Annotated in this window: 49 protein-coding genes (1 of these 49 running past the window's edge); 30 read left to right on the forward strand and 19 right to left on the reverse strand. The window is 46.7% G+C overall.

Annotation, left to right across the window (positions count from 1 at the left end; translation table 11 throughout):
- Nucleotides 1–18: 18 nt before the first annotated feature.
- From NSS67_RS03970 to NSS67_RS03990, 5 genes are all read right to left on the reverse strand, one after another.
- Nucleotides 19–486: a VOC family protein gene (locus tag NSS67_RS03970; protein ID WP_339318411.1), complete on the reverse strand. Its 468-nt coding sequence runs from the start codon at nt 484–486 to the stop codon at nt 19–21.
- Entirely contained in the window at nt 483–1,046 is a 564-nt protein-coding gene (locus NSS67_RS03975) for an NADPH-dependent FMN reductase (RefSeq protein ID WP_339318412.1), read from the reverse strand. Before NSS67_RS03975 ends, NSS67_RS03970 begins: the two co-directional genes overlap by 4 nt.
- A 153-nt stretch (nt 1,047–1,199) precedes the next feature.
- Nucleotides 1,200–1,892, reverse strand: a complete 693-nt coding sequence (locus tag NSS67_RS03980; RefSeq protein ID WP_339318413.1) for a response regulator transcription factor — start codon at nt 1,890–1,892, stop codon at nt 1,200–1,202.
- A 16-nt stretch (nt 1,893–1,908) separates the two neighbouring features.
- Nucleotides 1,909–3,585 carry a GAF domain-containing sensor histidine kinase gene (locus NSS67_RS03985; protein ID WP_339318414.1) on the reverse strand — a complete coding sequence of 559 codons (1,677 nt, stop codon included), beginning with the start codon at nt 3,583–3,585 and terminating at the stop codon, nt 1,909–1,911.
- Between the two features lie 166 nt (nt 3,586–3,751).
- Nucleotides 3,752–5,146, reverse strand: coding sequence for an MATE family efflux transporter (locus NSS67_RS03990; protein WP_339318415.1), 1,395 nt, complete (start codon nt 5,144–5,146; stop codon nt 3,752–3,754).
- Between the two features lie 264 nt (nt 5,147–5,410).
- Between NSS67_RS03990 and hxlA the strand changes: the two genes are divergently transcribed.
- From hxlA to NSS67_RS04005, 3 genes are all read left to right on the forward strand, one after another.
- Nucleotides 5,411–6,043: a 3-hexulose-6-phosphate synthase gene (gene hxlA, locus NSS67_RS03995; protein WP_339318416.1), complete on the forward strand. Its 633-nt coding sequence runs from the start codon at nt 5,411–5,413 to the stop codon at nt 6,041–6,043.
- A gap of 7 nt (nt 6,044–6,050) precedes the next feature.
- Nucleotides 6,051–6,608 carry a 6-phospho-3-hexuloisomerase gene (gene hxlB / locus NSS67_RS04000; RefSeq protein ID WP_339318417.1) on the forward strand — a complete coding sequence of 186 codons (558 nt, stop codon included), beginning with the start codon at nt 6,051–6,053 and terminating at the stop codon, nt 6,606–6,608.
- An 84-nt stretch (nt 6,609–6,692) separates the two neighbouring features.
- Nucleotides 6,693–7,070 (forward strand): helix-turn-helix domain-containing protein, encoded by a 378-nt coding sequence (locus NSS67_RS04005; protein WP_036682121.1) that lies wholly within the window; start codon nt 6,693–6,695, stop codon nt 7,068–7,070.
- Nucleotides 7,071–7,170: 100 nt separating this feature from the next.
- Here the strand turns inward: NSS67_RS04005 and pepT are convergent, their stop codons facing one another.
- The 4 genes from pepT to NSS67_RS04025 all read right to left on the reverse strand — a co-directional run bounded on the left by pepT (nt 7,171) and on the right by NSS67_RS04025 (nt 11,638).
- The gene (pepT, locus tag NSS67_RS04010) at nt 7,171–8,403 is read right to left on the reverse strand and encodes a peptidase T (protein WP_339318418.1); all 1,233 of its coding nucleotides are present in this window, start codon (nt 8,401–8,403) and stop codon (nt 7,171–7,173) included.
- A 96-nt stretch (nt 8,404–8,499) separates the two neighbouring features.
- Nucleotides 8,500–9,153: a sortase gene (locus tag NSS67_RS04015; RefSeq protein ID WP_339318419.1), complete on the reverse strand. Its 654-nt coding sequence runs from the start codon at nt 9,151–9,153 to the stop codon at nt 8,500–8,502.
- A 34-nt stretch (nt 9,154–9,187) separates the two neighbouring features.
- Complete coding sequence (locus tag NSS67_RS04020; RefSeq protein WP_339318420.1) at nt 9,188–10,150, reverse strand: hypothetical protein; 963 nt, start codon at nt 10,148–10,150, stop codon at nt 9,188–9,190.
- Between the two features lie 474 nt (nt 10,151–10,624).
- Nucleotides 10,625–11,638, reverse strand: coding sequence for an LLM class flavin-dependent oxidoreductase (locus NSS67_RS04025; protein ID WP_339318421.1), 1,014 nt, complete (start codon nt 11,636–11,638; stop codon nt 10,625–10,627).
- 254 nt (nt 11,639–11,892) lie between these two features.
- Between NSS67_RS04025 and NSS67_RS04030 the strand changes: the two genes are divergently transcribed.
- The 5 genes from NSS67_RS04030 to pgmB all read left to right on the forward strand — a co-directional run bounded on the left by NSS67_RS04030 (nt 11,893) and on the right by pgmB (nt 20,218).
- Nucleotides 11,893–12,897, forward strand: coding sequence for a LacI family DNA-binding transcriptional regulator (locus NSS67_RS04030; RefSeq protein WP_339318422.1), 1,005 nt, complete (start codon nt 11,893–11,895; stop codon nt 12,895–12,897).
- 331 nt (nt 12,898–13,228) lie between these two features.
- Nucleotides 13,229–14,653 carry an ABC transporter substrate-binding protein gene (locus tag NSS67_RS04035; protein WP_339318423.1) on the forward strand — a complete coding sequence of 475 codons (1,425 nt, stop codon included), beginning with the start codon at nt 13,229–13,231 and terminating at the stop codon, nt 14,651–14,653.
- A gap of 139 nt (nt 14,654–14,792) precedes the next feature.
- On the forward strand, nt 14,793–15,905 hold the full coding sequence (locus NSS67_RS04040; protein WP_339318424.1) for a sugar ABC transporter permease: 1,113 nt from the start codon (nt 14,793–14,795) through the stop codon (nt 15,903–15,905).
- Complete coding sequence (locus NSS67_RS04045; protein WP_339318425.1) at nt 15,905–16,996, forward strand: carbohydrate ABC transporter permease; 1,092 nt, start codon at nt 15,905–15,907, stop codon at nt 16,994–16,996. The genes NSS67_RS04040 and NSS67_RS04045 overlap by 1 nt, the downstream gene beginning before the upstream one ends.
- Nucleotides 16,997–17,212: 216 nt before the next feature.
- Nucleotides 17,213–20,218 carry a beta-phosphoglucomutase gene (pgmB, locus tag NSS67_RS04050; RefSeq protein ID WP_339318426.1) on the forward strand — a complete coding sequence of 1,002 codons (3,006 nt, stop codon included), beginning with the start codon at nt 17,213–17,215 and terminating at the stop codon, nt 20,216–20,218.
- Between the two features lie 260 nt (nt 20,219–20,478).
- Here pgmB and NSS67_RS04055 read toward each other — a convergent pair whose 3' ends face one another.
- From NSS67_RS04055 to NSS67_RS04065, 3 genes are read right to left on the reverse strand one after another with little or no spacing between them, the layout of a single operon-like run.
- A complete protein-coding gene (locus tag NSS67_RS04055; protein WP_339318427.1) occupies nt 20,479–21,870 on the reverse strand; it encodes an aldehyde dehydrogenase in 1,392 nt (463 codons plus the stop codon).
- Nucleotides 21,871–21,902: 32 nt separating this feature from the next.
- Complete coding sequence (locus NSS67_RS04060) at nt 21,903–22,877, reverse strand: aldo/keto reductase (protein WP_339318428.1); 975 nt, start codon at nt 22,875–22,877, stop codon at nt 21,903–21,905.
- Between the two features lie 27 nt (nt 22,878–22,904).
- Nucleotides 22,905–23,777 carry a LysR family transcriptional regulator gene (locus tag NSS67_RS04065; RefSeq protein WP_339318429.1) on the reverse strand — a complete coding sequence of 291 codons (873 nt, stop codon included), beginning with the start codon at nt 23,775–23,777 and terminating at the stop codon, nt 22,905–22,907.
- A 96-nt stretch (nt 23,778–23,873) separates the two neighbouring features.
- Between NSS67_RS04065 and NSS67_RS04070 the strand changes: the two genes are divergently transcribed.
- Nucleotides 23,874–24,761 carry a DMT family transporter gene (locus tag NSS67_RS04070; protein WP_339318430.1) on the forward strand — a complete coding sequence of 296 codons (888 nt, stop codon included), beginning with the start codon at nt 23,874–23,876 and terminating at the stop codon, nt 24,759–24,761.
- Between the two features lie 91 nt (nt 24,762–24,852).
- Here NSS67_RS04070 and NSS67_RS04075 read toward each other — a convergent pair whose 3' ends face one another.
- Nucleotides 24,853–25,953 carry an FUSC family protein gene (locus NSS67_RS04075; RefSeq protein WP_339318431.1) on the reverse strand — a complete coding sequence of 367 codons (1,101 nt, stop codon included), beginning with the start codon at nt 25,951–25,953 and terminating at the stop codon, nt 24,853–24,855.
- 307 nt (nt 25,954–26,260) lie between these two features.
- Here NSS67_RS04075 and NSS67_RS04080 point away from each other — a divergent pair, with 307 nt between their 5' ends.
- From NSS67_RS04080 to NSS67_RS04110, 7 genes are all read left to right on the forward strand, one after another.
- Nucleotides 26,261–27,370 (forward strand): ABC transporter ATP-binding protein, encoded by a 1,110-nt coding sequence (locus NSS67_RS04080; protein WP_339320497.1) that lies wholly within the window; start codon nt 26,261–26,263, stop codon nt 27,368–27,370.
- Nucleotides 27,360–28,172: an ABC transporter permease gene (locus NSS67_RS04085; protein ID WP_339318432.1), complete on the forward strand. Its 813-nt coding sequence runs from the start codon at nt 27,360–27,362 to the stop codon at nt 28,170–28,172. The genes NSS67_RS04080 and NSS67_RS04085 overlap by 11 nt, the downstream gene beginning before the upstream one ends.
- A complete protein-coding gene (locus tag NSS67_RS04090) occupies nt 28,162–28,995 on the forward strand; it encodes an ABC transporter permease (protein ID WP_339318433.1) in 834 nt (277 codons plus the stop codon). The genes NSS67_RS04085 and NSS67_RS04090 overlap by 11 nt, the downstream gene beginning before the upstream one ends.
- The gene (locus NSS67_RS04095; RefSeq protein ID WP_339318434.1) at nt 28,992–30,065 is read left to right on the forward strand and encodes an ABC transporter substrate-binding protein; all 1,074 of its coding nucleotides are present in this window, start codon (nt 28,992–28,994) and stop codon (nt 30,063–30,065) included. The genes NSS67_RS04090 and NSS67_RS04095 overlap by 4 nt, the downstream gene beginning before the upstream one ends.
- Nucleotides 30,066–30,244: 179 nt before the next feature.
- On the forward strand, nt 30,245–30,919 hold the full coding sequence (locus tag NSS67_RS04100; protein WP_339318435.1) for a response regulator transcription factor: 675 nt from the start codon (nt 30,245–30,247) through the stop codon (nt 30,917–30,919).
- The gene (locus NSS67_RS04105) at nt 30,916–32,283 is read left to right on the forward strand and encodes a HAMP domain-containing sensor histidine kinase (RefSeq protein WP_339318436.1); all 1,368 of its coding nucleotides are present in this window, start codon (nt 30,916–30,918) and stop codon (nt 32,281–32,283) included. The genes NSS67_RS04100 and NSS67_RS04105 overlap by 4 nt, the downstream gene beginning before the upstream one ends.
- Nucleotides 32,284–32,482: 199 nt before the next feature.
- Nucleotides 32,483–33,469 carry an alpha/beta hydrolase gene (locus NSS67_RS04110; RefSeq protein ID WP_339318437.1) on the forward strand — a complete coding sequence of 329 codons (987 nt, stop codon included), beginning with the start codon at nt 32,483–32,485 and terminating at the stop codon, nt 33,467–33,469.
- Nucleotides 33,470–33,534: 65 nt separating this feature from the next.
- Here the strand turns inward: NSS67_RS04110 and NSS67_RS04115 are convergent, their stop codons facing one another.
- The 3 genes from NSS67_RS04115 to NSS67_RS04125 form a co-directional block, all read right to left on the reverse strand.
- Nucleotides 33,535–34,356, reverse strand: coding sequence for a class I SAM-dependent methyltransferase (locus NSS67_RS04115; RefSeq protein ID WP_339318438.1), 822 nt, complete (start codon nt 34,354–34,356; stop codon nt 33,535–33,537).
- A 289-nt stretch (nt 34,357–34,645) separates the two neighbouring features.
- On the reverse strand, nt 34,646–35,497 hold the full coding sequence (locus tag NSS67_RS04120) for a 1,4-dihydroxy-6-naphthoate synthase (RefSeq protein WP_339318439.1): 852 nt from the start codon (nt 35,495–35,497) through the stop codon (nt 34,646–34,648).
- Nucleotides 35,497–36,159, reverse strand: coding sequence for a futalosine hydrolase (locus NSS67_RS04125; RefSeq protein WP_339318440.1), 663 nt, complete (start codon nt 36,157–36,159; stop codon nt 35,497–35,499). The genes NSS67_RS04120 and NSS67_RS04125 overlap by 1 nt, the downstream gene beginning before the upstream one ends.
- Before the next feature lie 287 nt (nt 36,160–36,446).
- Between NSS67_RS04125 and NSS67_RS04130 the strand changes: the two genes are divergently transcribed.
- From NSS67_RS04130 to NSS67_RS04165, 8 genes are all read left to right on the forward strand, one after another.
- Nucleotides 36,447–36,920, forward strand: a complete 474-nt coding sequence (locus NSS67_RS04130; protein ID WP_339318441.1) for a MarR family transcriptional regulator — start codon at nt 36,447–36,449, stop codon at nt 36,918–36,920.
- Between the two features lie 141 nt (nt 36,921–37,061).
- The gene (locus NSS67_RS04135; protein WP_339318442.1) at nt 37,062–37,463 is read left to right on the forward strand and encodes a DoxX family protein; all 402 of its coding nucleotides are present in this window, start codon (nt 37,062–37,064) and stop codon (nt 37,461–37,463) included.
- 17 nt (nt 37,464–37,480) lie between these two features.
- The gene (locus NSS67_RS04140; RefSeq protein ID WP_339318443.1) at nt 37,481–38,431 is read left to right on the forward strand and encodes a ring-cleaving dioxygenase; all 951 of its coding nucleotides are present in this window, start codon (nt 37,481–37,483) and stop codon (nt 38,429–38,431) included.
- Nucleotides 38,428–39,048: an alpha/beta hydrolase gene (locus tag NSS67_RS04145; RefSeq protein WP_339318444.1), complete on the forward strand. Its 621-nt coding sequence runs from the start codon at nt 38,428–38,430 to the stop codon at nt 39,046–39,048. The genes NSS67_RS04140 and NSS67_RS04145 overlap by 4 nt, the downstream gene beginning before the upstream one ends.
- Before the next feature lie 154 nt (nt 39,049–39,202).
- Nucleotides 39,203–40,435 (forward strand): multidrug effflux MFS transporter, encoded by a 1,233-nt coding sequence (locus tag NSS67_RS04150; protein ID WP_339318445.1) that lies wholly within the window; start codon nt 39,203–39,205, stop codon nt 40,433–40,435.
- Between the two features lie 111 nt (nt 40,436–40,546).
- Nucleotides 40,547–40,897 carry a FlxA-like family protein gene (locus tag NSS67_RS04155; protein WP_339318446.1) on the forward strand — a complete coding sequence of 117 codons (351 nt, stop codon included), beginning with the start codon at nt 40,547–40,549 and terminating at the stop codon, nt 40,895–40,897.
- A 280-nt stretch (nt 40,898–41,177) separates the two neighbouring features.
- On the forward strand, nt 41,178–43,829 hold the full coding sequence (gene mprF / locus NSS67_RS04160) for a bifunctional lysylphosphatidylglycerol flippase/synthetase MprF (RefSeq protein WP_339318447.1): 2,652 nt from the start codon (nt 41,178–41,180) through the stop codon (nt 43,827–43,829).
- 261 nt (nt 43,830–44,090) lie between these two features.
- Nucleotides 44,091–45,206, forward strand: a complete 1,116-nt coding sequence (locus NSS67_RS04165; protein WP_339315492.1) for an IS110 family transposase — start codon at nt 44,091–44,093, stop codon at nt 45,204–45,206.
- A gap of 701 nt (nt 45,207–45,907) precedes the next feature.
- On the opposite strand, the gene NSS67_RS04170 is transcribed toward NSS67_RS04165, so the two are convergent.
- Nucleotides 45,908–47,380: an alpha-amylase gene (locus tag NSS67_RS04170; RefSeq protein WP_339318448.1), complete on the reverse strand. Its 1,473-nt coding sequence runs from the start codon at nt 47,378–47,380 to the stop codon at nt 45,908–45,910.
- Nucleotides 47,381–47,519: 139 nt separating this feature from the next.
- The gene (locus NSS67_RS04175) at nt 47,520–49,112 is read right to left on the reverse strand and encodes a histidine kinase N-terminal 7TM domain-containing protein (protein ID WP_339318449.1); all 1,593 of its coding nucleotides are present in this window, start codon (nt 49,110–49,112) and stop codon (nt 47,520–47,522) included.
- Nucleotides 49,113–49,393: 281 nt separating this feature from the next.
- On the opposite strand from NSS67_RS04175, the gene NSS67_RS04180 reads away from it, so the two are divergent.
- The 6 genes from NSS67_RS04180 (at nt 49,394) to NSS67_RS04205 (ending at nt 56,110) form a co-directional block, all read left to right on the forward strand.
- Nucleotides 49,394–50,176, forward strand: a complete 783-nt coding sequence (locus tag NSS67_RS04180; protein ID WP_339318450.1) for an ABC transporter ATP-binding protein — start codon at nt 49,394–49,396, stop codon at nt 50,174–50,176.
- Between the two features lie 2 nt (nt 50,177–50,178).
- Nucleotides 50,179–50,991, forward strand: coding sequence for an ABC transporter permease (locus NSS67_RS04185; protein WP_339318451.1), 813 nt, complete (start codon nt 50,179–50,181; stop codon nt 50,989–50,991).
- The gene (locus NSS67_RS04190; protein WP_339318452.1) at nt 50,991–51,908 is read left to right on the forward strand and encodes an ABC transporter permease; all 918 of its coding nucleotides are present in this window, start codon (nt 50,991–50,993) and stop codon (nt 51,906–51,908) included. Before NSS67_RS04185 ends, NSS67_RS04190 begins: the two co-directional genes overlap by 1 nt.
- Nucleotides 51,909–52,047: 139 nt before the next feature.
- Nucleotides 52,048–53,145 carry an ABC transporter substrate-binding protein gene (locus NSS67_RS04195; RefSeq protein ID WP_339318453.1) on the forward strand — a complete coding sequence of 366 codons (1,098 nt, stop codon included), beginning with the start codon at nt 52,048–52,050 and terminating at the stop codon, nt 53,143–53,145.
- A gap of 102 nt (nt 53,146–53,247) precedes the next feature.
- The gene (locus NSS67_RS04200) at nt 53,248–54,711 is read left to right on the forward strand and encodes a CoA-acylating methylmalonate-semialdehyde dehydrogenase (RefSeq protein WP_339318454.1); all 1,464 of its coding nucleotides are present in this window, start codon (nt 53,248–53,250) and stop codon (nt 54,709–54,711) included.
- Nucleotides 54,712–54,742: 31 nt separating this feature from the next.
- On the forward strand, nt 54,743–56,110 hold the full coding sequence (locus NSS67_RS04205) for an aspartate aminotransferase family protein (RefSeq protein WP_339318455.1): 1,368 nt from the start codon (nt 54,743–54,745) through the stop codon (nt 56,108–56,110).
- On the opposite strand, the gene NSS67_RS04210 is transcribed toward NSS67_RS04205, so the two are convergent.
- Nucleotides 56,076–57,671, reverse strand: partial view of a PucR family transcriptional regulator ligand-binding domain-containing protein gene (locus NSS67_RS04210; RefSeq protein ID WP_339318456.1) — the 3' portion only. Its footprint extends 93 nt past the window's final position; only the last 1,596 of its 1,689 coding nucleotides appear in the window; its start codon lies off the right edge, out of view; it ends in the stop codon at nt 56,076–56,078. The two genes, NSS67_RS04205 and NSS67_RS04210, sit on opposite strands and share 35 nt — an antisense overlap.

Raw genomic sequence — 57,671 nt, forward strand, 5'->3', positions numbered from 1 at the left:
CTGATTCTTATTTTTTTACTACCAGGTTCTTCCGTGCATCAGTTCCCATTCTTTCCAGGGTACCATTCCGAGCTCAGGTCTGGGTTCATCAGGCAACACGGCTAGAAACTCCAATGAATGACCATCTGGATCACTGAAATATACAGATACAGCTGGCATCCAGCCGAATACATATAACTGGCCTTTATCATCATCGAGGAAGTTGGAGGTTTCAATCCCCTTGGCCTTCAGATAGGATACCGACTGCTTCAAATCCTCAAGCGTTACTTGAAAAGCAAAGTGCTGACGCACGACCTCAGCTGGTGCCTTCTCCCAAATCCCCAGCATGGCCTGATTACGTTCTTCTCCAATCCAGTAAAATCGCCGCTTGCGGCCTTCGATATTCTCCGAGTGGGCTAGAGGGAGTTCCAGAACGTGTTCATAGAAATGAGCAGATCGTTCAAGGTTAGTCACATTCAGATGGGTTTCGAACAGTTCTTTGATCATAAGGAGGTACCTACCGGGCTATTGATTTTGCGAGCTAATTTTAGGAAGGATGCTAAGACTAGACGAATGCGATCCTCAATCTCTTGACCGCCCTCGTACCCGTCGTATCCAACCTCGAACCGCTTACGCTGTATCCCGCCGATGGAGATCCAGTCAGGTGTATTGATTCCATGTAGGTTGCGTACAACCGCCTGTAATTGAAGCAATGAGCTTACACCTACGGCTCCACCAGCAGAACTAGCAGACAACACCACTTTGCCGTTGAAATGCGTCTGGCCTAGATGGTCCAGAGCATTTTTCATAACGCCGCTCATGGAACCGTGGTATTCCGGGGTAATCAGGATGATTGCGTTCGCAGTTAGCATCTCTTGATGGAGGGCGTTTAAGTGCTCGTGCTCCTCGTATGACTCGTCTGGTGAATAAAAGGGGAGTGGGCGTTTATGGAGATCGAACAGGGTGACTTTTTCGCCTTGCTGATTAATGAAATGTGCGGCATGCTCTGCCAGCTTTGTGCTGGTCGCTTCTTTTCGATTACTGCCTGTCAGGATCATGACTTTCATCTGTATCCACTCCTTTATAAGGTCGATTGCTATAAACCAATGATAGCTGAATCGACATTTGTTGACATCAGCACATGGAATGAACCTGCATAGCAAAGACGCTCAGCCATTATGCTGAACGTCTAAGACTAAAGATGTAGATGAGCTGTGGTGCTATGAGTTGTGGCCGCCTTTCAATGCAAAAATGGCAGCTTGAGTCCGATCCGATAAGTTCAGCTTTCCGAGTACATGACTGACATGTGTCTTAACGGTCTTCTCGGTGATGACTAGCTTACTGGCAATCTCTTTGTTACTCATGCCCAGCGCAATTAGATCTAATACTTCCTGCTCACGTGGAGTAAGAAGCTCAGCTCCGATGAGTGTAGTTGGTGTTGTGCTAGGGCCGTTCAGATTAGAACTACTAACATCCAGTTGCTCTGCCGTAGAAGCTGCCATAAGATTCATCAGTTGACTCGCGGCTTCGGAGTGCAGCTCCACTTGTCCGCTGTGTACCTTGCGGATGGCCACTACCAGCGCTTCTGGTTCTATGTCTTTTAGCAAATATCCTTTGATCCCTACGCGAATAGCAGGAAGTACATGATCCTGATCTGAAAAGGAGGTCAACACAATGATTTTGACCTGTGGATGGAAGATTCGCAGCTGTTTGGCTGTCTCAATGCCGTCCATCACGGGCATATGTAAATCCATTAAGATGATATCCGGCTTTAGCTCGGCTGTTCTCTCTAGTGCCTCGCGGCCGTTCGACGCTTCTCCGATCACCTTGATATCCGGTTGTGTCGAGAGAAACACTTGTAGCCCACGACGAACCATTGCGTGGTCGTCCACCAGTAATAAACCTATTGTCATTTGTGATCACCTGACTTCATGTGGATTGGAGGAGCAAAGGAATAGTAACCTCAACGGTTGTGCCTTGATGCTCCTCGCTGTGGATATGAATACGGCCATGGAGCGCCTCGGCTCTTTCCTTCATAATATGCAGGCCGAGAGATTCATTGGTGTCTGTGTTACAGCGTCGTTTTGCACCGCCTTTGCCCTGATCGGCAATGCTTAGTACAACCACGGCTGCGTTCAGATGCAGGGATACTTCAGCTTTAGAAGCTCCAGAGTGCTTGCGTACATTATTGAGCGCTTCTTGACCAATGCGCAGTAGCCCTTCTTCCACGTTGCGAGGAAGCTCGAGAACGCCGCTACGCTGAGTCTGTATCAGCAGCCCTAGTTGCTGACCGTGAGCCTGCAGCGCGGTCAGCAAACCGGCTTCCAGTCCTGCAGGACGAAGCTGCATGATTAAAGCGCGCATTTCTTTGAGCGCAGATTGAGAGAGCTCTTGAATGTCGCGGACAGCCTCAGCAGCGGGATGGGAGGCGTGCTCTTGCTTCAGCATGCTTTCCACACCTTTGGCCGTCATCGAGAGGGAGAACAGGATCTGGTTCACTGAGTCGTGTAAGTCACGGGCCAGTCGATTCCGCTCGTCAAGACGCGCGATTTCGCGGCGCTGCTCTCCGAGCTGTATGCTTTCCAGTGAAGCTGAAAGATGATCGGCAATTGCTTCGAGCACTTCTCCATCTGCGGTTGCGGAGGCGAGTGCTTTAGGCGAGGTGATGAGTAGAATGGCCGAACCTTGTGCAGTAATCTGCCGAAAAGGAACGGCAAGCATTACAACGCGCTCTGCGTCAGACTGTTCAGAACAGCATGAGTTCGTAATTTCCTGTTCTTCATCAGGGGTTAATGTTGCGAAGCGATGTCCTTTCGCGATAACCCTTAGGCGATTTTTAAAGGAATTCGAGAGCTCAAAGGGAGCGATTTCAGGCGTTATATTAGCTGCATAAGAGGCGGCATGTACTTCGAATTTCCCCTCATGTTGTCCAATAATTGCTGCAAAAGGCCAATCGAAATATTGGCTGATCAGGGCGGTGGTTTTCTCCAACAGAATGCTTGGAGAGATGCATTCACTAGCCGTTAGATTCAAAGCACCGCTGAATTCCCCTAATTTGGCGTACAGATTCGCACGGCGCTGCTCAGTGCTATATAGCTGCATTCGCTCAATGGCACTGCCGATTTGCAAGGCCACGGATTGCAGTAAAGCCAGCTCACTGTCGGCGTAATGTGCTTTGCCTGGTGCAGCTACATTCATAAGCCCCAAGTAGCGATCACCTGAATGCAGTGGAATGGTAGCGTGGTGGGTGATTCCCAAAGTGTCGCCCCAATTATACTGCCTAGCATTACTCAGCCGTTTGCAGTTTAGAATGTTGACGGCATGCTCTAACCGTCCGTCCCATAGGCGGTCTAAGCACCAGCAACTTCCGCACTGCATCGGTTGTTTATTGTCCCGTTGCAGCGCTGGCGGTAAACCTCGATCTGCGGCGAATTCATACTCCATATTCTCTTCACTCAGGAAGATCCAGCCTGCCGTATTTCCTGTTAGATCTAGCAGCTTACCCATAACTGTATCGAGCATCGGTTTGAGCTCATTGGAACTATTTAAGGTCTCCGCAATCGTCTTGAGCGTCAATAACTCGTGGATTCCGGTTTCTTCCGGCATGAGGTTCTCCCCTTTAGGTTTATTGAAATAGAAGAAAGTATAAGGTTCTATCTATTGTAACGTACAATGCTTCATTCATTCTCAAATTTTATATAATTATCAGGCTATAAAAAAGGCGGGTCCTTAAGATCTGGTATGACCTTAAAGAACCGCCAAAGTATATACGTTAATTTACAGCTGCGGGGGTAGTGGAAGGCGTGCTGTGTTCTACATCATCATCATGCTGAATAAGTCCGTGCTTCTCCCAAGCTCGGCTCTTCCAACGGAAATACATAATGACAGCTCTTGTCCACTCATCGGCTGCAGTGGCAATCCACACACCGGCTAATCCTAGATTGAGTTGGAACACCAGGAAATAGCCAAGGGGTAAGCTCATGCAGACCATGGAGATCAGTCCCATATATACTGGAAACTTCGCATCGCCCGAGGCGCGTAGTGAGTTAATGATGACCAAATTGGTTGTGCGCCCGGTCTCTAGGAAGAAACTAAGCAGTATAACCTGAGCCCCCATCAGAATGATGTTCTCATTGTCTGTGAAGAGACCAAATAGAGGTACCCGGAAGACAATCACCAGAGCATCTATTATTACTGTGACCAGTAGCGCCCACTTCACACTGGAGAATACACGCTTATAAGCCTCCTCGGAGCGCCTAGCTCCCACCAGATGTCCTACGACAATGGAGGTTCCCATGGAGACAGCTACACTGAATAAATAAATATAATTGGAAATATTGAGCGCGTATTGGCGAGTAGCCATAGCTTCAGCACCCAGATAGGTAATATACAGCGTGAATACAAGCTGACAGGATTGATAGATAATCGATTCAAAAGCGGACGGGATACCGATTTTGAGAATTTGCTGCACATATTTTTTAGAAAGATGAATGTAGTAGGTTAGTTTCACCCGTACCTCCATTACTCTGTAGAGTAGCAGGAAGAAAATAATAAGGCAGATAAACCGGCTGATCACCGTTGAGATAGCCGCACCTTCCACACCTAACGCTGGAAGTCCAAAATGACCATAGATGAGAAGATAGTTACCCACCACATGAATAATGTTCATCAGCAAGGATACGACCATCGTCTGTTTGGTGAAGCCGTGCGTACGGATCGTGGTCGCCAGAGCGTTGATTAATGCTTGTAGAAAAATACCGCCCCCGACAATATGCATATAGGATTTAGCGTAAACGAGAATATCCCCTTTTACATTCAGGGCAGTCAGTAGAGTCCCTCCGAATATCAACAAAAACGTACTTAACAGGATGCCTACTAACAGATTTAGGGTAATGGCATTGCCGGTTACTTGAGCGGCTTCCAGAGGCTTTTTGGAACCGAGGTATTGGGAGACCACAATGGCTGCTCCGTTACCAATTACACTGAGGACTAGAATTGCTATCGCAATGATCTGATTCGCTGCACCGACACCCGATACGGCATCGTCCGACACCGAGCTAATCATAAAAGTATCCACACTACCCATGAGCATAAATAGAAACAGCTCCAGGAATATCGGCCAAGTCAGTTTTACCAGGTTGAATTCCTGGTGAATATTGTGCTTCATTGTACACCCTTCTTACATCATGATTAAGTTCCTGTTATTCCATAAACAAACTGTAATGTTAGCACAGCTTTCATGAAAATGCAGTACTTTTACAAAAATATGACAAAACGCAGTTGGTTTCTGAAAAGATAATGCCAGTAGTTGCACAATAGTATCCTCTAGGTAACTACATCACAATAAAGTGCCTACTTCCCCTAAGGGGTGTAAGGATCTACAATTTGTACATGACTTACTAAAATATATTAATGAGGAGTGCAAATAAATATGAAATTACAATTAGCGCTGGATCTAGTAGACATTACGGGAGCAAAAGAGATTGTTTCGGAAGTTGCTGAATATATAGATATCGTTGAAATTGGAACACCTATCGTTATTAATGAAGGCTTACATGCGGTGAAAGCAATCAAGGAAGCTTTTCCTGCTTTGACCGTATTGGCTGATTTAAAAATTATGGATGCTGGCGGATATGAAGTGATGAAGGCGGTGGAAGCTGGTGCGGATATCGTTACTGTGCTTGGTGTGTCCGATGATGCTACCATTAGAGGTGCAGTGGAGGAAGCTAAGAAGACAAATAAAGAGATTCTAGTTGACCTGATTAATGTAAAAGATATTAAGACAAGAGCGGCTGAAGTAGATGCACTTGGCGTAGACTATGTCTGCGTGCACTCTGGGTACGATCACCAAGCGGAAGGAAAGAATTCTTTTGCTGATTTGAATGCGATTAAGAGTGTGGTTAAGCAGGCCAAAACAGCTATCGCTGGGGGGATCAAGCTGAGCACACTTCCGGAAGTTATCGCAGCGAATCCTGATCTTGTTATCGTTGGCGGCGGCATCACAGGCGAAGCTGACCAAAAGGCGGCTGCTGCAGAAATGAAGCGTCTAGTTAGCCAGGCGTAAGATTACAATGGATACATTGAAATATGCGCAGCAAATTATAGAGGAGCTTCAGCGCTCCATCTCTCAGCTTGATCATAAAGAGGCTGAACGAATGGCTGAACTTCTTCTTCAGGCGAACAAGGTATTTGTGGCTGGGGCTGGTAGATCAGGACTGATGGGACGAGCCTTTGCAATGCGTTTAATGCATGTCGGTAAAGAGGTATATGTCGTAGGTGAGACGGTGACCCCGGGGATTGAACCAGGTGATGTGCTTGTGCTCGGTTCCGGTTCAGGAGAGACGAAAGGGCTGATCTCTATGGCCGAGAAGGCCAAAGGAGTGGGTGCAGAGGTTATTGCCGTTACGATTGTGCCGGATTCCACCGTCGGACGTTTAGCAAGTTATGTAGTAAAGCTGCCAGGGTCTCCAAAAGATCAGGTAAGTGGGAGTTACAGTACGATACAGCCGATGGCTTCTTTGTTTGAACAGACGATGTTAGTCTTTTATGATGCGGTTATTCTGCGAATGATGGAGAAGACAGGGCAAACGACTAAGCAGATGTTCGGCAAGCATGCTAATTTAGAGTAAGCTTACAGAAACGAATGCCTTCCTATAAGGAGGATATTCGTTTTTGTGTTAGTATGATAACGGGAGAGAGGAGGCGCTTTATGTATGGCAACTGAGATTAAAGACCGCATAAACTTGAAGGAAATTAATTGTGAGAAGGAATTGACGCTTGCGGTTATCGGAGGTAAATGGAAGCTGATTATCCTATGGCATCTTGGGCTTGAAGGGACTAAACGGTTTAGTGAGCTGAAGAAGCTGATTCCTCATATTACACAAAAAATGTTGACCAACCAACTACGTGAGCTTGAAGAGGACCAGTTGGTTCTAAGAAAAGTATATGCCGAGGTTCCCCCAAAAGTAGAATATTCCTTGACGTCATATGGCCAAAGTCTGCTTCCGGTTCTTCGATTGATGTACGATTGGGGTAAAAATTACGGAGAAAATGTGATCTGGAAAGACACACCACCAGAAGAAAGATGCTAAACAAATAGTTTTTATACATTAAAAATCCCTGAGAGGTCTGGATAGACTTCTACAGGGATTTTGTTGTGTGAACTATGGAGTGACTAACTCAGATGCCGATTTAAGCTTTCTGTTCGAACAGCTTAGCAATCTCCACGATGACGTTTACCGCTTTTACCATGTTGTCAGCAGAGGCGTATTCGAATTTACCGTGGAAATTTTCGCCTCCAGTGAAAATATTAGGTGTAGGTAAACCCATGTAGGAAAGCTGCGAGCCATCTGTACCCCCGCGAATCGGGCGGATGATCGGTGTGATGTTAAGATTCTCCATCGCCTCATGGGCAATATCGACGATATGTCGCACGGGTTCGATTTTTTCGCCCATATTGTAATATTGGTCTTTCATTTCAAGTACGATGTTTTCTTCACCGTGGATGCTCTTGAATTCATCGACGATGGTAGAAAGATAGGTTTTACGTGCCTCGAATTTCTCGCGGTCGAAGTCACGGATAATATATTGAAGCTTGCTGAACTCCGGTGTGCCTTCTATGGAGCTGAGGTGGTAGAAGCCTTCATAACCGTCTGTGAATTCTGGGGCTTCCTCAGAAGGGAGTCTAAGATGTAGTGCCATGGCAATTTTTGCGGAATGAATCATTTTTCCTTTTGCGGTACCAGGGTGTACGTTGACGCCGTAGATAGAGATTTTGGCAGATGCGGCATTAAAGCTTTCATATTCTAGTTCTCCCAGAGGACCGCCGTCCACAGTGTAAGCATAGGAAGCATTAAAAGCAGCAACGTCAAATTTGTGAGGCCCGCGACCGATTTCTTCGTCCGGTGTGAAGGCGACTCTAATCTTGCCATGTTTAATTTCAGGATGCTGAAGGAGGTAATTCATAGCTGTCATAATCTCCGCAATACCGGCTTTATTATCTGCGCCAAGCAAGGTGGTGCCGTCGGTTGTTATTAATGTGTGGCCTTTATATTCTGTCAGCTCCGGGAAGCTCGCGGTGGATAATACAACATTCAACTCTTTGTTCAAAATAATATCTTTGCCATCGTAGTTATCCACGATCTGCGGCTTTACATTCGTTCCAGTGAAATCAGTCGCCGTATCCAGATGTGCCAAGAAACCAATGGTTGGAACATCCTTCTCTGTATTCGCTGGGAGCGTAGCCATGACATAACCATGCTCGTCCACCTGCACTTCAGCCATGCCGATTTCCTTGAGCTCTAGGGCCAGCTTGTGAGCCAGCACCATCTGCCCTGGGGTGGAAGGACAAGTCTCATTATCCTCGTTAGATTGGGTATCCATTTGAGCATACGAAATAAACCGTTCTACAACCTCTTTTTTCACTGTGAGTCATCTCCTCATTACTGTTGTATCTATATAGTATCACTTTCCATATCCGGTCTCATCCCTGAGGAAGAAGATTGCGAGTTAGGATTAGCTTTAATGAGGCAGTGTCTCTTGCTTCACTAGCTTCGCTGAAAGTAAATACCGATCTGGTGCTGATCCAACGTATGAAAAAGGATAACAGGTGATCAAAGTAAGAATGGCCTTATCGCTTGGTTTTATAGCACCGCGTTCATTCCCGTCTACAATCGTGCTACCTGTCACCTCATAGATAAACGTACCATCCGTGCTTTCCAGTTCGATCAGATCCCCTGCGACAAGTTCTCCTAGATTGCGGAATACGGTATCGCGGTGTCCAGCAAGTACACTATTACCGGCAGCGCCGATACCTGCGCTACCTATATAGTGTCCGGCTCCTTTTTTTAACTCGGGGCTTTCAGTACCCTCCAGAATAGCCGCCTTTTTATTTAAGGTAGGGAAGCGGATTTCTCCAATCACCTCACCCTCTGTATAGGACAGAGGAGAAGCTGATTGTTCTTTTGGCGAACTGACCATTCCCTTAGGAAGCGGGTTCTCTTCGGTTGGAAGGGGGCGGGCGAGGGCTTCCTCCCTCTTTTTTGCCCAATCATTTAGGGCTTGTTTGGCCTCAATCGGTGCTTTGACCACTTGTACGACTGAATAAATCAGCAGAACTAAAGAGAGTATGAAGATTAGCTTCACGGCTAGTAAGACACCATTACGCTTCTTCATACTCTCACCTCCGGACTTATGTTATCGAATGTTATTATTTCTTCGATTTCAATCTGCGCATGATGATCACGCTGATTACCGCAATAGCTAAGCTGGCAAGAATTAAGTTATACCAAGGCTCAGCGGTATTTGGAAGCTTGTTGCCTGCCTCTGGTGCTCCAAGTGGAAGCTCATCATCTGGCAAGGTTGTTTCAGTGCTTGGTTGTGGTGTTGCACTGATAGTTTGGCTGCCAGTACCTGGTGATGCTGAAGGCTCATTACTGCTTCCGCCCATTGGGATAGGTTCTTCAGTAACGCTAATTTCGTCTACTGCAGGCGGTGAAGCTGTAGGTGTAGTCGATGGTGTTGGTGTAGCTGTTGGTGGCACCGATTGACCTGGTGTTACGACAGCTGTAGGTGAAGTTGTAGTTGATGGTGAATCCGTAGGTGTCGGTGAAGCTACAGGTGTAGCTGTTGGTGTTTCAGTAGGTGTTGTAGTCGGTTCAGTTGTAGCTGTCGGTGTTGGACTAGGTTCAGCGGATGGACCTGGTCCTCCGGAAGCGGAGAACTCAAAAGCTACGGTCGTGGACTTCCCCTGATATTCGTTGCCGGCTTCCCATGGGAAGGTTACATTCATTTGGATTACACTCTGCTCACCTCCAGCGAGCGAACCGATGGTCACTCTGCCGGCAGCTTCGCTCATCACTCCCGAATAGATGATTACTCCCTCTTTTTCGAGTGTCATTTGGAGGATATTGTACAACTCTACGTCTCCAGAGATAAATTTAAAGTCTACAAAGTAATCAAAGCCTTCTGTGCCGTTGTTAATAATCGTGTACTCTGAGCTCATTTCGTCGCCTGGCTTCATATTGTTCATGGTAGCTGTGCTCGTGGTATGAGAATTCACAGTAAGTTTAATGGTATCCTGAGCGCTTACCCCTCCAGCGTGCCATATTACTCCTACCAGAATAATCAGAACGTAAGCAGCTATGAAGACCAAGTGGTGTTTCTTCTTCACTTTCCTCGCTCCTTTCTCCTGAGCCCGTTATAGCTGTTGGTGAACAAAATTTGCGAACTTCCGGCAAAATCCTCCGTACTTTCCTATTGTTCCATCCCGCATTGTCGAAATAAGTAGTTTCGCAAGGTACTACTTCGGTGATGGTGTGCCGGAATCTCCAAAAGAACGAAAGGAGAGTGCATTGCTAAAAAACAAATCGTTCGTTATAGCGAATACATAAAGTATAATCAAAATGATATCTAAAGAAAAATGATATATTACAACTAATTCGATCATATTCGCTTAAATAATAAGTAAGGGATCTATTTATCGAATGATATCTCTCTATATCTCTTTATTTTTATGGTTTTTCATAATTTTAGAGTGTTTTATTAAGAACGATTTAAAAACGAAACAAAAAAGGCAAGACGCATATCTGAAAACGGGACAATTCCCTGAATCAGATATCGTTTTGCCTTTGTTAAAAATACAATCTTACAGTTCTTTCATAGCCTCAGCTACAATTTCATAGGAATGAAGACGAGCGTCATGATCATAAATCCCAGCAGAAATAATCAATTCATCAGCATGGGTCTCATCCAGAATGTCTTGAAGTCGTTCTTTAATAACTGCTTTATCGCCAGAGAAGGAATAACGCTGCTTATCGAGCATGATTGCTTTTTCTTGCATCGTCCATAGCCCATCCATACTATCAACTGGCGGTTGTAGCTTGCCTGTACGCCCACGAATGATATTGAGAAACTGCTGCTGCTGCGAAGTAGCTAGCCTTCTTGCCTCATCTACGGTATCTGCTGCTGTAACTCCAAGTCCGATCATAACATAAGGCTTGTCTAGTACTGCTGATGGACGGAAATTGCTATGGTATATGTGCAGTGCCTGCAGTAAATACTCAGGTGCGAAATGGCTGGCAAAAGCAAAAGGCAAACCTAGCTTGGCTGCTAATTCAGCACTAAAGCCGCTGGAGCCTAAGAGCCAAATGGGAACATTTAAGCCTTCTCCAGGAACCGCGCGTACTCCAGTTGGGCGCGATCCTGCTCCCGCAGGGTCGAAGTAAGCTCTTAGTTCACTTAACTGCTCAGGGAATTCACTGCCATCGCTTCCGAGCCCACGACGCAGCGCACGGGAAGCTGGTTGATCAGATCCGGGTGCTCTGCCCAGTCCAAGATCGATCCGTCCTGGATATAGAGATTCGAGTGTCCCGAACTGTTCGGCAATAACAAGTGGTGCATGGTTGGATAGCATAATGCCACCAGAGCCAACACGTATACTTTGGGTGCCACCAGCAATATGTCCGATCAAGAGTGAGGTAGCAGAGCTGGCAACTCCGATCATATTATGATGTTCAGCGAACCAATATCGATGATAGCCCCACGTCTCAGCATGACGGGCTAAATCTAGAGAGTTATGAAAAGAGTCTGCCGCTGTTCCCCCTTCCACAATAGAAGCTAAGTCCAGTACGGAGAATCGAGTGTCACGAGGTTGTTTCAATGTTATCCCTCCTATAATAAATGCTCTATACTCCTAGAGCAGTATTTGCAGCTATGGAAATCGCTACTCGGCTAGTATACCATGAAATAAAACTATATACACACTTTAAGTAAGTTATATGTCTTCAGGGTGAAGATATAGAGGACGAGATTATTTTTATAAATAATGTAAGCGCTTCAAAATTTCTGTTGTTATTTCCAGTCGGGCTTGCTATAATCACATCGAAAAGTTCCCTAAAAAAGGAAGTTATCATAATGAAGCCAACCATAAGAGATGTTGCCAGAATGGCCGAGGTGTCAATCAGCACAGTATCACGTGTTATGAATGCACCGAATTCGGTAGTGGAGAGCAAACGGAATCGAGTGATGGAGGCTGTAGAGCGATTGCAGTATCAACCTAATTCATTTGCACGTGGTTTGATTTACAAGAAATCCTTTACCCTGGGTCTGCTTATTCCGGATATTGAGAACCTGTATTTCGCAGGGGTGATTCGGGGAATGCAAGATGCCTGCATCAAGCTTGGGTACAGTTTAATGATCTGTAATACGGACCGCGACAAAGAAAGACTACTGTCCTATATTGATAACTTCCATGAGAAACAGGTGGATGGAATCGTATTCGCCAGTGATGTCCTTTACCCTGAGTATCATAACAAATTGGTCGGTTGTAGAATTCCGTTTGTCCTAGTGTCCTCGCATTCCGATGAGTTCCACATTCCAAGTGTGGAGGTGGATGATGAATCGGCTGCCTATGATGCGGTAAAGTTCTTGATTGATTTAGGCCATAAAGACATTGGTATGATTGGTTTTAACCATGATAATTCCGTATCAGGACCACCGCGCTATGAGGGGTTCGTAAGGGCACTAACAGAGTCAGGGTTACAGCAGAATATTGTGAAGAGCAAATATGCTAGTCACCGGTTTGAACATGCCTATCAAGCTGCGCATGAACTATTTACTGATTACCCCGAATTGACTGCTGTTTTCTGTGTTGCTGATGAATTCGCGATGGGGACGATTTCTTATCTGAAGGATCGTAATATTCTTGTACCGGGTCAAGTATCCGTGATTGGGTTTGATAATCTAAGGATGTCGAGTATGTTCATCCCGAAGCTGACCACGATTGCACAGCCGATTTACGAGTTAGGGTATCGTGCAGCCGAGAAGCTGCATGAATTACTTACAACAGGAGAAGTGCAGGTATTGAATGAGAAGATGGAGCATAAGCTGATTGTACGGGAATCTACAAGGGAAAAATAAGAGTGGTTCACTTTTGTACTACCCTCTGAAAAGCTTTTCAGAATTCTACGCTCGTCTTAATCAACATTTGAATATCTGCTTGGACAACGGAAATAATTATTACCAAAATATTTAAAATTCGGATTGGAAACGCTTACTTTATGTGATACTATAAAAAATGTAAGTGTTACAATTAATTGGTACTTACGATTCGATTATTCTTCAGTATAAATTCTTAGATTCTGAAAAGCTTTGCAAGGAGGTGATCTGCTAGAAGCTGCTTTTACATGCCAGGGTACCGGACGATTGAGTCAGAAGCAATCTCTAAATCCATTAAAGGGGATGTACAAAGATGAAGAAAACCTCAGGACGTAAAAAGTCACTGGCTTTAGTACTGTGTTTATCCTTCACTATGATGCTGAGCGCATGCGGCGGAGGCAATAACAACAATGCAGCGCCTACAGAGCCACCTGCGGCAACTGCCAGCCCAACAGCAGATAACACCGAGAAATCAACAAATGCTCCTAGCACCGAGTCTTCGGGATCTCCACTAGAGTTAGCCATGAAAGGCGATTATAAAGGAACTAAAGTGACGATGTTTGGCCCCTTCGTAGATGCGGACCAAGTGAAATTTGAGAATAGTATTAAAGAATTTGAAGAGAAGACAGGAATTGATATTCAATACGAAGGCTCAAAGGAGTTCGAAGCCACGATAAACATTCGAGTAGACGGTGGAAATGCTCCGGATATCGCTGACTTCCCGCAGCCGGGTCTGCTAGCCTCGATTGCTAAGACTGGCAAGGTTATCGATTTGACCAGCATACTGGATCAAGATAAATTGACGGCTAATTACAACAAGAGCTGGCTCGACATGTCTAATATGGACGGAAAAGACGGTAAGATTATGGCTGGGATCTGGAATCGCAGCAATGTAAAGAGCTTGGTATGGTATCCAAAGAAGCAATTTGAAGAAGCAGGCTACAAGGTTCCTGAAACTTGGGATGAGATGACGGCTCTCACGGAGCAAATTGCTAAAGATGGTGATCCTGCTTGGGCTATTGGAATCGAGAGTGGTGCTGCAACAGGCTGGCCAGCAACAGACTGGGTAGAAAATATAATGCTGCGCACAACTACACCTGAGAACTACGATAAATGGGTAAAAGGCGAGCTGCCATTTACTTCTCCAGAAGTGAAAAATGCAGTAGAAGTTATGTCTAAAATCTGGCTCAACAAAGACTATGTCTACGGTGGTGCTAAATCCATTGTGACGACATCGTTCGGAGATGCCCCAGCGCCAATGTTCAATAATCCTCCTAAAGCATGGTTTAATATGCTCGGTAACTTTATTACAAGCTTCTTCCCTGAAACGGCAAAGGTTGATGTAGATTATGATTGGTTCTACTTACCGCCTATTGATCCTCAATATGGCAAACCAGTGCTAGTTGCTGGCGATATTTACGCTATGTTCAATGATCGTCCCGAGGTACGTGCGGTTATGGAATTCTTCACTACAGGAGAGTCCATTAAGAGCTGGGTACAGTCTGGCGGCGTAATTGCTCCAATGAACGATGCTTCCCTTGATTGGTATACTTCTGAATCGGACCGTCGTATGGCGAAGCTGGTTCAAGATGCGTCCACACTCCGCTTTGATGGTTCAGATTTGATGCCGGGCAAAGTGGGTGCAGGTACCTTCTGGAAAGGCATGACCGACTACGTGAGTGGTACTGCGACACTAGATCAGGCTTTGGAGCAAATCCAGTCCGGCTGGAACAACTAACCTAATAATTAAAGCACAGTAATTAAGAGGGGCAGCGAGAATTGAGGGTACTCTGCCCCTCTTTTTGTTTTCTATAGAGTGGGTTGAACGCTTGTAAGAGTTTTACTCCGTAAAACTTATAGGAGGAGCTGGAGCGAATATGGGTGCACAAATACAACCGCAGATGAAGCCACAAGCACAAGCCAAGCAAACCGTCAGGCTTAAGGCGATTTTGCTGTCACTTGTAGTATTAATAGCCAATGTTGTTGTTAATGGCTCGATTTTTTTATTCTTTCGGGATTCCACATTAAATCCACTACTAACAGCAGTTCTGGCAGTTCTATGGGGGGTTCTTGGTGTCTATCTGATCTACTACACACTTACCTGGGCAGTTGAACAATACCCTGATCATGTACGCCGAAAGGTGTTGCCCTATATTTTTATTGGTCCGGCAGTGATTATATTGGGGTGGCTACTGGTGCTGCCTGCGCTACGGACGCTGTATTTGAGCTTCTTCAATGCTTCTTCAGAGAAATTTGTGGGGCTCAGTAACTATACAGCGATCTTTAGCGATCGACTAATGGCGACGGCGCTCCGCAATAATTTACTTTGGGTATTCGTAGGCACTTTAGCGTGTGTAGCCCTTGGACTCTTAATTGCGATTCTTGCCGACCGCAGCAGCTATGAGAAGCTAGCCAAATCGATCATCTTTATGCCGATGGCCATTTCTTTTGTCGCAGCAGGTGTCATTTGGAAGTTTGTATATTACTATCAGCCCGGCGATGAACAAATTGGTCTATTGAACGCCATCGTTACTTATTTCGGGGGAGAACCGCAGGCGTGGACGAGTATGCTACAGCCTTGGAATAACTTTTTCCTCATTATTATTCTGATTTGGATGCAGACCGGATTTGCGATGGTTATATTCTCGGCAGCCATCAAGGGAGTACCTGACGATATTTTGGAAGCCGCACGAGTGGATGGTGCCAATGAGGTGAAGATTTTTTTTGGAATCATGATCCCCTACATTTCAGCAACCATTCTGACCGTGACAACGACCATTATTGTCTTTACGTTGAAAATATTTGACGTTGTCATGGTGATGACAGGAGGTCAATACGATACAGAGGTTGTGGCTACACAGTTCTATCGGCAATTCTTTATGTACCGAAATTTTGGTTACGGCTCCACGCTGGCTATTGTTCTGCTGATCGCTGTGTTGCCTGTGATCATAATTAATCTACGTCAGTTCCGTAAGCAAGGGGGATTCTAATGGCGGGGAAAAAGAAGAGAAAAGGCAGCAAGACGATTGTTAATATCGTACTGGGTGTGATTTGTTTCATTTGGCTGCTTCCGACCCTAGGGCTGTTCATCTCCTCCTTCCGTCCGGCTGCTGATATTCTGCAGACTGGATGGTGGAAAGCATTCCCTCATCAGGAGTGGAAAGCGGGTGAGACTATTCAGCTATCCAAGGATGTGGATCTTCGGGAACCGATCGAGGTGAATGGTACCGCCTATACTGATGATCAGCTAAAGGCGGGCGTGAAGGCCGATGGCAGTCGTTTGATGTGGGAGAATCGTAGAGCACGTACCATAAATCAACAGGAACAAGGCTGGAAGATGACACCGGATCTTACACTGGATAACTATAACAACGTGCTCTCAGGGAAGGAATATAAACTCAAACAAGCCGATGGCAGTGAAACGGTGCAGAAGGGGACTGGATTGTCGCAGGCCTTCTGGAATACACTGACGATTGCGGTTCCAGCGACGGTTATTCCGGTATTGATTGCTTCTTTTGCTGCATATGCTTTTGCTTGGCTGCGTTTTCCTGGACGCCGAACACTGTTTGTCATCATTATTGCTATGCTTGTTATTCCAATACAGGTGGCGCTTATTCCGGTGCTCAAAGATTATACGGCACTGGGGCTGAACGGTAGTTACTTGGGCATTTGGCTGGCGCACACGGCTTTTGGATTACCGCTGGTTACGTACTTTATGTATAACTTTATTAGTCAGTTACCTAAGGATTTGTTCGAATCGGCTTTTATGGATGGAGCGAGCCATTTCACAATTTTTAGCAAGCTGATCCTTCCATTATCTGTGCCTGCACTTGCTTCTATCGGCATCTTTCAATTCCTATGGGTATGGAATGACTATTTAGTCTCGCTGATTTTTATCGGCAATCAGCCATCTGTGCAGGTCATGTCGATGAAGATTGCCGACCTAGTGGGCTCGCGCGGCAACGACTGGCATTTACTCACTTCGGCTGCATTTATCTCTATGCTGATGCCGCTCGCTATTTTTTTCCTACTGCAAAAGTATTTCGTCAGGGGGCTTATGGGTGGGTCGGTCAAAGGTTGATTTCGGCATATATAGACCGAACTAATGATATTAAATTAAAGCTCAGTAGTCACAGCTTATGCTTCCAATGCGAGCTTTCCTTCGGAAAGCTTTCAGGCGGTCGCTAGCGCTCCTACAGTTCCAATATTCCCCTCCGATCCTTATCGCTTTTTGTAATATTCTGTTGTTCAGCCTATTTAGAAGCAAAATAAACCTGTGTCAGGGGGGCTTAGAGAGATGAAAATGAAACCATACGTACATCCGGCTGCAGTATATCCTTACCGGGAGTGGAGTCTAGATGAGGAAACTTATGATGAAGAGAACAATCAAAGAAGCGAGAGTGTATTTGCTCTTGGTAATGGATATATTGGCATGCGCGGTAATTTCGAGGAAGGTTACCATGGCAGCTCGGGCTCATCTGTAACAGGGAACTATTTGAATGGATTTTTTGATTCCGAGCCTATTGTGTACCCTGAGGGAGCCTACGGGTATCCTTCCCGCAATCAAGCTATGCTGAACGTGACGGATGCCAAGATTATTGAGCTCTGTATTGAGGGGCATACTTTTCAGTTAAACAGTGGAAAAGTGCATCGTTATGAACGGAAGTTGGATATGCAAAATGGGATCTTGCATCGGCAGGTAGAGTGGGAATCTCCTGCCGGACACAGGGTACAGCTGAACATCCGGCGGATGGTAGCCTTACAGCACAAACATTTGGCGGCTATAGATTACGAGGTCAAGGCATTGAATTTTGATGGGACCCTAATGTTCACTTCATCAATCGATGGTGAGATTCAAAGGCCGGAGGTTACAGATGATCCCCGGCTGGGCTCAGGGAGCAAGGAACCCAGTTTGTTGCTGGAGGATACAGGTCATGAGCTCGAGCAGTCCTTTTTGTGGATGAAGCAGCGGACACGGCATACCCAGTTTTCTCTTTTAACAGGGATAAGGCACAGTATGGATTGTAGCTCTGGGTATGAAAGTCTTGTACTGCAAGAGGGTCAGCGATTATCTGTGCAGTTTGTTGTTCCGGTGGTGATGGGGGAAAGTGTCTCCCTGACCAAGTACATTTCGTACCACACCTCTAAGGATTACATAGAAGACGAGCTGCTCAGCAGGTGCTTGGAAGTGCTGCACTTGGCGGAGAATCGTGGGTTTGAAGCTCTTGTTCATGAACAACGGGCTTATTTGGATCATTTCTGGGCGCATACCGATGTGGAGATTCAGGGGGATCTTGCGCTTCAGCAGGGTATTCGCTTTAATGCGTTTCAATTGCTGCAATCGGTAGGGCGTGACGGGGTTACGAACATCGGTGCCAAGGGCTTGACGGGTGAAGGATACGAAGGGCACTATTTCTGGGATACCGAGATGTACATACTGCCCTTCTTTACGTTTACACAGCCGGAGATTAGCCGAAAGCTACTAGAATTTCGTTATGCCACGTTAGATAAGGCACGGGAGCGAGCGGCGGTAATGTCGCAGAAGGGTGCACTATATCCTTGGCGTACCATAGATGGCGCTGAGAACTCTTCTTATTTTCCGGCAGGAACGGCGCAAATGCATATCAATGCGGATATTGCATATGCCATTAGGCAGTATGTGCTGGCTACTGGAGATAATGAGTTTCTAGTCTTGAAGGGAGCGGAAATCGTATTCGAGACCTCTCGCTTTTGGATGGATCTAGGTCATTATAATCCGGCTAGGAAGGGTGCGTTCTGTATTGATGCAGTAACGGGTCCCGATGAGTATACAGCTATCGTTAACAATAATGCGTACACCAATCTTATGGTACAGGATCAACTCTATTATGCACATGAGATAGCCAGACTGTTAGGCAAGCAGTATCCAGAGCATTTTGAACGCCTGAAGCACAAGATTGGTCTGACTGAGAAGGAGCCTGGCGATTGGCTAATGGCTGCGGAGAAGATGTATATCCCTTTTGATGAGGGGCTTGGTATCTATGCTCAGGATGATACGTTTCTGACTAAGAAAAAATGGGACTTTGAACATACGCCAGCGGATAAATATCCGTTATTACTCTATTACCATCCGCTTGTGATTTACCGCCATCAGGTGCTGAAACAGGCTGATCTGGTGATGGCCATGTTTCTGCTCGGTGATCAGTTCAGCTTGGCGGACAAAATCCGCAATTACAATTATTATGAGCCACTGACGACGCATGATTCTTCATTATCACCTTGCATCCACAGTATTATTTCTGCTGAGATTGGTGATTTAAAGGGAGCGTATTCCTATTTTGACCGCACGGTAAGGATGGACTTGGATGATATCAACCGCAACGTGAAGGACGGGCTACACACGGCTGCTATGGCAGGCTCTTGGCTGTCAATTGTGAATGGATTTGGTGGCATGCGCTTGTGTGGTGGCTTGCTATCCTTTAATCCTGCTTTGCCACCACAATGGGACAGCTATCGGTTTAAGATCACAAGCGGTGGGCAGCTATTGGATATATATGTGGATGATAAGGTAGTAATCTATACACTACTAGCGGGTGAAGAGATTGAGATTCTGCATAGGGGAAGCCTTGTGCAGCTGACTGCGAAGAAGCCGTTCTCCCTTTCAAATGTAAAGCAGCTGGAGGCTGTCATTTTCGAGCTGGACGGAATTATTGCCGATTCTGGAGAGTATCATTTTCTAGCTTGGAAAGCTCTAGCCGATGAGCTTGCGATCTCTTTTGATAGAGAGAAGCATGAACGTCTCAAGGGCCTTAGTCGAATAGAATGTTTAGAGGTCCTACTGGAGGGAAGTGGACTGAATTTACCACAACCGGTAAAGGGGATGCTCTGCAACAAAAAGAACGAGAAGTATAAACAGCTGATTCAGCAAATGACACCAGATGATGTGCACCCGGGTATCCTCGGTCTACTGACTGATTTGCAGGAAAGGAGGATCCCTGTCGGGCTGGCTTCAGTCAATGAGAATGCGATGTTAATTCTTGAACGCTTGAAGATAGGGCGCATGTTTCAGGCTGTTGCCGACCCAAAAAACATCCGTATGGGCAAGCCAGACCCGGAAGTTTATTTACAGGTTATCGAGATGTTGGGCGTATCGCCTGACTGCTGCGTAGGTATTGAAGATACAGAGGATGGTATAGCCGCCATTAATGCTGCCGGTATGAGGTCCGTTGGAGCTGGAATGGCATCCTTGAGAGATAGTGCGGAGCTATGGTTTCCTTCTACCGCGGAGATAAGCATGGAGAAATTGTTAGAACTGTTCGTGTAATTCTTTTGCTAAGGAGCTGCCCCCAAAACTAGCATGTTCCTGTGAAGATGATAGATAAGTTCATTTTATAAATCGTAAAAAACACCAAGCAGCGGTTCTTCTGTTATTGAAGGATCGCTGCTTGGTGTTTTTGGTCGTTAGTGCCTGCTTCAAGAGATTATGTCCGGATTTTCACCACTAAGGTAAAATAAAAAAATCTGGACACAACAGCGATTGGAACAACGGTCCGTTCGCGTAGCGTCTAAGACAGCCCCTTTTGTCTATTTCAGTACTTTCCGCACCAGCTTGACCTTGCTGCCATAGGGGGGATACACAATCCCGAGGTCGATCCGTGTGCCTCTCTTGACGATGCTTTTGCGATGGGAAAAGATTTCAAAGCTGTGCTTCCCGTGATAACCGCCGATTCCAGAGTTGCCTACCCCACCAAACGGCAAGTTAGCGTTCGCCACATGCGAGATCGTATCATTGATGCAGCCTCCTCCGAATGAGACTCGGGAAAGCACCTCTCGTTCAACATTTTTATCCTCTGTGAACAGGTAAAGCGCAAGTGGCTTTGGATGCTCATTAATACTTCGGATCGCTTCATCCAATTGGCGATATTCCAGTATCGGTAAAATTGGACCGAAGATCTCATCTTCCATGGAGGCGTCAGTCCAAGCTGCAGGATAGATTAGTGTAGGCTCAATATAACGTTCTTCCGGAACGACGGTGCCTCCCAAAACCACCTTTTCTCGATCCCGTTCAATGAGAGTGGCGAGTCTTTGTAGCTGGCGCTCATTCACGATCCGGCCATAATCTGTATTCGGCTGCGCATCCTGACCGTAGAATGCAGTGATGTTATGTTTAATTTTGGCGATCAATTCATTTGCAATGTCCTTATGGATCAGCAAGTAATCCGGTGCGATACAGGTTTGGCCAGCGTTTAGCAGCTTGCCCCATACGATCCGTTTCGCTGCTATATCAAGATTAGCGGTCTTGTCGACAATGACTGGACTTTTCCCGCCAAGCTCCAAGGTCACAGGCACTAGATTCTTCGCAGCGGCTTCCATAACGATTTTGCCGACCGGAACACTACCCGTAAAGAAAATATAGTCAAACTTAGCATGGATCAGAAGATTGGTCGTTTCTTTCTCCCCCTGAACTACGCGGATATACTGTGGCTCGAAGGTTTCCTGAATAAGCTGCTCCATAACGGCCGTGATGGCAGGTGTACTCTCCGATGGCTTGAGGACCGCGCAGTTTCCAGCGGCGATAGCGCCAATAAGCGGTTCGATCAGCAACTGAAATGGATAATTAAACGGGCCAATAATGAGCGCAGTACCGTAAGGCTCACTTAAGATATAACTCTTCGCAGGAAATAAGTGCAGTGGTGATCTAATCTTTATAGGCTTCGCCCAACGTTTGAGATGCTTCATCATGTAACCGAGGCTGTCCAAGGTGAACCCAATTTCTGTGGCATAAGCCTCGAACTCACTTTTTCCTAAATCCTGATGTAAGGCTTCGATGATCCTACCTTCGTATCGTTTAATACTGTCTTTAAGCTTCTGAAGCTGCTGGAGACGAAAAGCAACCTCTTTAGTTACGCCACGATTAAAAAAATCCTTATGCTCTTCAAGCATCACTTGGATGCTAGCCGTTGTATGTGTGGTCATAATACTCCCCTCCTTTATTGTTATAGGTCAGACTATGGGAGCCGATAAAAGGCGAAAGGCTCACCGAAGCGAAAGGAATCACTTGCTTCATCTAGCTTACTCACAGTTTCCTCACTAAGCTGTATGGAGGTACTATGCAAATTCTGTTCCAACTGCTCCACACGTGTAGCCCCAACAATAACCGTCGAGACAGCAGGACGATTCATGAGCCAAGCTAAGGAGAGCGCGGTAGAAGAGGTTCCCAGTTCTTCGGCGATCTGCCCCACTTTGTTCCCTAGTTCGATCCGGTCATGATTCAGGAATTTTTTGAAATTAGGATCGGTATCTGCTCTGGACCCTAACGGTGCGGAACCGCCCGTATTATATTTTCCAGTGAGAATTCCGCCCGCCAGTGGAAAGTAAGGAATGATCCCTACGCCTTGATCCAGGCAGAGCGAGAGAAGTTCATTCTCCGGGGTACGGTCCGCTAAGGAATAGCTACACTGAATCGAAATATACTTGGCAAAGCTCCGTGCCTCGCTAATTCCAATCGCCTTCATCAATTGCCAAGCTGTATAGTTGGAAGCTCCGATATAGCGCACTTTTCCCGAAGATACCATATCGTCCAAGGTCCGTAACGTCTCTTCAAGTGGCGTATAGGGATCAAAGGTGTGAATCTGGTATAGATCGACATAGTCCGTTTTTAGGCGGTGAAGACTATCTTCTAATTCCTGCATCAAATGGCGCCGGGAGGAGCCGCTTCCGTTAGGTCCATCATTCTTAACTAAGCCTGCTTTAGTGGCGAGGACAGCCTCATGTCTTCTACCCTCCAAGGCATGGCCGATGATTCGCTCGGATTCAGAGCCAGCGTAAATATTAGCGGTATCGATAAAGTTAATTCCATGATTCAGCGCAGCATGTACAATCTGAATGGAGGTCTCTTGATCAGCCCTTTTACCAAAAGAATTCGTCCCTAGTCCCAATGCGGATACTTGCAATCCGCTATTTCCAAGTCTTTTAAAGTTCATCCTCTGCACTCCTCATCATAAAATGATCTACTTTTGAGCAAAAAGCTCCAGAGCTGTCTCTATGAACATCTTTACAGCAATAGAAGTATCGTTAAGCGAACTAACTGCGATATGTATATCTCTGTAGGCGTCTGGCTGCAGTTCGCGGGTAACTACGTTTGGAGGTAAAGATAACAAAGACAACTCAGACATCACACCGACAGCCAGCCCCTCCTGAACCATATTAAGAGCTGTCGCATAGTTATTAACCACATATTTAACATTCAGATGGCTGTTACTTCTGCGGAATAAATCTACTACAGGTGGTTCATAGCCTGCTTTACAGATCAGCATAGGCTCGCCCGCTAATTCTCTCACACCTATGACGGACTGCTTACGCAAGGGATGGTCATCTCTGATTACGGCGTACAACTGTTCTCTATATAATGGGATGGTTTCGAACGCCTCGCAGGGAGCGAGCAATAAGCCAACATCAATTTCTTTAGATTCCAGCCATTCTCTGACTTCGGCGATAGAGCCCTCCTGCAGGCTGATCGTGATATTCGGATATCGTTCAGTGATAGAGCTAATAATCTTCGGTAAAAAATAGGCAGAAGCCACAGGGAAAGCCCCAATCCGAATGCTGCCTTTCTCAAGTCCTCTCTCCGCGTAAATCTCCTGATTGACCTTATCAAAGCCCATTAGAATTTCACGAAAAATAACAAGGATACGCTTGCCGATGTCGGTAAGCATCAGACCGTTACGCCGATCCCGAAAGAGCAGCTTCACATCTAATTCGGTTTCGAGGGACGATATCGCTCGACTGACAGCAGGCTGGGTCATATTCAGTTCTATACCAGCCTTGGTAAAGCTGCCACTCTCAGCGATTTTGACGAATAAGCGAATTTGAGTATTGTTCATAACAAATATGGTATGCCCCTTATGAGTATTATTCATTTCATTTATATTCTTAATTATTGTATCATTTGTGATGAATCTACACCAAGGAGTGAATAAATGAATCAGCAGAAGAAAAGCCTCATCCTTCTTATATTTTTGGTGATTGTATGGGGCATTAATTGGCCTATATCCAAAATCGCCTTAGACTACGCTCCGCCCTTATTATTTGCAGGTATCCGAACCGTCATCGGCGGATTTATTCTGATTCTAATTGCACTTCCAAAGGTGAAGGAGCTTCGCTTCAAGCAGCTCTGGCCGATCTATCTGACCTCGGCTATATTAAGTATTGTGCTTTATTATGGATTTCAGACGATTGGCTTGCAGTACGTACCCGCAGGATTGTTCTCATCCATTGTATTTCTGCAGCCGGTATTGCTAGGCATTTTTTCTTGGCTGTGGTTAGGAGAGAGCATGTACGGGCTCAAAATGGCAGGTCTGCTGATAGGGTTCATCGGAGTGGCCTCCCTCAGTATTGGAGGACTTAACGGAAGCATCTCTATCTGGGGAATTGTGCTTGCATTAGCCAGTGCATTGAGCTGGGCGTTAGGAACGGTATATATGAAACGAAACGCTGTGCGTGTGGATATGCTATGGATGACCGCTATGCAAATAACGATCGGTGGAATGATTCTGCTTGTCTCGGGATCTGCTACGGAGAAGTGGTCGGATATCACCTGGAGTGGAACGTTTATCGTGGATACATTGTTTATCGCAATCTTTGTGATCGCGCTAGGCTGGCTGATTTATTTTAAGCTGATTAACGAGGGAGAGGCAGGGAAAGTCGGTTCATTCACCTTTTTGATCCCGCTGATCTCAATAGGTACTAGCGTAGTCTTTTTAAATGAGCAGATTACCCTGAACCTTGTGATTGGTCTACTGCTTATTGTTAGTAGTATTATTCTGGTCAATGTGAGAATTGGCCGTGCTGTTAAGCAGACGGTTTAGTTTATTTGTGCAATGGCTGTAGTAATCAGGTGCGCATGAGGGCATTATGTCTAATAGGGAATGAACATAAAAGAAGGGACACTCCCGAGGCTTATAGCTTCTGGGAGAGTCCCTTTTTAATAAAACGGAAAGCACGTGCGACTTCAGCCGATGAGGGCCGAGTTGCTACGACATAAGTAGCAGATTTAGCACGCTCTACTTCCTCCAGCACCCGGTTTAAGTGACTAAAGACCGCACCAAGATCACGAATGCTTGATAGCGAAACATTCCCTTGCAGTTCAGAGAAACTGGCCAATTGCAGGTCACGAGCACGCTCTATACAATCCGTAAGAGAACTTTGGCACTCGGCGTCTGACAAGGTTCTGGTTCCATAAAGAGCGATGCAATCTGCAGTTGCCTCCAGCACATCCTTCATCCAGTCCGATGAGGCATGATGCGCGGGTAGAAGGCGAATGTCATCTGCAATTTTTTCGACGTAGGAATGAATGCTCTTTAGATGTGAGGTAGCCTGTATGAGTCCCTTCAGTTCACCACGGCACTGATAATGTGTGATGGTATAGAACATTTCTTTTTGCTGCTTGCTGCTGTTGGAAAGAAGTTTACCAGCCTGCTCCAGCATATTATTGTCCTTCGAGGTATTTGGTCTTATACCTACGAGATCCTTTAATGCGTCCGCTAGTAAAAGACTTCCTTCGAATGCCAATGCTTTTACCTTGACGAACCTGTTAGGCGGCACGATAATCATATTTATGACTAGGGCAATCAGTACACCAATAAAAGTTTCAGCAACTCTCCAAAGCACGTAGTGATTCTGATAAAAGGTAAGGGCTAAGACAGAAGTAACACCAACCTGTGAAACGGCTTGAATATTCAACTTACAGGCAGTGGCAATCCCAATCCCGATAAGTAGAATGAGCAGGATAGAGAATGGACCCACATCCAAGAACTGGCCTATAATCAGGCTGACAATGCCGCCAATAATAATGCCCATCAGGCGGTAGAGCCCTTTTTCAAGAGATGCTTTAACGCTGCTTTGAGTGATGAGGATGGCCGCTAGTGGTGCAAAGTATAAATATTGGTTACCATATAGGCTGTGTACGGCAACCCAAGAAAGTGAAGCGGCCAGCGTAATTCGTATCATGTAAAGTGAGAAGCCATATTTTTCAAGGCGGTCTTGTAACCCCTCGCTCATTATCATTCATCTTCTTTCGGAAAAATATGAAAAATAGACTGGTCTTTCAGTTCGTTTTCATTATATCACCCTAAAAAAGGCTTGAAGGACTGGATATTTTACAAAGTTGTTAAGTTTACGCATCACTTATCAATGTAAGCTATCGCATATAATGGTACAATCTAATATGCTGTATCTATTGGAGTGTCGAATGAGAGGAGGAATTGTCGCTTATTAGCGCTGAGCATGCCCATTCGATTGTTCTCCGCGAGATGCGGGTAAAATAGTATTGTAATATTTAAGGTAAGGGAGGTTGTTAGCTATAGCTATTCAGGAAGGCACCATTATTTCATTTGAAAATGTTATTAAGCAATACGACGACGAAGATCCGGTGTTAAAAGGAGTCAGCTTTGAAATAGAGCGCGGCAAATTCTATACACTACTTGGTCCATCAGGCTGTGGTAAAACGACTATTCTACGGTTGATCGCTGGGTTCGCTGAGCCAACAGGCGGTTCTATCTATTTAAACGGTAAAGTAATTAACCACATTCCCGCCAATGAGCGGCAGGTCAATACGGTATTTCAGGATTACGCGTTGTTTCCACACTTGAACGTATTCGAGAACGTGGCTTTCGGACTGCGCATTAAGAAGCTTAAGAAAGACGTCATCACGAAGAAGGTGCAGGAAGCGCTAAGCTTCGTTAACCTTGTGGGCTATGAGCAGCGTGCTATTAACGAAATGTCTGGTGGTCAGCGTCAGCGTGTGGCCATTGCTCGTGCGATTGTGAATGAGCCGCAGGTTCTATTGCTGGACGAGCCTTTATCAGCGCTCGATCTGAAGCTGCGCACAGAGATGCAGTACATACTGCGTGAAATGCAGCAGCGGTTAGGCATTACCTTTATTTTCGTTACACATGACCAGGAAGAGGCACTCGCGATGTCCGACTGGATTTTTGTTATGAACAAAGGGAAAATCGAGCAAAGCGGTACACCTAACGATATTTATGATGAGCCGATTAACCGTTTCGTGGCTGATTTTATTGGCGAGTCCAACATTGTGCCGGGAGTTATGATTGAAGACTATTTGGTGGAGTTTAACGGACGGCGCTTTGAATGTTTTGATGCCGGGCTTAAACCAAATGAATCAGTGGAGATTGTTATTCGTCCAGAGGATTTAGAAATTTCCACGCTGGAGCAGGGTAAACTACGTGTGCGAGTGGATTCCCAGTTGTTCCGGGGCGTACACTATGAAATCAGCTGTTATGATGAATCTGGACATGAATGGCTTGTGCATTCTACACGTAAGGCGACTGTAGGCAGTGAAATTGGCCTTTATTTTGATCCAGAAGCGATTCATGTTATGCGTTTCGGTGAAACGGAGGAAGAGTTCGACAAACGTCTGGAAGCTTACGCCGAGGTGGAGAGTCATGAAGAATAAGGGCAGATCGTATTATCTCATCCCTTATTACCTGTGGATCGCCTTGTTTGTAATCGCACCGGTGTTACTTGTCATCTATTATTCTCTATTTGATCTGGATGGGCATCTTACGCTAGATAACTACGTGAACTTCTTTACACCTGTGTACTTAAAAATGACGCTGACCTCATTCTGGTACGCGTTTCTGATCACAGCATTCTCTTTGCTGGTCGCCTATCCGGCGGCTTATCTGTTGACGAGAACGAAGCATAAGCAGCTATGGTTATTGCTGATTATTTTACCGACCTGGATTAATTTGCTGCTGAAAACTTACGCTTTTATAGGCATATTTGGTACGTTCGGACCGATTAACAATTTCTTTGATCTGCTTGGAATCGGAGAACAGCAAATTTTGTTTACGGGCTTCAGCTTTGTATTTGTATCTGTCTATATCTTTATCCCATTCATGATCTTGCCGATCTACAGCGCTTTGGAGGACCTCAATTTATCCTTGCTGGATGCGGCGCGTGATTTGGGTGCTTCGGGCTGGACAACGTTCCGGCGCGTTATTTTTCCTTTGACCATTTCGGGTGTGCGTGCAGGCTGTATGGCAGTATTCATACCAGCACTGTCCCTGTTTATGATTACTCGTCTGATTGCGGGCAACAGGGTCATTACGCTCGGCACTGCGATTGAGCAGCATTTTCTGGTCACACAGGACTGGGGTATGGGCTCTACGGTTGCAGTGTTTCTGATTGCTATTATGGCGCTGTTCATGATTATTACAGGCGGATCGCGGAGAGGGGTGCGGAATGAGAAATAAAAACGGGTTCTCCAATCTGTACCTAGTGCTGGTGTTCGCTGTTCTGTATGCGCCAATCTTCTACTTGATGTACTATTCGTTCAACAGTGGGGGAACGATGCACAAGTTCGAGGGCTTTACGCTGGACTACTATCGTGAGGTCATCCAAGATACGCGGCTGATTATCATCATGATCAACACGCTTGTGATCGCGCTCCTGTCTTCGGCTATCGCCACGATTATCGCTATTATTGGTGCGCTGGCCATTAAAAGTGTGCAGAATCGCCGTGCTAAAAACACCTTGCTATCGCTGAACAACGTGCTGATCGTCAGCCCGGATGTCATTATCGGTGCATCGTTCTTGATCCTGTTCACCATTGCGGGCATCAAGCTTGGCTTCGTGTCCGTCCTGCTCTCACATGTGGCATTCAGTGTGCCAATTGCCGTGTTGATGATTCTGCCGCATTTACAGGATATGAGTCCTTCACTGACGGATGCAGCACGTGACCTAGGGGCAAGTCGCAAGGATGTTCTGACTAAGGTTATTCTGCCGATTATCAAACCGGGGATCTTCAGTGGATTCTTCATGGCACTTACGTATTCACTGGATGACTTTGCGGTTACGTTCTTCGTAACGGGTAACGGTTATTCGACGCTATCGGTTGAGATTTATTCCAGAGCTCGGCAAGGGGTATCGCTCTCCATTAATGCGCTGTCGACACTGATCTTTCTGTTCACGATACTGCTCGTTGTCGGTTATTACTTCCTAACCCTTAAGAAGAACCGTCAAAATACCGCTGAAGCCGTGGCGGAGCCTGTTGCGGAAGCGGGGGTGCCTAGATGAAACAGCTGGTAAATACTTTTCTGGCGATCGTTATCACGGCATTCGCTCTAATGTACTTGGGCTCCTGGATGAACTCAAGAGAGGGCTATTCCGGCGGAAATACACTGACCATCTATAACTGGGGCGACTATGTCGATCCTGACTTGCTGAAGGAATTTGAGAAAGAGACAGGATTAACGGTCATTTACCAAACCTTTGACTCTAATGAAGCCATGCTAACTAAAGTGGAGCAGGGTGGAACTACTTTTGATGTCGTAATTCCTTCCGATTACGCCATTGACAAGATGAAAGAAGAAAATCTGCTCATACCGCTAGATCATAGCAAGATTCCGAATCTAACGAACATTGATCCGAGGTTTATGGATCTTTCGTTCGATCCTGGTAACAAGTATTCCGTACCTTATTTCTGGGGAACCGTCGGGATTATCTTCAATCCCGAAATGACCAAGGGGCTGGACTTCACTAGCTGGGATTCCCTCTGGGACAGCAGGCTGAAGAACAACATCTTCTTGGTGGATGGAGCCCGTGAAGTGATGGGCATGGCTTTGAACAGCCTACATTATTCCGTAAATGACCGAGACGAAGAGCATCTTCAAGAAGCGCTGACTAAGCTAAATAAGCTCTCTCCTAACGTAAAGGCGATTGTCGGAGATGAGATCAAGATGCTGCTTGCCAATGAAGAGGCTGCGGTCGGTATTGTGTGGTCCGGTGATGCTTCTGAGATCATGGATGAGAATGATAAGCTTGATTATGTAGTGCCGGAGGAAGGTTCGAACAAGTGGTTTGATAATATGGTCATTCCACGGACTGCGGATAATGTGGATGGAGCGCATAAGTTTATTAACTTCATGCTGCGTCCAGATGTAGCGGCTAAGAATGCAGAATACGTAGGTTATTCCACACCTAATATTCCTGCGCTGGAGCTGCTTCCGAAGGAAACTTCCGAGGATACTCGTTTCTATCCATCTGCTGAGATTACCGACCGACTCGAGGTGTATGATAACCTTGGTAAACGGATGCTCGCGCATTACAACGAGCTGTTCCTGAAGTTTAAGATGAATAAGAAGTAAATCGTTTGGAAGTAAGGTCAAACGAGTCAAAGAGCGTCTACATGCGGTTTACCGCGTTAGACGCTCTTTTTTGAAATATTAGAAAGTATATCTTCTAAGGAGGACAACGGCGTTCCTTCTTGGCTGGAAGTATATTGTAGTATAATGAGTAGGATGGATAACAGGAAAAGAGGATGCGAATGCCGACTATACTGGTTGCTGACGACGATGCGAACATTCGCGAACTCGTCTGTTTATTTCTACGTAACGACGGATTCGACACAGCGGAAGCCGCAGATGGTAAAGAAGCGCTGGCCGTCTACAAATCGACGCATGTCGATCTTGTCGTACTCGATATTATGATGCCGATTATGGATGGTTGGACGCTTTGCAAGGAGCTCCGTAGAGCCAATCCTGATCTTCCCTTACTTATGCTAACCGCTAGAGGTGAAACCTGGGAGAAGGTGAAAGGCTTCGAACTGGGGACAGACGATTATTTGACGAAGCCATTCGATCCACTGGAGTTGACGGTTCGTGTTAGATCTTTATTGAAGCGATACAAGATTGGCTCCACACAGATGATCCAATTCGGAAACGTCATCCTTGATCGGCAGACCTATAAGGTGATGAGAGGAACGGAGTCGCTCACGTTGCCGCTCAAGGAGTTCGAATTGCTATATAAGCTCGCTGGAACACCTGGACAAGTCTATACGCGTGAGCAGTTAATCGATCAGATTTGGGGGATTGATTACGCTGGAGATGATCGAACGATAGACGTACATATTAAACGGCTACGTGAACGGTTTGCGACTACACCTGATTTTCGAATCGAGACGGTGCGGGGGCTTGGCTACAGGCTTGAGGTTTACGAATGATCAAATCCTTATATACACGTGTTGTTCTGACCTTTCTGGTCTCCGTGATCGGAGGCACATTGATTGCTTTATTTGTGACAACGTGGGTTTTTCAAGATAAATTAAACGAAAACCTGCGAATTCCCTTACTTCGCTTTGGTCAGGACATCGCCCGGATATACGAAGCCTTACCGTTACGTGAAGCGGATGCTCTTGTAAGTGGAATGAAGCAGCTTGATTCCTATCATATTCGAATTTACGATGAGCACGGCCAGTACCGGTCTTACGGAGTGCTTAATGGAGAGAGCCCTGCTACCGTGACTGAGGAGCAGCTAAAGAAAGTACTGGATGGGCAAGCTGTTCAAGTTAAACCGAATATGTCTTCTTCCAACCTCTTAGGGCTGCCTTTGAAAACCGAAATGGGAAAGAAGGCGATGTTTGTGGAGCCGCTTGTACCTCCTACCATGTCTTCTACGAGGAATTTGCTATTTACTTTTTTGGTGTATTCGTTAATAACGGGAAGCGTGTTGATACTGGTCGCCTCCATCTTTCTGGTGAGACCGATCAAAAGGCTGACAAAGGCAACTAGGCGAATAGCAACTGGGGATTTCAACGTCGAATTGAATATTAAGCAGACGGGTGAGTTAGGTACCTTAGCTAATAGCTTCGAAGAAATGATGCACGATCTGCAGCAGCTTGAACAAATGCGCAGGGAGTTCGTAACGAATGTGTCACATGAGGTTCAATCTCCGCTCACCTCCATATCTGGTTATGCTATTGCGCTCAAGAAGGTAGCCCTCACAGAGGATGAACGGAATCGTTATCTCGACATCATTATTGCTGAAGCGGAGCGGATGTCCAAGATGAGCGATAGTCTGTTAAAGCTGAGCCTGCTTGAATCACAATCCCAACAACTACGGCTTATCACGTTCAGTCTTGATGAACAGATCAGACGAGTAATCGTGGCGATACAGCCACAATGGTCGGCACGAAACATCAGTTTTGAGCTTGATTTGAAGCCGGTAATCGTATGGGCTGACCATGATCTGTTAAGTCAGGTGTGGACGAATCTCCTTGGAAACAGCATCAAGTTCTCCAAGGATGACAGTGTGATTAACGTCAGCATCAAACAAGATATGAACAACGTGACCGTCCGAATTTCCGACACGGGCATTGGTATTTCTCTCGAGGACCAAGAGCGTATATTCGAACGATTCTTTAAGGCTGATCGTTCCCATAGTCGCAAGTATGGCGGTAGCGGTATGGGACTGGCGATCGTCAAACAGATCGTCTCGCTTCATCAAGGTGACATTCGGGTGGAAAGCGAACCTGGCCAAGGAACGACCATTATCGTTACTTTACCAATTATAGCGCCGACAGAGTAATTAGATTACAAATGCTATTCTTCAGGCTACGATTTCACTTGCAATCCTTCTTGCACGTGACGCCGTAGCATTTTTTTGCCTGTTCATATTCCGTTCATATTCCGTTCATGTTGTCGTCATCAGGAGTACATCTTCTTTGGTTAAGATCTCATTAGCGCAAACGTTAAGGCGATTTAATAAATAGATTGGACAGGAGAAGATGAGGGTGACACAAACAGAGGTAATAAAAACGGGGAATGAAAAGAAAAAACATAAAGTACGTAACCTGTTGCTGAAAATATTAGGAGCAATAGTGATTTTGATCGTGCTTTTTCTAGCCGTTGTTTATACAGTTAATGTGATCAGCAGCAAATCCGAACAGGGAAAAATACATCATTATGGTCAACTAGTCCCTGTGGATGGAAAAAATATGAATGTGTTAATTCAAGGAACAGGGGAAGAGACGATCGTTCTTCTACCGGGCTTTGGAACAGGAGCGCCAGCACTTGATTTTAAACCGCTGATCGATGAATTATCACCCTATTACAAAGTGGTTGCGGTGGAGCCGTTTGGGTATGGATTAAGTGATGAAACCAAAAAAGAACGAACTACAGAGAATATCGTAAGTGAAATACATGAGGCGGTACAGGGTCTTAACATTGATCGATATATTCTAATGGGTCACTCGATTGCAGGTATTTACGGATTGGATTATGCGAATAAATATCCAAACGAGGTGAGTGCTTTTGTGGGGATCGATAGCAGTGTTCCGACGCAAGGCGGTATGGATGTTAAATTTCCAATAAAGAAATTAAAACTGCTCAAAGATTCAGGTATCATTAGATTGGGATTGAAATTAAGTGGTGACCCTTATGATGGACTGCCATTTGACGATGAGACTAAAAAACAAATGAAATTGATTTCGCTCAAAAATATGAATAATTCCACTACCCTAAATGAAATGGAACATATATATCCTAACTTTGTTGCTTCCAGAGAGTTATCCTTTGACAAGAATCTTCCCCTAATATTCTTTATACAGGCTAATAATGAAGGTGTGAAAGATTGGATTCCTCTACATGAAGAGCAAGTCAAAGATTCTGTGCATGGAAAAGTGATGACATTTGAGGGCGGACATTATTTACACCATTCCAGGTCCAAGGAAATCGTTGAGAACCTAAGGGCATTCATGGGAGAAATTAAATAAAAAGAAGAAAACGCCCCGATCCTCCTTTGAGGAGGATCGGGGCGTTCTTTGTATTGTAGAGGAGATTATTTGATGCCGATTCTCATCCGATAGCTGACCAGAACCTCTAGGGTGCGTCCTTGAAAATGTTGTTCAACCGCAGCGGTGAAATCTGCGATGTCCTGATCGAGCAAGGTAGCGTCCTGCTTCAGCACGGTTCTTACTCCGCCTTGACTTAGAGCGAGTCCGACGTAGCGCTGCGCATCGCAGAATTCAAGATTATGAAATACGATCTCTCTAGCAAAAGAGAACGCTCCACTAGCCTGAATCCGTGACAAATGCCCCTCTTTGTCCCATTTATGAGCCCTCTCAGCATCAGGTAAGAGCGAGGCGAGCAGTTCCTCTGACTTGGAGATCAGTTGGTTGTAACGTTCTTCTACCTTCTGATTAAGGGGGAGAGGCCAGTCGCAATCGTAGGCAGCGAAGACGCCACCTGTTCGTAAGACCCGAGAGACTTCTCGAAGTGTACTTTCAGGATCCATCCAATGGAATGACTGCGAGCAGGTCACAATGTCTACGCTGTCCGCTGCAAGTGGAAGCTGGTTAGAATAACCTTGTACAAAAGTGATAGTTTGTGGATCTTCTATTCGACTTAATTTATCGATTGCTTTTCCCAGCATATCTGGATTCGGTTCAATGCCAATTACGTTGTCTGCGACATCCTTCCACAGAAAAGTAGACAAGCCCGTGCCACAGCCTATATCAGTGACGACTGAAGGAGAGGTGCCTAAGTAATCGGTCAGCAGCTTGATGATCATGGCAGGAGCTTCGGGACGGTAGCGGTCATAGTCCTCTTGAAAGCCGAGAAATCGATCGATGTTTTGCTTGCTATTGTTTTCAGGTATCATGTGATCCTCCTTCATAGAGCTTATTTATAGGTCTATTGTATAGTCATCGCTATGCTATGCCAAATAATGGATCGCAGACAATCGGAGGGAGTGCTACTTAGAACAAGCATAAATGCCTTCGACGTCCTTATAAGGAGGGCAAGCGTTTAAGCGAGAAATATAAGACATAAAGTATGGTGTGAAACTTATACTTTCTTATATTTTAAACAAAATCCCCGGAAGGCACCTTATGGGTGTAACCGGGGATTGTGAGCTAGTTTTAAAATGCGCTAAGAACGCCTTGTAAATGCTACCGAAGTAATGCAGGGTCGATGGCAGGTACAAGTCCTTCTGCTGCAGCACGATTTAGTAGGGCGGAGATTGCAGCGTAGCCGTCATCGCCTAGATTCATCGAGAAGTCGTTCACATAGAGATCAATATGAGATTTAGCCACCTCTGGAGCCAGCTCTTGAGCGTGGCTAAGCACATAGTCTCTAGAATCGGTAGGATGATTCCACGCATATTGAAGAGAGCTGCGAATCCAGTCCGTGATGGCATCGGTATCGAGATCGCGACGAGCAATGATAGCGCCGAGTGGAATCGGCAGTCCAGTATCGCTCTCCCACCAGCTGCCAAGGTCAGTCAGCATATTAAGACCATAAGACGCATAAGTAAAGCGGGCTTCGTGAATTACCAGTCCGGCATCGATAAGTCCATCGCGTACGGCAGGCATGATCTCATCAAAAGGCATGACGACGATTTCGCCAATGCCTCCCGTTACATGCTGTGCTGCCCATAATCTGAAGAGTAAATAAGCAGTAGAACGTTCGCTAGGCACTGCAATCCGGCGTCCGGCTAGCTTTTCGGGACGTTTGATCGCAGTTGGGCCACTTGCCGTAAGAAGTAACGGGCCGCAGCCACGACCGAGTGCGCCGCCGCATGGCAGCAGCTTGTATCGATCTAATACCCATGGTAGGGCGGCATAGGAGATTTTAAGGACTTCAGGTCCTTCTCCGTTAGCGGCAAGCGTATTGGTAATATCGATATCGGCATAGGTTACATTAAGTTGTGGCGCATTTGGGATAAGCCCGTGTGCCCAGGCGTGGAATACAAAGGTATCGTTAGGGCAAGGGGAAAAAGCGATATTAAGCTCAGTTGTCATTACAGCACCTCCAGTAGTATAGCGGCTGCCGCCGTTAATGCTTCCATTGCATCGCCGATCTTCCAAGCAGCCCGGTCGCGGGGACCGACCGGGTTCGAGATGGCGCGGAGCTCCAGTACCGGGAGCCCCAGCGCTTTAGCGGCCACGGCAACTCCGTGGCCTTCCATTGCCTCCGCGACGGCATGAGGATGCCGCGCGATCAGAGCGGCGGCCGTCTCCGCGGTGCCGGTCGCCGTAGAGACCGTAAGCACGGTTCCCGTGCTTACGGTCAGTCCGGCCGCTGCCAGCGCGGCCGAAACCGCCTGCACCGTGCCGCGGTCAGCCGGCACGGACACGCTGCCGAAGCCGAGCTCGGCAGCGCTGCGGAAGCCCTCCGGCGTCTCGGCCCCGAGGTCGGCGGCAATCATCTCACTGGCAACGACCAGCGAGCCTAAAGGTGCCACCCCCGGGAACCCGCCGCCGATCCCGGCGCTGATTACGCAGCTGTATGACCCAGCTGCGAGTGCCGCGGCGGTTCCCGCCGCCGCTGCTGCCGTGCCTGCGCCGGCAGCAATCACATGGAACCTGTCGCTGCCTTGTAGGCCGCGCAGGACCGCGTCGCGCTCTGCGGCTACGGCTGTTACGATTAGCACGCGCCGCGCTCCAGCTTGTTCCTCCACCATCAGGTTCCCTCCTTTGAGAAATGTGAAATCGCTTACTAAATAGTCATTCGTAAAGACAAGAATACGCCGTTTTAGGGGTCAGGTCAAACTTAGAGTGATTTTCATCACGCTCTTAAAAGGTCGCAGAAAAAACATAAACCGTTCGTTAGGCCTCTTATGTAATCTTTTTTGAGCGGCAAGGTTGACAAAGATACTGTGAAGAAGTATAGTTATCTTAACTTAAAGATATTTAATGTAAAGACATTTACATTGTATTGAATAACATCGCTGTCAAACTGGAGGTGGAAATGATGGGTAATACTGAAGAGAATGTAAGTAATGTAGAGAATACTACGGAGATGGATCAGGCGTCTTCTTTAAAGTTATTTGTTGTATTATCTAAGGCTTACAGAAGCTTGATGGATCAAGCTGTGAAGGATATGAAGAGTTATGGGCTGGCATCCGCCGAGTTCATGGTGCTTGAGGTGCTGTATCACCGGACCCGTATTCCACTGCAACAGATCGGGGAGAAGATTCTCGTAACGAGTGGAAGCATCACCTATAATATCGACAAGCTGGAGAAGAAAGGCCTGCTGAAGCGTGTGCCGTGTAGCGAGGACAGACGCGTTACTTATGCGGAGATTACGGATGCAGGGCGTGAGCTGTTCGATAAGATTTTCCCGCGTCATGTAGCTTCGATTCATGATTTGATGCGTGGACTGGATAAGGAAGAGAAGGGCCAGGCTATCGAATTACTAAAGAAGCTAGGCAAAGGTGTATAGAAGCGCTGAAACATCGCTATGAAGGGCGCTTCTAGAAGGTCGGAAGCAGCTCGCTGCTTCTTGCCGCTGGAAGACAAAAATTTTTACTAGATATCTTAATGTTAAGATAATTAAATCAAAGAAAATGGGAGCGAGTTAAAAATGATAAGTACAGGAATATTATTGATGAGATTAGTGATTGGTATTGCATTCATAGGACATGGTGCACAAAAGTTATTTGGTTGGTTTGGTGGCTATGGCCCGAAGGGCACGGGCGGCTGGATGGAGTCCATCGGCATTAAACCGGGCGTTACGATGGCGGTATTGGCAGGACTTATGGAGCTGGTAGGCGGATTCATGTTCGCGGCAGGACTTCTGACGCCTGTTGCAGCGGTGTTGATTGTAGCTACAATGCTGGGTGCCATCGTTAAGGTACATGCGGCGAATGGCTTCTGGTCTACTTCGAACGGGATTGAGTTTCCGCTTACGGTACTGGTGGTTGCTGCAGGCATAGCACTTACGGGACCGGGTTCGATTTCTCTGGATGCGTTGATTTTTAACTAAGAAGGAGGTTTATAATTATGACACTTCAAACTGCAGGAATCCATCATATTACCGCTTTTGTTGGAGATGCTCAGCGTAATGTTGACTTCTATGCCGGTATTCTAGGACTACGGCTTGTGAAGAAGACGATTAATTTTGACGCTCCGGAAGTTTATCATTTATATTTTGGGAATGAAGATGGTGCTCCGGGGACGATTATTACATTTTTCCCTTCACCTACGGGGCGTAGAGGAAGAATCGGCAGTGGGCAGGTTGGCGTAACGACTTACGCAGTACCGATTGGCTCTCTGACATTCTGGGAGCAACGTCTTGCCGCTTATCGGATTTCGGTTACCAAAGGAAGCAGAATCTCGGAATCTTATCTCTCTTTTGCAGATTATGATGGTTTGCGGATTGAGCTTGTGGAACGGGAGGAAGGACCGCTAAGTAAGTGGTCCTTCGGTGGGGTTCCTACTGAGCATGCCATCAAAGGGTTCGGAGGCGCTGTGCTCTACAGCAACAATCCGCTGCAAACTGCAGAAACCCTTGTCTTAACGATGGGAATGGAGCATATCGCTGATGGAGACGGATATAGTCGTTATAGAACTACTGGAGATCTGGGTAATATTATTGATCTGAAGACAACGCCGGTTCCGCAAGGAGCGGGAGGTACAGGTACGGTTCACCATATCGCTTGGCGTGCGCAAGATGACGCTGAGCAGCTGGAATGGAGTCGTCATGTACAGAGTCATGGACATCGTCCGACGCCGGTTCAAGACCGTCAATACTTCAATGCGATCTATTTCCGTGAAAGAGGTGGAATCCTCTTCGAGATTGCTACGGACCCTCCGGGTTTTGCCCGTGATGAAGCAGTGGATGCGTTGGGTGAGAAGCTAATGTTGCCATCCTGGTTTGAGCCGCATCGTGCGGCTATCGAAGAAAATTTAAGTCCTTTTCAAATAAGAGAAATTGAGGTGAAGCAGGGATGATTCATGTATTCCATAAAGGTAAAGACGTAACGAAGCCCACGCTTGTATTATTTCACGGTACTGGAGGCAATGAGCAAGACTTACTGCCGCTTGCCGGGTTGTTATCTCCCGATTCATCGGTGCTAGGTATCAGAGGGAATGTGCTGGAGAACGGTATGCCGCGATTCTTCCGACGGATAGCTGAAGGGGTGTTCGATGAAGCGGATCTAATCTTCCGTACTCACGAGGTCAAGCAGTTCCTGGATGACGCCGCCGCGCAGTACGGATTCGATGCCAACAATCTGGTGGCCGTGGGCTACTCTAATGGTGCGAACATTGCGGGTAGCTTGCTGTTCCATTATAAGGATGTTTTCCGCGCCGCAATACTACTGCATCCGATGGTACCGCTCCGGAATATTACACTTCCTTCGCTGGAGGGGGTATCTGTCTTCATTGGAGCAGGCACGAATGATCCGCTCATAGCTTCCTCGGAATCTGAGGATCTGGAGACGATTTTGCAGAAGGCAGGCGCAGAGGTTACAACACACTGGGGCAATCAAGGCCATCGTCTGAGTGCTGCTGAGGCTGAAGCCGCTAGAGATTGGTTGCATATGCGCAGCACATCCACAAATGCATAAAACAATCAGAATAACCGCCGAATGGCGGTTATTTTTGCTTGTACAGGCGCAAGTACCCTCCATAAAAGGATTGATCAATGCACTTCCTTTACGTTAGTATGAAGAATACAAAAAAAGGCCCAAGGGTTGCTTTAGAAAGGTTGAAGTAAGGATCATGATTGGAATTCAAAATGGTAATAAGCTTGCCGCAGATGGACCCTCACGGAAGCAGAGATTGCAGCTTGCCGTGATTCTTGGTTCCATTACAACGATCGGCCCGTTGTCGATTGATATGTATTTGCCGGCACTGCCTACGCTTGTCGCGGATTTCGGTACGACTGCTGCGTTTGTGCAGCTTAGTCTGACCTTCTTTTTGCTGGGACTTGCTTCAGGTCAGTTAGTCGCTGGACCGCTGAGTGATGTATATGGTCGCCGCCGTCCGCTGCTTATAGGTATGTTCATCTATGCGATTTCCTCAGTGCTGTGTGCCTTTAGTCCTTCGATTGGACTGCTGATCGGTTTGCGGTTTATTCAGGGACTTGCTGGTTCAGTGGGTGTAGTTGTCTCTAGAGCGGCTGTTCGTGATTTATATAGTGGCTCTGAACTCACGAAGTTCTTCTCACTATTGATGATTGTGAATGGTCTCGGACCGATATTAGCTCCGGTAATTGGGGGCCAACTCCTAAGAGTAACTACATGGCAGGGGATATTCCTCGTATTATTTGCTGCCGGAATTATATTTTGCCTAACCATATTATTACGTTTGCCGGAGACATTGCCGAAGGAGCGACGCTCTAAGAGTGGACTGAAGGGTACGCTGCTTACCTTCCGAGTATTGCTTGGCAACCGTAAGTTTATGGGCTATGCCTTGTCTCAGGGGTTTGTTACGGCATCTATGTTCGCTTATATCTCAGGTTCTTCTTTTGTATTGCAAAATATTTTTGCAGTTACTCCGCAGGTATATAGTCTGATCTTTGCTGTGAACGGGATCGGGATTATTATTACTGGCCAAATTGCCGGCAGACTTGCTGGCAAGGTAAGTGAGACTAAGCTGCTACTTAGTGGACTATTGCTCTGTACGATGGGGGGGATCTTACTGCTGCTGACGATTCTCTTAGGAGGAGGACTGATCCCAATTCTGATCTGTCTATTTGCAGTTGTCTCCAGCGTGGGGATTGTCGGAGCGACCAGCTTCTCACTTGCAATGCAAGATCAAGGTGAAACTGCAGGCAGTGCCTCAGCGTTAATCGGATTAATACCCCTGCTGCTAGGGAGCTGTGTAGCGCCACTTGTTGGTCTTGGGGGAGTTGATTCAGCACTTCCGATGGCGATTGTGATAGCATGTACGGGAATTCTCTCGATTCTGTCTTATCTGCTGCTTGTTAGACGAGGAAAAGCGAGTTCCTAGCATTCTCTCGTTGAAACCTAGTAAGTAGTACTTTCAGCAAACTTTCAGCGGGTCTTAACGTTCCTTACCTACAAAAGGATTATATTGGAGGTAAGGAAGGGAGGGATAACCATGAGTATATCAGCAGTCTCAGGTTCCACATCGTACACTACCTCGACATCAAGCACTACAGATACCAGTGCGCTTGAGAAACAAAAAGCGAAGCTGGAAGCTGAACTAGACAAGATTGATGCCAGCTCAGACGATGAAAAGACCAAGGAAACGAAGACGAAGCAAATTGAGCAACAGATCAAGACCATCGAGGCACAAATCTCGCAGAAGTCTCAGAGCAGTGTTTCCTCCGCAGGCAGTGGAGTAGAGGCACCTGCTAAACCTGCGAACAATGCGCTTGTTGCAGCGAGTCCGCAAGAGATCGCTACCGCAACAACGGATAGCAAGGGCAGATTTGATATTCGAGTATAAACGATGGTTAGACCGTGTTACATAATAGAGAGGACATCCTTAGCCGTGAGGGATGTCCTTTTTGTTGTGCAATTTCAAGTGTAAAATACAGTTTCAATGATCTTTAATTGAATAGAATTCCATTAATATTCTTTAACTATTGCAGGGATTAGGGCTGTGCTGGCAGTCTAATGGAGTAGGGGTTGATTAACACGGGTTAATTATTCCAATAATTGTTATAATGAACTGGTTGTAAAAATTGTCTAGCACAACGTGTGTCGGCGGTAAAGGTAGGTGACTCATGCATTCAAAACAACAGACATTAGAAAGATTCAAAATTGTAAGGCTGTTCTTATCCATCTATCGGATACGGGCGGTGAGGGCTCTCTTTCCAGTGGCTATCATTGCGCTGGTGTATTGGGAGGGGCAGCATGAGCTGAAGCAAGTTCACTTAGGGCTTATCATGCGGGAGTTAAGAAGAGTACCTATGACCGCTATTTTGCAAATGATCGGATTTGCACTTCTCGCAGTAGCTGTAATGAGTGCCTATGATTACTTGATTCGGGCACATTTCCGTTTAAAAGTAGGGCTGTGGAGCACCTTCCGTTATGCCTGGATTGCTAATACGTTTAATAATTTAATTGGTTTTGCAGGTCTGGCTGGAGTAGGTTTAAGAACGTTAATGTATAAAAAAAGCGGAGTGCCAACCTCCGTCCTAACTCCGGCAATCGTATTTCTTTCGCCGCTCATGATTACCGGCTTATCTTTACTTTCTTGGGCAAATATCTTCGGTTTACTCCCGGCAAATGCTTTGCTGGAAGAGCATCATTGGTTAGTATTTGCGGTGTGGGGTATGGCACTTTATTTGCCGTTTTTTGTGTTTGTACAGCGCTCGGCGCTTTATGCGAAATGGATTAATCGGGGAGAAGGCAGAACACCATGGCGTACAGTAATCGCCTCTGTGGGTGCTTCATTTCTGGAATGGAGCTTTGCGGGTGTAACGTTTTGGACAATCAGTAGCCACCTCTTGCACGAGGTTCATTTTCCAGTCATATTCGGCATATTTACGATTGCTGCTATCGCGGGCATCTTGAGTATGGCACCCGGCGGTATCGGTGCTTTTGACCTTATCGCATTGCTGGGTCTTACGCAGCTTGGATTCGAAAGTGATCAGACCATGGCAGTGCTTGTTGTTTTTAGATTGTTCTATTATCTCATTCCGTGGTTGATCGGATTGGTGCTGGCAGCACTGGAATTTGGTCTGCAAGGAAAAAAGGGCCAAGATCGTTCAGCTCCAGGGTTCGAACCCTCCCTTAACATATGGCAGAAGATCTGGGGTTGGCCGGGTCAGTATACCTTTCTGAGCGATCTTGGTGTGTGGGCGCTCGGCAAGCTTGTGCTAGCAAGCGGGCTTATTCTATTACTATCAACTGCTACACCTGGATTGTTGTATAGGCTGAAGATTACGGAGACAATATTGTCGTTCTCGATCATGCAGCTCTCACATCATTTATCCGTACTCATTGGTTTTATGCTCATTTTGTTGTCGCGGGGCATTACATTACGAATCCGTAGTGCATACATTTGGACCAGCATTCTATTATTTTCCGGGTCCGTGTTTGCGGTGGCTAAAGGCTTTGATTATGAAGAAGCGCTGTTTCTGCTCCTTGTAGCACTTATTCTGTGGATCTCCAGATCTCGGTTTTATCGGATTAGTGCTCCCGTCAGCAGACAGAGTACGATTTGGTGGCTTGTCCTTACTTCAGTAATTGCTCTTAGCTACTATCTATTGGGCAGCCATGTGCATCGTGGGTTTCTGAAGCATCTACCACCCGGTGTGCAGCCAGAGTGGCTACAGCGGCATAGTGATGTTGCGTTCACGGCTGTAGGGGGCCTGGCTTTCTCCTGGATTATTCTTACTTTGCTGATTACCCTCAGACCCCAACGTAAGCCTGAGGAGCTTTTCGGAAACTTTGATAGGGAAAGGCTGGAACGTTTTCTAGGCGAAGTTCAAGGCAATCCTTTAACTCACATGTTGTTTTTGGGTGATAAAAGCTTCTTCTGGGCTCAAGAAGGCAAGGTGTTATTCGCTTTCGCCAGAGTTAGGGATAAGCTTGTAGTCCTGGGTGATCCATTGGGAGATTGGAGTCTCATCAATGAGGCGATCAGTGAATTTAGACAAGCTGCGGATAAGTACGGTCTGGTGGTCGTTTTTTATCAGGCCACACCTGAATTTTTATCGATTTATCATGAGCAGGGATATCACTTTTTCAAGCTGGGGGAAGAGGCATTGGTATCGCTCGATACCTTTACGCTCAGTGGCAAGAAGAACAGTGATCTGCGAAGCGTATGCAACCGATTTGAACGGGAAGGTTATGATTTCGAAGTTGTAGAAGCGCCGCACGCTGAAGATTTGTTACGAGAGCTGCGATTCGTTTCAGACGAATGGTTGAACGGGCGCACCGAAAAAGGGTATTCGCTGGGCTGGTTTAACGGGGCCTATCTGCAGCTGGCTCCGATCGCGCTGCTGCGGAATGCCGAAGGGACGATACTGGCATTTGCTTCTATTGCACACGGGTATGATCAGGGCATGACCGTATCGATTGATTTGATGCGCCATCGAAAAAATGTGCCGAACGGCACGATGGATTATTTATTTGTTCGTCTGCTAGAATGGGCGAAATCTAAGGGTTATCATCGGTTTAATCTAGGCAATGCTCCGCTGTCCAGTGTGGGTGAGAATGTTGGGGCCTTGAAAGAGGAGAAGCTGGCTCATCTCGTATTTAAAAGAGGGGGGCGTTGGTACGGCTTTGTCGGACTGCGTCGATATAAAGAAAAGTTCAGTCCGGAGTGGGAGCCGCGTTACTTAGCGTATCCTGCTTCCATAACGTTGCCGATCTTAACGCTGGATCTGGTGAGGTTAGTGTCTCGCCATCCAAAGGAGAAGGAATAGAGGGAGACGGGCGCGTAGTCTCTGTATACATTGGAACAACTAAAGAAGGTGGGGCTGTCCCAAAAGGAGCTTTTAGCTACTTAGGTACGGCCCTTTTTTTGCGTTGCAGATTAATAGACGCTTCAAATGATGGTCTAATTGAAGTACCAATACAATAATTAGTTATGATGAACGAAAGGCAGCCCCTGTTCGCACACCGTAGGTTAAAATGGAAGTTGAAGGACAACCATTTCAGAGCTACATGCGAAAGGAGCTGTTAATATGAAGAATACCATAAAATACGTAGGTTTGGATGTATCAAAAGAAAAAATTGCGGTGGCGATTGCAGATGAGGGTCGAGAACCCGCACGATATTATGGAGCCATATCTCATACCCCAGATGCTGTGGCTCGAATGATTCGGAAAATCAAAGGTACAGGGATTACACTGGAGGTCTGCTATGAAGCCGGGCCTACGGGGTACGACTTATATCGCTGGCTGACGAAAATGGGGATTTCCTGCGTGGTAATCGCACCTTCGCGTATGCCACAGCGTCCCGGCGATGCTATAAAAACCGATCGACGGGATGCTGAAAAACTGGCTCAACTGCACCGCGCAGGAGAATTGACTGCGATCCATGTGCCGACTCCTGAACTCGAAGCCTTAAGAGATCTCATTCGTGCACGAGAAGATGCTAGGCAGGACTTACATCGGGTTCGGCAACGGCTCATTCATTTTCTGTTGCGTCACCAAATTCACAAGCCAGAAGGCATGAAAAAACGTTGGACCAAAAGGTACCGGGAATGGCTGTCTATGTTGAAGTTTAATAATGTAGCTCAAGAAAAAGTTTTCGCGGAATCCCTGCAACAGCTCCGGGAAGTGGAGGAGCGAATCAAGCGACTTGAAGCCGCAATGCGAGAAGAAGCACAGATCTGTCCATACGCACCTGTCATTCAAGCGTTGCAAGGTCTGCGGGGAATTGCCCTGCTGACGGCTATGACTTTAGTTGTCGAGATTGGAAATTTTGAGCGTTTTCGTTCACCGGCTCAGCTCATGAGTTACCTGGGACTAGTGCCACGGGAGTATTCATCGGGAGCAAGTACCAAAAGAGGAAGTCTTACAAAAACCGGAAATTCCGGTGTGCGACGTGCACTGGTGGAGTCCGCATGGAGTTACCGTCACCGTCCTGCAGTTAAAGGAGATTTAGCAGTGCGCTTAGAGGGTCAGAGTGCTCATGTCCATGAAACGTCGTGGAAAGCCCAAGAACGGTTACACAGCAAGTATTTAAAGTTAGTCAGACGTGGGAAACACCGAAATTTAACTATGGCTGCGGTAGGTCGTGAGTTAGTTGGATTCATCTGGTCAATAGCGGTAGATGCAGAACGGAAAATGGCGTAGGTGAAATGAAAAAAACACAAAAAGTATACCCAAAAGATTTGAATTCTTGGGGCATGGAGACAAAGAGAAAGGTACGAGGAGAATCCGTGAATTCCCTATGCACAGGATCCCAGATCTGACGTGCGAAATTAGTTTGCGGAAGCTCCTTCGACGTAGGCATAATATGTGGTAACCAACCCACGGATAGCAGATTGCCAGCCGACGACTCGCATTTTGTCTCTGTGCCCAAGGAATTGAAAACCCTTTGGTTTAAAGGGGAAAACAGGGGTATTGACTAATTCGTTCATAGCAGGGAATTCCTCCCCAAAATTCTAGGGTAATTGGTCGTCACATATATAATCAGGGAAAATCTCCCTAAAATTCGTCTGTTTTGGTGGGGATTTAAGGAATTCCCCTGATTTTTAGGGAGGAATTCCCTGATTCCGTCCATTATAAGCGAATATCGAGTATTTTCAGGGAGGTTTTCCTAATTAGTTTTAAACCCACTTCGCCCACCGCACATCCCCACGGCCATCGTCCATCCCCGTCGCACATTCATGCTGAACATCACCCACCGCCATCGCCAAACATAAAAGGATCTAAGGACTAAGTGAGAGCCTATTCTTTGACTTTTCTAACCAAGAAGAAGCTGCCCCTTAAGTAGTATTCACTACTTTTGAGGGCAGCCTCTTTTTTTATAGATGGAACTTTATTTCACAGTCCTATTTTTTGTCGACTTCTACATCAGGTAGGGCCCATACGGATACGCTGCCACCGTTGACCGGGAAGGTAGCCCAGCCATCTTTTTCAATCGTTATAGTCGCCTTGTGATTGTGGGTGAAATCTATCCATGCTTCACCCGCGCGTTGTACCCCTACGAACATTTTCTTCTGACCATTCTCACCGTTACTAATCACAACCGCGCAGCCGGAGCGTTCGATGTCTTTCGCGCCGAGCCGTGTCCAACCAATCGTGTTGGGATGGTCGAAATAATCCTTCTGTTCACCATAGGCTTTGTGATAGCGGGTGTACAACAGTGGATCAATCGCTGCTTTTTTGCCCGCCACGGGTGAAGGTCCCTCGATCCCATAATAATCGCCATAAAAGACCACAGGATATCCATCGCGTCGGAGTAGGATAAGCGCATACGCACTTTGCTTAAACCAATCATCCACCCACGATTCCAGAGCCTCATGAGGCTGAGAATCATGATTGTCCACGAACGTTACGGCGTTGGTGGGATGGGTCTGCACCAGTGTGTCATCTAGAATTTTGGTCAGATCAAAGTTTCTACCCCCCAAGGAAGCTGAATGAAGCTTGTAGTGAAGGGATACATCGAAGAGGTCGATTTTATATTCGACGGTATTCAGGAATTGTCGGCATGACTCTAGATCGGAATTCCAAAACTCCCCGACAATATAGAAATCCTTCTCACATTTATTAAACATCTCTACCGCGAATTCTTTTACAAACTCATGGTTGATGTGCTTGATGGCATCTAAGCGAAAGCCGCTGCAGTGGAGTGTGTCCACCAGCCATTTTCCCCACTGGATCATCTCTTTTTTGACGTCCGGATGACTGTAATCGATATTTGCGAACATTAGATAATCGTAGTTACCGAACTCGTCGTCAACATTCTGGTTCCATGTTTTATTCTCGCCTACGATACGAAATACACCTGTTCGCCCCGATTTGGCGTCAAAGTCAGTGCCGTTAAAATGATTGTGATTCCATTTAAAAGAGGAATGCTCCTCTCCGCGGCCAGGGAATGTGAATTTAGTCCAGCCCTCGATATCGAAAGGCTTCGAGATTTCTTTCATCCGATCATTGCGGTCGACCTCGATGACCTGGAATTTTTCTTTTTCATCTGCGCCTGCCTTATGATTCATGACCAAATCAACGTAAACGGCGATGCCATTCTTTTGACATTCCGAAATCGCATTGATGAGCGCTTGTTTCGTGCCATACTTGGTGCGTATTGTACCTTTTTGATCATATTCGCCCAGATCGTACAGATCATACACGCCATAACCCGTATCTTCGGCGGAGACGGCCTTTGTCACAGGAGGTACCCAAACAGAATCAATGCCTACGGCTTTTAGCGCGGGTGCCGTTTCTCTTAACCGATCCCAGTGTTTTCCATCCGCAGCAACATGCCATTCAAAAAACTGCATCATTGTATGGTTCCTCTTCATTTCATTTGCCTCCATATCCCATAAAGCGAATTTTGATCTATATACTGATCGCAAACTTCAGATAACTCTTATTAAACTTAAAAATCGACAATGAAAATAAGGCCGTCTGTTGAGCGCTCTAACAGGGGATTGGGATGTATTATACGGGCGAATAAAGAGAAATGTTCGAGCTCTGGGAGAGATGGACTGCGTTACGTCCGTTTCGTTTGGCACTATACAGGGCATGATCGGCTTCTGACAGCAGCTCTTCCAGTGTATCTTCTGGGCTTAATGCCTCTACGACTCCGAAGCTGGCAGTCACATGAATAGGCCCGATGATGGTATGCAATGTACTATGTTCAATATCCGCGCGGATGGTATCGCAGAGCAATGCAGCTTGCTTCAGGGATGTGCCAGGTAGAGTGATCACAAATTCCTCCCCACCATAACGACCGAAGATGTCACCCTCCCGCATATGTCTGTTGCATACCTGGACAATATGCTGAAGAGCTTGATCTCCATATTGGTGTCCGTATCGATCATTAATGTTCTTGAAGAAGTCTACATCCAGCAAAATAATCGATATTGAACTCTGATTGCTCGCGGCCTGAAAGAGAAGCTCTTGGCTCAGCTCCAAAAAATAGGTGCGGTTATAAATCCCCGTCAGGCTGTCCATCGTTGCCAATTGACGAAGCTTGTCTTGTAGCAGTGTTCGTTCAGTCACGTCAATCAGCATGATCATCTGCCCTGCTAAATATCCCCCTTGTTTCTGTACAGGAGAGGAGCGAATTTGATAGTAACAAATCTCATCTCCTTTGTTCCAGGCCACTTCCCGTTCATCACGTAGTAGCGGCTGTGCATCCATAACATAGGACAAGGCATCTTTGCCTGCATTAAGAAACAGCTGTGCCAGCGGTTTGCCAATCGCCGAGGCATTAAGTCCTTCTATCATATCCGCGGCTGCGCGATTGTAATCGACCAGCATATCCGATCGATCGGTGACAAGCACGCCGTCTCGCATGCTTTCGAACAAATTCTCTCGAGCGATAGGCGCAGCTGTTAGCATACCTCTCGATAGGATGGCCCAGATATACAGGGTGGAGGTGATGCTCATGATGATCGGAACGGGGTCCATACCGTAGGGAGTCAGGCCGATCAAATATAAAAAAGAGCCTAACGTTGGAAGGCTTAGTCCAATTAGAATGGTAACGATTTGTCTGCGGTATACCCGCTTCATCCGTTTCCACTGCCACAACATGAGGCAGATGGCTGCCAGCAGACAGCCAAAGGTAAAGCTGCCGTGAACGATATACCAAGGTCCCATCACTACATCAACGAGTGGGGAAGGGGTATTGTCCCGCAAATAAATGGATTTATAGAAGAGGTGGTGATAATCATTAGTCCATACAAGCAGTGTGGTCAAGATCGGAATGATAAATAATGCCGCTCGCATGCCCTTTTTAATCAGCCTCTCCAGCCCTACAAAATGCATCACCATGATAAGGCTAGCCGGTGCAATAAAGGGCATCCCCAGATACTCTACCTTAATCCAAAAGCTCATTTCCGCAAGTGTTTTTCCCGACAGTTCTAGTGCGAAGCCGAAGGTATAGATCGCGGAAGCGCAGGAGCTTATAACAAAGGCTCTGATGCCTAAGAAATCTGTTTTTTTATAATAGGCGAAAAGGGCTAGTAAGACGCTTAGGACACCTGATATAGCCACGATAACAATGTAATTCGAAATTACGGATCCCATAGGTCTATTGTCTCCTACCAAGGAAAGATATGGATAAATATTACCACATATCTACAAATATATAAAAATCACTTCAATCGAAACCTGAAAAAATGTTTCCTAGACAAAATGACGCAATTTAGCGGGAGCTATTTTACTAATTGTCTAGTGAGAGTGCGGTGAGCAGCGTGTAACATGTTAGTTAACGCTACACGACATTGGACTATAACTTAATATACTCTAAATTGAGTCAGTTTAATTAACATTGTATCCATAACTAATTTTAATAAGGGGGGCTGGGGATGTCATCACTCGCGACCAATATTCCTGAGATTCAGCTGGAAAATGTTGAAATGCGCTATCAGACAGAAGCTACGGAAGTGCTTGCGTTGCATCAGGTGAGTCTTGATATTGCAAAGGGGGAGTTCGTCTCACTACTCGGACCTTCCGGATGTGGCAAAACAACGCTTTTGAGACTAATGGCCGATCTTATCGCACCAACAGGTGGGAACATTGTAGTAGCTGGAAAAAGTGCTAGAGAAGCAAGGCTGGCGCAGAAATATGGCATTGTTTTTCAAAGTCCAGTGTTATACGACTGGCGAAAAGTGAAGCATAACATCACATTGCCACTGGAGCTGATGGGGGTAAAGAAGTCAATCCGTGAGGAAAAGGCGATGGAGCTTCTTGATCTGGTGGGGCTGCAGAGCTTTGCGGATAAATATCCGTGGCAGCTCAGCGGCGGGATGCAGCAGCGTGTAGCGATTGCCAGAGCGCTATCGATGGAGCCGGAAATTCTGCTCATGGATGAGCCGTTCTCTGCGCTGGATGAATTTACGCGTGAGCGATTGAATGAAGAGTTATTGTCTGTCTGGAGTAAAGTGCAGAACACAATTGTTTTTGTAACTCATAGTATTCCTGAATCTATATTCCTCTCTGACCGGGTGTTTGTTCTTTCCCCACATCCAGGTCGCTTGTCCGCGGTGGTTGAAATTCCTCTGCCACGTCCACGAACGGCGGAAATGAGAAACAGCCCAGAGTTTTTCGAACTGATCGCAAGTATTCGCGACAGCTTCGAAGGGGTGTAGGGATGAAAGGGGGCAGTATCTTTGTACGAGGTCGCCTGCTGCCGTTGTTTGTCTGGATATTTGGCCTGCTGCTAGTCTGGGAAGGGACTTCCTGGATGCTGCTCCATGTAATAGAGACACCTCTAGCTCAGTCCAAGGTGCCCTATGTTCATGAAGTGCTATCCACACTGTGGAAGTATAGTGGCACGCTTCTGAAAGAGGGGGCCGCGACCTTCGGTAATGCTGGTGTCGGCTTCCTGATTGGGGCAGTGGCGGGTGCCTCGCTGGCAGTGCTGATGAGCTTGTCGAAGACCATAGAGCAGTTAACTTTTCCTTACGCTATTGCCTCGCAGATGATTCCGATTCTGGGGCTTGCGCCAATCATTTATGGGATTGTGCGCGATGAGCAGACGTCACGGATTATTATTTCGGGATATATCACCTTTTTCCCGGTGGCTCTGAACATGCTGCGCGGTTTACGAAGTGTAGATCCTTCCGCACTGGAATTAATGCATTCTTACGCGGCCAAGCCTTGGGCTGTCTATTGGAAGCTCAGATTTCCGGCGGCCCTTCCGGGTTTGTTCGGGGGACTAAAGATTGCTGCCCCGCTTGCTGTGACTGGTGCTATCCTAGTGGAGCTTATGGGCGCACAGCATGGGATTGGTGTAATTATGCTGCGCAATCTCTACTACGGCAGCTCTCATACCTATATGTTCTGGTCTACGGTGATTGTAGGTGCTTTGCTGGGGATTGCAAGCTATTGGTTGATCAGTCTAATAGAACGACTGGTAGCGCCGTGGCAGCCTGAATATCGCCCGAAAGGGGGCAGTCACTAATGGAAACCAACTCTGTTCGGGAGACCTCGTTTATAGGCTCAACTAGTAAAGAAATGGCTCAGCCAGTGCTAACGGCTACGCAGAAGAGTGTCGCGACAGGCTCGAAGCCTGTGGTAGTTGCAAAGAGTAAAGGTGGCTCACGTAGGTCGAAGAAAGTTTTTAACGCAGGGGTGCTACTGCCAGTATTAGCGGGTGTATTGTTTCTTGCGCTATGGGAATTTCAATTTTTTCATAAGATCTTTGATCTGAAAAAATATCAACTTCCGCTGCCTACAGCTATCGCCGAAACCATGAGAGATAATTTCAGCTTGTTGTTGGCCTATACAGGATACACTCTCGCAGAGGCTGTGCTGGGTATGTTGGTTGGTTCTGCTATCGGTTTTCTGATCGCCTTAGCGGCTACAGCTTGGCCGCGTTGGGGTAGTGGAAGCTTAACGCTTGTTGCCGCACTAAATGCTGTGCCCATCGTCGCGCTCGCGCCCATTATGAACCTATGGTTCGGGGATGGGATTGGTTCGCGAATTGCCATAGTAACGGCAACTACGATGGCTGCGATGGCGATCAACGCCTATAAAGGCATGGCAGCCATTGATCCGCTGGCACTGGATTTGATGCATTCCTATGCGGCGGGTAAACCTGCAGTGTTCCGTTATCTGCGGATTCAGAGCAGCCTGCCTTATGTATTTACGGCGCTGAAAATTAACGCCACCGCCAGCATGATCGGGGCGATTGTCGGGGAATTCTTTTTTTCCTCGAAAGGGCTTGGGTATCTGCTCTCCAATTCCATTAAAGTCGCCAAAATGCCGCTAGGCTGGTCCTGTATTGTTCTAGCTGCAATTGCCGGTGTGATCTTCTATTTAGTGGTCGAGCGACTTGAGAAAGTGTTCATCAAGTGGCATCCTTCGCAACGTACGTGAGTTCTATTACATCATTACATCCGGCTCTAGTGGGAATGGAAAAGAGAAACCACCCATGGCTGTATGCATAAAGCGCACCACGATGATTGTCCATACTGTGCTGTTACAAATATAAATTACGGTAGGGGGAGTTCGATTGATGAACGGGAAAAAACGAAAATTTCGTGGTGGGTTGTTGGCGGTAGTGATGATGTTGGTAGTTTCTTTAATGGCAGGGTGTGGGGGCAATAATAATTCGGCGGCTGAGGCTACTGCTGGGCCGGAGACTACTGCAGCTCCTGAGGCAAGTGCAACTACTGAACCGGCGGCTGATCCCGTCACGGTGAAATTGCAGCTAAAATGGGTGCCACAAGCACAATTCGCTGGCTACTTTGTGGCGCAGGATAAAGGATATTACGAGGAAGAAGGATTGAAGGTTGAGATCATGCCCGGTGGGCCGGATATCGTTCCGGAACAGCAAGTGGCAGGTGGCTCCGCGGATATCGGTGTTGGCTGGGTAGCCAGCTTGCTTCCGAGTCTTGAGCAGGGAATGCCGCTGGTGCAAATCGCTCAGGTCTATCAAAAGAGCGGCTTGGTCCTGGTCTCCAAAAAATCTGCAGGAATTAACTCGCCAGCCGATCTTAAGGGCAAAAAGGTCGGAAACTGGATGGGTGGCAACGAATTTGAACTGTTAGCTCTATTTGATAAATATAAGTTTGATCCGAACAAGGATCTAAGCTTTACGAAGCAAGGTTTTACGATGGATCAGTTCTTAGGCGACCAAATCGATGCGGCCTCGGCGATGACTTATAACGAGTATCAGGTTGTACTGGAGTCAGGCATTAAAGCGGAGGATCTAAATGTCATCGATATGAACGCAGAAGGTGTAGCGATGCTTGAGGATAACTTGTTCGCCAATAAGGAATGGCTTGCAGAGAACAAGGAGATTGCGGCGAAGTTTCTTCGTGCCTCTTTAAAAGGCTGGAAAGACGCCATTGCCGATCCTGCGGCTGCAGTGGACAGTGTAATGAAGCAAGCGGAAGACGGCAGTACAACGAAGGAGCATCAATTGACGATGATGACCGAGGTTGCCAAGTTGATTCTGCCTGAGGGCTTTGATAGTGCCAAGATGGGATATACCGATGCGGCGGCATTCCAGCAAACGGCGGATATTTCCCAAAAGTTCGGCGTAATTAAAGAACCGGCCAAGGTAGATGAGGCTTACACGAACGAAATTGTAGAAATGGCGGCAAAATAAGAAATTGAACTCATAGTTATAATAGATGACCGCCCGTTTTGGCGGTCATCTATTATAATCAGCAGTCCATCTGTGCATCTGAAATAGAAAGAGGTGCGAGCTATGTCTCTCCTAGTAACGCAGGCTGAAAGAGTTAAAAATTATGTGAATGGAGCTTGGGTAGAATCGTCGTCCGGGCGAGATGAAGAGGTATATAATCCGGCGACAGGTGAAGTGATTGCCTACGTACCGATTTCTAGCAAGGAAGAATTGGATACGGCGGTCGAGGCGGCTGCGGTGGCATTTCAATCGTGGAAAAGGGTCGCTGTGCCGCGTCGTGCCCGCTACTTCTTTCAATATCAACAGCTACTGGTAGCGCATTGGAATGAGCTGGCTGAGCTGATTACGCTAGAGAATGGCAAAAGTCTGGAAGAAGCACAAGGTGAAGTGCAGCGCGGCATTGAGTGTGTGGAATTTGCTGCAGGCATCCCTACGCTGATGATGGGCAGCCAGCTTCCGGACATTGCTACCGGAATTGAATCCGGGATGTATCGCTATCCACTGGGGGTGGTCGGGGGGATTGCTCCGTTTAATTTTCCGATGATGGTCCCTTGCTGGATGTTTCCTCTAGCCATTGCTTGCGGGAATACCTTTGTGCTGAAGCCTTCTGAGCGTACGCCACTATTAGTCAATCGATTGGCAGAGTTATTTGCCGAAGCGGGTTTCCCATCAGGTGTGCTGAATATTGTTCATGGGGCGCATGAGGTTGTAAATGGGCTGCTGGAGCATGATGAGGTGAAGGCAATTTCGTTCGTGGGTTCGCAGCCGGTAGCGGAATATGTATATAAGACAGGGACGGCCCAGGGGAAGCGGGTTCAGGCGTTAGCAGGCGCCAAGAATCATTCGATTGTGCTGCCTGATGCGGAGCTGGACAATGCGGTGAAAAATATAATTGCGGCAGCTTTTGGCTCTGCGGGAGAGCGGTGTATGGCTTGCTCGGTCGTGGTGGTTCATGAGGCTATCGCTGACGAGCTAGTGGGTCGTCTGACGGCTGCTGCGGATGAGCTTGAAATTGGGAATGGCGCCGATGACGGGGTGTTTTTGGGTCCGGTAATTCGCCAGTCGAATAAGGATCGGACCCTTTATTACATTGAGACTGGTGAAGCTGAGGCAGCTAAGCTTGTGAGAGATGGGCGGAAAGATGCTGCTACGGGAGGTGCTGGTTATTTTATCGGACCGACGATATTTGATCATGTACAGCCGGGAATGGCCATCTGGAGGGATGAGATTTTCGCGCCGGTATTGTCAGTGATCCGTGTGAAGAGTCTGAGTGAAGCCATTGCGGTAACCAATCAGTCTCCATTCGCGAATGGGGCGTGCATTTATACAGATAGCGCTAAAGCGATCCGTGAATTCCGAGAAGAAATTGATGCAGGGATGCTGGGTGTGAATCTGGGTGTGCCTGCGCCAATGGCCTTTTTCCCCTTCTCAGGTTATAAGAAATCGTTCTATGGAGATCTGCATGCCAATGGGCGTGATGGGGTGGAGTTCTATACGCGTAAAAAGATGATCACTGCCCGTTATTAGAGAAAATGAGCTACTGAGAGGAGAAAAGGTTATGCAGAGTTTGGGGAATGATAGCGAGCTTGCGGTGAACAAGGATCAGAAGTACTTATGGCACAACATTACACCTTATAGTGAAAAAAATCCGCCTATGATAGCCGCTTCGGCGAGTGGATCATGGGTTACGGATATTCAGGGCAATACATTTTTGGATGGAATGTCTGGTTTGTGGTGCGTAAATGTAGGTTATGGCCGCAAGGAATTAGCGGAAGCGGCATATAACCAACTGCTGACGTTGCCTTATTTCCCCTTGACCCAAAGTCATCTTCCTGCGATTGCGCTGGCGGAGAAGCTGAATGAGTGGCTTGATGATGATTACGTTATTTTCTTCTCCAATAGTGGATCAGAAGCAAATGAGGCTGCCTTCAAAATGGCTCGCCAATACCAGCAGCAAATCGGCCAGCATTATCGCCATAAATTCATTTCCCGTTATCGTGGGTATCATGGCAGTTCGCTTGGTGCGTTGTCCGCAACGGGTCAGGCGCAGCGCAAATATAAATATGAACCGCTGACCGGTGGGTTTCTGCATGTTGCTCCGCCGGACAGCTATCGCCGCCCAGCGGGGATGTCTGTGGAAGAATTCAACCTTCAATGTGCGCAGTCTATTGAGGACACGATGATTTGGGAAGGCGTGGAGACGGTAGCAGCGGTGATCATGGAGCCTGTGATTACGGGTGGTGGGGTCATTGTGCCGCATCAGGTGTATTTGGATCGGGTGCAGGAAATCTGCCGCAAGCACGGTGTGCTGCTTATTATTGATGAGGTGATATGCGGATTTGGACGTTCCGGACGTAAATTCGGACACCACAATTACAATGTGAAGCCTGATATTGTAACGATGGCTAAAGGGCTGACTAGTGCATACCTCCCCCTGTCTGCCACTGCTGTGCGTAAAGAAATCTATGAGGCATTCAAAGACAACAGCGATGATTACGGTCATTTTCGCCATGTGAATACCTTTGGTGGCAATCCGGCTTCATGTGCACTGGCGCTGCGCAATCTTGAGATTATTGAGCAGGAGAAGCTGGTAGAGCGTGCAGAGCTTTTGGGCAAAAGACTGAACGTTGAGTTCACCGATTTACTGGATCATAAGCTTGTGGGTGATGTCCGCAGCTTTGGCTTGGTGACAGGGATTGAACTCGTTGAAGATAAAGTTAGCAAGAAGCCGGTTGATCTGAATATCGTTAAAGGCATCATTGCTGAATGCAAATCTAAAGGACTTATCATTGGCAAAAATGGTGATACCGTAGCTGGGTTCAACAATGTGCTTACCTTCGCTCCGCCGCTTTCCTCGACAGATGAAGATGTGGATTTTATTATCGATACTTTTAAAGCTGTGCTGAACGGGGGCTGGGCAAAGTGATTTTGTCTGGATACAGGAATTGATAGGCGCGTAGGGCGACCTGAATGGAGATTCGGTTCTCTGGCTGCATGAAATCTTCGCCCAGCAGCTCTGTTATTTTGTCGAGACGATAATACAGTGATTGCCTGACGATGAATAGATTTCGGGCGGCAATTTGTTTGGAACCGTCATGATCCAGATAGACACGTAGCGTGAGAAGCAGCTCGCTGCCTTTGGATTGGTCATGGTCGATTAGTGGGCCGAGATAGCTACGAATGAAGGTCTGCAACGTTTTCCCGTCGTTTAGACTCAGCAGCAACTGGAATACGCCAAGCTCTTCGTAGAAGAGCAGTGACTTCTGGTAACAGGAGTATAGCGACAAAGCTTGCAGGGCTTCTTGATAACCGGAATAGGCCTGTTTCAGGCGCTTATGCGATTTGCTCACTCCGATGACAAGCTGCAAATCCTTGAGCCTCTCGTCGGAGCGGATGTTCTGAAGGGCCTCAAGTGCTTGCTGAAGCCGCAGTTTTCCGGGCATTTTAGATTGAATGTCGAGTGCGATGACAGTAAGGCGATTGTTCTTAAGGGTGATCAGCGGACGTAAAGAATATTTCTCGAAGATGGAACGCAGGATGAGCGAAAGGTGGAAGGTGATTGATTCCCATTCGTTCTCCGAGCTGTTCCATTTTACGTCTCTGGGGTTCTTGATTTCTATAAGGCACACTCGGTAAGGGAGTTCGTTGACCACGTTGAAATTGGAGCCGATTAGACCCTTCAGGCGGTTGTCATCCTCAATGCGACCATTGATCAGCTCGTCGACCCATAGATTTTCCGAAAAAAGCTTGCGTTCCTCCATATACCGAGTACGCAGCAGCTCCTGAGCAATAGACAGAGAGGCGGAATCCAGCAGCAGACAGTCAAATTCCTGTGGCTTGTGATTGCATACCATCAGGATGTAAGCCCAGGTCTGATCCAGCGCGCCCACAGGCTTAATAGCAATCGTCTTCTGTCCATATTCTCGAGTGTAAGGAGCGGTGTCTGGTTGAATGCCTTCCATCTCGTCACCGAAGGCAGTGAAGAAATTCAGTAGAGGAGCTTGCTCTTCGGGCGAGAGTGCCGGGAAGAATAAGGGTTTGCCTTGCAGCTGCATATAGACGATTTGTGTGCGGGTGCTTTTACATAATAATTGCAGCACCTTCACTGTTCCTTGTGAGGTCAACGTCAGGCGGTGAAATTCACGCGAGATTTTTTCGAGTTCTTGCAGCATCCGGTGATGCCGATTGATGATGATGGAGTGGAGGTCCAGTGTGATATCTACAAAGCGAACCGTACGGGTAAATATGATCAGCGGAAAATCATTTGTGTTAGCTAAGTCGATCATTTCTTGCGGGATGATGCTGAAGTACGTACCTAGCTCAATACATAGGCAAGCCGCATTTTTATCAATTAAGTTCTGCATAAATTCCAAGGAGGAAGGCAGATCAACACTTGCACCAATCCCCGTAGTCAGTATCATCTCTTCCCCGTGGATTAGAGTCTCAAAGTTGGCACTTTCCAGCACATGCACCCAACGTATAGCACG

Origin of the sequence: Paenibacillus sp. FSL R10-2734, from assembly GCF_037963865.1 — a bacterium.
In the GTDB taxonomy this organism is placed as follows: domain Bacteria; phylum Bacillota; class Bacilli; order Paenibacillales; family Paenibacillaceae; genus Paenibacillus_AQ.

Coding starts and splice junctions, on each gene's coding strand:
- NSS67_RS04140 (WP_339318443.1), top strand. CDS start 37,481: ATGACACTTCAAACTGCAGGAATCCATCATATTACCGCTTTTGTTGGA.
- NSS67_RS04055 (WP_339318427.1), bottom strand. CDS start 21,870: ATGACCACACATACAACGGCTAGCATCCAAGTGATGCTTGAAGAGCAT.
- mprF (WP_339318447.1), top strand. CDS start 41,178: ATGCATTCAAAACAACAGACATTAGAAAGATTCAAAATTGTAAGGCTG.
- hxlA (WP_339318416.1), top strand. CDS start 5,411: ATGAAATTACAATTAGCGCTGGATCTAGTAGACATTACGGGAGCAAAA.
- hxlB (WP_339318417.1), top strand. CDS start 6,051: ATGGATACATTGAAATATGCGCAGCAAATTATAGAGGAGCTTCAGCGC.
- NSS67_RS04100 (WP_339318435.1), top strand. CDS start 30,245: ATGCCGACTATACTGGTTGCTGACGACGATGCGAACATTCGCGAACTC.
- NSS67_RS04190 (WP_339318452.1), top strand. CDS start 50,991: ATGGAAACCAACTCTGTTCGGGAGACCTCGTTTATAGGCTCAACTAGT.
- NSS67_RS04150 (WP_339318445.1), top strand. CDS start 39,203: ATGATTGGAATTCAAAATGGTAATAAGCTTGCCGCAGATGGACCCTCA.
- NSS67_RS03975 (WP_339318412.1), bottom strand. CDS start 1,046: ATGAAAGTCATGATCCTGACAGGCAGTAATCGAAAAGAAGCGACCAGC.
- NSS67_RS03985 (WP_339318414.1), bottom strand. CDS start 3,585: ATGCCGGAAGAAACCGGAATCCACGAGTTATTGACGCTCAAGACGATT.
- NSS67_RS04125 (WP_339318440.1), bottom strand. CDS start 36,159: ATGGTGGAGGAACAAGCTGGAGCGCGGCGCGTGCTAATCGTAACAGCC.
- NSS67_RS04180 (WP_339318450.1), top strand. CDS start 49,394: ATGTCATCACTCGCGACCAATATTCCTGAGATTCAGCTGGAAAATGTT.
- NSS67_RS04115 (WP_339318438.1), bottom strand. CDS start 34,356: ATGATACCTGAAAACAATAGCAAGCAAAACATCGATCGATTTCTCGGC.
- NSS67_RS03990 (WP_339318415.1), bottom strand. CDS start 5,146: ATGAAGCACAATATTCACCAGGAATTCAACCTGGTAAAACTGACTTGG.
- NSS67_RS04040 (WP_339318424.1), top strand. CDS start 14,793: ATGGGTGCACAAATACAACCGCAGATGAAGCCACAAGCACAAGCCAAG.
- NSS67_RS04070 (WP_339318430.1), top strand. CDS start 23,874: ATGAATCAGCAGAAGAAAAGCCTCATCCTTCTTATATTTTTGGTGATT.
- NSS67_RS04185 (WP_339318451.1), top strand. CDS start 50,179: ATGAAAGGGGGCAGTATCTTTGTACGAGGTCGCCTGCTGCCGTTGTTT.
- NSS67_RS04015 (WP_339318419.1), bottom strand. CDS start 9,153: ATGAAGAAGCGTAATGGTGTCTTACTAGCCGTGAAGCTAATCTTCATA.
- NSS67_RS04035 (WP_339318423.1), top strand. CDS start 13,229: ATGAAGAAAACCTCAGGACGTAAAAAGTCACTGGCTTTAGTACTGTGT.
- NSS67_RS04105 (WP_339318436.1), top strand. CDS start 30,916: ATGATCAAATCCTTATATACACGTGTTGTTCTGACCTTTCTGGTCTCC.
- NSS67_RS03970 (WP_339318411.1), bottom strand. CDS start 486: ATGATCAAAGAACTGTTCGAAACCCATCTGAATGTGACTAACCTTGAA.
- pgmB (WP_339318426.1), top strand. CDS start 17,213: ATGAAAATGAAACCATACGTACATCCGGCTGCAGTATATCCTTACCGG.
- NSS67_RS04095 (WP_339318434.1), top strand. CDS start 28,992: ATGAAACAGCTGGTAAATACTTTTCTGGCGATCGTTATCACGGCATTC.
- NSS67_RS04120 (WP_339318439.1), bottom strand. CDS start 35,497: ATGACAACTGAGCTTAATATCGCTTTTTCCCCTTGCCCTAACGATACC.
- NSS67_RS03980 (WP_339318413.1), bottom strand. CDS start 1,892: ATGACAATAGGTTTATTACTGGTGGACGACCACGCAATGGTTCGTCGT.
- NSS67_RS04205 (WP_339318455.1), top strand. CDS start 54,743: ATGCAGAGTTTGGGGAATGATAGCGAGCTTGCGGTGAACAAGGATCAG.
- NSS67_RS04045 (WP_339318425.1), top strand. CDS start 15,905: ATGGCGGGGAAAAAGAAGAGAAAAGGCAGCAAGACGATTGTTAATATC.
- NSS67_RS04110 (WP_339318437.1), top strand. CDS start 32,483: ATGAGGGTGACACAAACAGAGGTAATAAAAACGGGGAATGAAAAGAAA.
- NSS67_RS04005 (WP_036682121.1), top strand. CDS start 6,693: ATGGCAACTGAGATTAAAGACCGCATAAACTTGAAGGAAATTAATTGT.
- NSS67_RS04085 (WP_339318432.1), top strand. CDS start 27,360: ATGAAGAATAAGGGCAGATCGTATTATCTCATCCCTTATTACCTGTGG.
- NSS67_RS04090 (WP_339318433.1), top strand. CDS start 28,162: ATGAGAAATAAAAACGGGTTCTCCAATCTGTACCTAGTGCTGGTGTTC.
- NSS67_RS04030 (WP_339318422.1), top strand. CDS start 11,893: ATGAAGCCAACCATAAGAGATGTTGCCAGAATGGCCGAGGTGTCAATC.
- NSS67_RS04195 (WP_339318453.1), top strand. CDS start 52,048: ATGAACGGGAAAAAACGAAAATTTCGTGGTGGGTTGTTGGCGGTAGTG.
- NSS67_RS04060 (WP_339318428.1), bottom strand. CDS start 22,877: ATGAACTTTAAAAGACTTGGAAATAGCGGATTGCAAGTATCCGCATTG.
- NSS67_RS04200 (WP_339318454.1), top strand. CDS start 53,248: ATGTCTCTCCTAGTAACGCAGGCTGAAAGAGTTAAAAATTATGTGAAT.
- NSS67_RS04155 (WP_339318446.1), top strand. CDS start 40,547: ATGAGTATATCAGCAGTCTCAGGTTCCACATCGTACACTACCTCGACA.
- NSS67_RS04170 (WP_339318448.1), bottom strand. CDS start 47,380: ATGAAGAGGAACCATACAATGATGCAGTTTTTTGAATGGCATGTTGCT.
- NSS67_RS04145 (WP_339318444.1), top strand. CDS start 38,428: ATGATTCATGTATTCCATAAAGGTAAAGACGTAACGAAGCCCACGCTT.
- NSS67_RS04130 (WP_339318441.1), top strand. CDS start 36,447: ATGATGGGTAATACTGAAGAGAATGTAAGTAATGTAGAGAATACTACG.
- NSS67_RS04175 (WP_339318449.1), bottom strand. CDS start 49,112: ATGGGATCCGTAATTTCGAATTACATTGTTATCGTGGCTATATCAGGT.
- NSS67_RS04135 (WP_339318442.1), top strand. CDS start 37,062: ATGATAAGTACAGGAATATTATTGATGAGATTAGTGATTGGTATTGCA.
- NSS67_RS04065 (WP_339318429.1), bottom strand. CDS start 23,777: ATGAACAATACTCAAATTCGCTTATTCGTCAAAATCGCTGAGAGTGGC.
- NSS67_RS04165 (WP_339315492.1), top strand. CDS start 44,091: ATGAAGAATACCATAAAATACGTAGGTTTGGATGTATCAAAAGAAAAA.
- NSS67_RS04075 (WP_339318431.1), bottom strand. CDS start 25,953: ATGAGCGAGGGGTTACAAGACCGCCTTGAAAAATATGGCTTCTCACTT.